The organism is Devosia sp. WQ 349K1 (assembly GCF_016595685.1).
In the GTDB taxonomy this organism is placed as follows: Bacteria; Pseudomonadota; Alphaproteobacteria; order Rhizobiales; family Devosiaceae; genus Devosia.
Genome location: NZ_JAENGO010000006.1, coordinates 282923 through 338106, shown reverse-complemented (window position 1 = coordinate 338106; position 55184 = coordinate 282923). Strand labels below are relative to the sequence as shown.

The following is a 55184-nucleotide window of genomic DNA, read 5'->3' as shown; positions in this document are numbered from 1 at the left end:
AGTGACCGAGGCTTCGGCAATGGAATTGACAGGGCGGCGATTGGTGCCGGTGTAATATTCGGTGATGACGATAATCAGCCCGGTAATGACAAGGCCAGTGGCGCCGCACCAGAACAGGCTCCAGGGCGTAAAGGTCTTGCCCTGCACGTCGATGGCCGCGTTAAGATCGCCAAACATGAACCAAAGCACGGGTAGCAAGGCGATGAGGGAGAGCACGCCAGAGGCGATAACACCCTTATAGAGCGCGCCCATGATGTTGTTGTCGGCGCCGAGTTTGACGAAATAGGTGCCGATGATTGAGGTGACGACGCAAGCGCCACCAATGGCGAGTGGCAGCACCATGCCGATGAGCTTGAACTGCTCGGGCAGGATAATGGCCGCCAGAACCATGGTGGCGACAATGGTCACCACATAGGTTTCAAACAGGTCAGCCGCCATGCCGGCGCAGTCGCCAACATTGTCGCCGACGTTATCGGCAATGGTGGCGGGATTACGTGGATCATCTTCGGGAATGCCCGCTTCGACCTTGCCCACCATGTCGCCCCCAACGTCAGCACCCTTAGTGAAGATACCGCCACCGAGACGTGCGAAGATCGAGATAAGCGAAGCGCCAAAGCTAAGGGCCACGAGGGCATCAATGACGGTACGGCTGGTTGGCGCAAAGCCCATACCAGTTAGTAGCATGAAATAGAGGGTGACACCGAGAAGGCCCAAACCTGCCACTAACATGCCGGTTACGGCACCCGATTTTAATGCCAGATCAAGGCCTTTGCTCAGGGAGCCTATAGCAGCCTGGGCAACACGCACGTTGGCACGAACGGATACATTCATGCCGATGAAGCCAGCGGCTCCGGACAGCACAGCCCCAATCAGAAAACCGCTAGCGGCATAGGGGCCAAGCAAGAGCCAAGCAGCAATCAGGATGACTGCACCGACGATAGCAATCGTCGTGTATTGACGCTTAAGATAGGCGGAAGCGCCTTCTCGAACCGCCGCAGAAATTTCCTGCATACGCGCTGAGCCCGCGTCGGCTTTGAGCAAATTCTGTGTAGTTACAACGCCATAAATAATAGAAAGACCGCCGCTAATAACGATCAGCCAAAGTGCTAGACCCATTGATAGTCCCTCGATGTTTCCTCCAGGGACTCAACATGGAAGGCGAGGTCTTTGCCTCGTTCACTTCCATACGAAATAGAGCCCCTTCCGCAATAAAGATTAACTTTATTGTGAAGTTAGGCAATGGTGATGTGGGCGTCTTTGGCGTGAAGTTACTTTGTGATTGTTTCTAACGCTTTAGATATGACTGTGGCGTCGCCAGCAATGGCTAAGGTCTTGAAACGCGCCGTGTCACCGGACACAAGTTTGATCGCTGACTTGGTCAGGTTTAGTTTTTTAGCGAGGAGAGCGATAACTGCAGCATTGGCCTTGCCCTTGTCGGGGACGGCGCTGACGCGAAGCCGGAGATAGCAGCTGCCGTCGCCGCGCGTCTCGGGGCCATCAATGGCGTCGCGCCCGGCATTGGGCGTGACGCGGAGGTGTAGGGTGACGCCGGTAGCGGTCACCGAATAGAAATTAGAGGCCAGCGGCGATAACCCAGTTCACGACATACATGCCGATGAATTGCTGGATGAACATGATCAGCAGGAACACGACCAAAGGCGATAGGTCGAGGCCGTTCATGTTGGGTAGTAGGCGGCGGATCGGGCGCAGAACGGGCTCTGTGAGCTGGTTAAGCACCTGCCAGACCGAATAAACGAACTGGTTGCGCGTATTGATGACGTTAAATGAGATCAACCAGCTCATGATGATCATGGCAAGCATGACCCATTTGTAGAGGTCGAGCACAATGTTGATGACGCTAAGTAGCGCTAGCATGTCTTGCTCCTGATAGGTGCGCTTTATCTAGGTTGTGCCGCGCGCTGTCGCAAGGGATTTGGCCGCGTTTGCGGCAGAATGGATGCGACAAGTAAAAAGATCATGGGGTTCTGGGCCGCGACATCGACACAGAACCCCTAATGACTGACGAACCGGTACGCAAAACAAAAATCCCGGACATCTCAAATGTTGCAGGAAACGTGCCAAACTACGGATTGCCCGAAAACCTGCGCTAAAGATTAATGTCGAATTTATATGGCTCTAGAACCGGTATTTCATGCGTTGCAGAATGCAAATTCATTGCAGAATGCAATTTCATTTTGCGTTAGTGCTGGGCTTCCAGGTGACGACGCGGAAAATATAGAGCACGACCACGACGGCCAAGACGATGTAGCTCAGCGGGTCGAGAAATACCTCAATGGCTTCGTAGTGTTCGTGCAAAATGTACCCGGCGAGGGTGAGGAACGTGTTCCAGATGAGTGAGCCGATGGTGGAGGCCAAGAGGAAGATCCACAACGGCATGCGTGATAGGCCTGCAGGAATGGAGATCAGCGTGCGGATAAGCGGGATAAGACGCCCAAACAGCACGATGATCGGGCCATAACGCTTGAACCAGACCACGGCGATGTCGATTTCATCGGCATTAAAGGCCATGAGACGACCGAACTTATCGGCCATCCAGCGCACCCGGTTGAGACCAAATAGGCGCCCAGCGAAGTACCATGGCAGCATGCCCACGACTGCGCCAACAGTAGCAGTGATCAGCACGCCGGCGAGGCTGAGGTCACCATTGGCGGCGGCAAATCCAGCAAAGGGAATGATCAGCTCAGAGGGAATGGGCGGGAAGATGGATTCGGCCAACATGACGAGAAATATGCCGAGATAACCCAGCTCGGAAATGGTCTGGATGATCCAGTCAGTCATGCTCTTTTCGTCCTTACTCTGCGGGTGTCGGCTCGTGACCCTTTTCATCCGAGTATAGGGTAGACCTCAAGAAATGTTTTAGATGCGCACGTATGGCCAGCGTGAGGACCTTAGGTTTTCTCCGCGCGGCGGAGCAGGAAGTCTCTGCCAGACCTATAAAAACAAAAATCCCCGCCGAAGCGGGGATTTTCTTATGTGTTCGCTAAGAGGATTAGCTAACCTTAGAAGCGCGGCTCATACGCTTGCGATCGTTCGGATCCAGCCAGATCTTGCGCAGGCGGATCGACTTCGGGGTCACTTCGACATACTCGTCGTCGGCGATGTAGCCGAGGGACTGTTCGAGCGTCAGCTTCTTCGGGGTCGTCAGACGAACGGCTTCGTCCTTCGACGTCGTACGGATGTTGGTGAGCTGCTTGCCCTTGAGTGCGTTCACTTCAAGGTCGTTTTCGCGGCTGTGTTCGCCAACGATCATGCCTTCATAGATGTCGACGCCAGCGTCGATCATGATCGGGCCACGATCTTCCAGGTTCCACAGAGCAAAGGCAACAGACTGGCCGGTGCCGTTCGAAATCAGAACGCCGGTACGACGCGTTGGCAGTTCGCCCTTGAAAGGAACGAAGGAGTGGAACAGGCGGTTGAAGATTGCCGTACCGCGCGTGTCGGACAGAAGTTCAGCCTGGTAGCCGATCAGCGAGCGGGTCGGAACCAGCAGGATGATACGGGTACGGCCAACGCCGGACGGACGCATGTCGGTGAGTTCACCCTTGCGTTCGGTCAGCTTCTGGACGACGGCGCCAGTGTGCTCGTCATCAACGTCGATGATGACTTCTTCAATCGGCTCAAGCTTCTGGCCGTTTTCTTCCTTGAAGAGAACCTTCGGGCGACCAATGGTCAACTCGAAGCCTTCGCGGCGCATGTTTTCGATCAGAACCGCAAGCTGCAATTCGCCACGGCCAGCAACGTCAAAGCTGTCGTTGTCCTCGCCTGGAGTAACACGGATCGCGACGTTACCTTCAGCTTCACGCATCAGGCGTTCGCGGATCACGCGGGACTGAACCTTGTCGCCCTCACGGCCAGCCAGCGGGCCGTCGTTGATGCGGAATGTTACCGACAGGGTTGGAGGATCGATAGGCTTAGCGGCAAGTGGAGTGAGAATCTGTGGGACCGAAATCGTGTCGGCCACAGTGGTTGTCTCAAGACCTGCGATCGAGACGATGTCGCCTGCGACACCTTCATCGATTGGATTGCGCTCAAGGCCGCGGAAAGCGAGAACCTTGGATACACGACCCTTTTCAACGATCTTGCCATCGCGGTTGAGCGCGTGGATTGGATCGCCGGCCTTGACCGAACCGGAATATACGCGGCCCGACAGAATGCGGCCGAGGAAGGGGTTGCGCTCGATAGTGGTCACGAGCATGCGGAACTGACCTTCTTCAACGGTCGGCTCTGGAACGTGTTCGATTACCTTGTCGAGAAGCGGTGCGAGGCTTTCGCGTGCGCCGTCGGGTTCATTAGCCATCCAGCCGAGCTTGGCTGCACCGTAGAGAACCGGGAAGTCGAGCTGTTCTGGGGTCGCGTCCAGCGCGATGAACAGATCGAAGATTTCTTCGAGAACTTCCAGGTGACGTTCGTCAGACTTGTCGATCTTGTTGATGGCAACGATCGGGCGCAGGCCCTGTGCAAGTGCCTTACCAAGTACGAACTTGGTCTGTGGCATTGGGCCTTCAGCCGCGTCAACGAGCAGTACCACGCCGTCCACCATGGACAGAATGCGTTCTACTTCGCCGCCGAAGTCGGCGTGGCCTGGGGTGTCAACGATGTTGATGCGAGTGTCATTCCAAACGAGCGAGGTGACCTTCGCCAGAATGGTAATGCCGCGTTCGCGCTCGATGTCGTTGCTGTCCATAGCGCGTTCTTCAACGCGTTCGTTTTCGCGGAAAACACCAGACTGCTTCAGGAGAACGTCGATCAGGGTCGTCTTGCCGTGGTCAACGTGAGCAATAATCGCGATATTGCGCAATTTCATATGTGGGTCAGCCTCAATTGGCATGATCCGCAAAACAGCCCCACCGAAGCGATCCGGCGAGCTGGCAAGGACAAACCATGCAGTATGAATGTGCCGGTCCAATGAGATAGGGTCCGGCAGGGTCGCGCGCTGAATATAGCAAAAGACGCATTTTCACAAGGTTGCAAAATGCATAGCCGCTGCCCGCATTTGCTGAAAAGTGTCCGGGTCTCGTCAGAAAGTCAGATTTTTGACCGAGCGAGTGCGGCTTGGGCGAGTGCAGCGGCACTCTTCCACTGATAGCGCGCTAACGCCACATCGGGGCCATCGTCCTGCGGACGCGCGGTTTTCTCGATGATCTTGCCTTGCAGCTTCTCATAAAATGCAATCGCGCGGGTGTTTGCCGCAAGCGCGACCAAGTGAATTGGAACGGCTTGGCGGTCCAGAGGCAGCGCTGCAATTCCATCAATTAGCAAGGAGAGCCCCAACCCACGTCCCTGATAGCTTGGAGCGATATAGAGGTGGTGGAGATATGTGCCGTGGTCCTGTTCGAGCTCTAGTTCAAAGAAAATGAAGCCGACCAGCTCATCGCCATTATCAGCGACCAGCAGTGTAAAGTTAGATGTCTGCGCGCCTTCGGCTAGGCGGTTGATCCAAAGCTGGGCCTTCTCCTTAGGGCGAACGACATCCAAATAGTGGTCGCTCATTATTCCCCTATAGGTGCTCGCGCCGACTTCAATATGGAGTTTAGTGATCTCTGCGCGGTCTGAAGCCTGAGCTGGGCGAATGAGAATAGTCATGAGCACGGTCTAGTGGGTTGCGTCAGCTGGGGGCGGTTAAGGCACAATGCTCAGTTTGTCTGAAAGTTCGAGGGGCGGATATCTTGCGAGAGAAGTAGGCTGGCCAGCGATTGGGCGGGTAGGGGTGGTGAGAACAGGAAGCCCTGCACTTCGGATACCCCTTGCTGGCGGACCAAGGATAACTGCTCCTCGGTCTCGATACCTTCTGCCGTTGTCTCCATCCCCAAGGCCCGACCAAGCCCGATAACCGCTGCAATAATAGCCTGGCTGTCGAGCCGGGTGGTCAGGTCTGCCATGAATGAGCGGTCAATTTTTATTTTGTCAAACGGGAAGCTCCGCAAATAGCTGAGCGAGGAATACCCCGTGCCAAAGTCGTCCATCGAAATGCGCACGCCCATGGAGCGCAGCTCGTGAAGCGCCCGCATGGTGATTTCGCTATCGTTCAGAAGCAAGCTTTCTGTGATTTCCAGCTCTAGCCGCTCGGGTGAAAGCGTAGATTTTTCGAGTGCGTGCTTAACGTGGGCAACCAGATCCTTGTGTCGAAACTGCACCGGGGAGAGGTTGACGGCTACACGCACATTTGGCGGCCAGGTGGCCGCGGTGCGGCAGGCCTGCTCCAATACCCATTGCCCGATAGGGACAATCAATCCTGTGTCTTCGGCAACGGGTACAAATTCTGCTGGTGACACCGTGCGATCATCGTGGTCCCAGCGGAGAAGAGCTTCGACGCAGGTGACCCGGTTTTCGGCTAGCCCAAACAAGGGTTGGAACATTAGGCGCAATTCATTGCGCTGCATGGCCATGCGTAGGCCTGCCTCAATCGACCGGCGCTGTTGCAAATCGGCGTCCATGCCGGTTTCAAAGAAACGATAGGTCGAGCGCCCTTCACTTTTGGCTTTATAGAGCGCTAAGTCGGCGTTCTTGACCAGTTGATCGGTGGCTGTTCCATCGTTTGGGCCCACAGATATGCCCACCGATGCGCCGATTTCGATCAGCTGTCCCGCAATGTTCATCGGTGCGCTTAAGGCTTTAACGATACGCTCTGCAACGCGGGCCGCTGTGTCTGCGCTGTCGAGTGGCCGCAGGAGCAGCGCGAACTCATCACCGCCGAGGCGCGCGAGAATATCGGTTTCTCTTGTCGTACCCCACAGGCGTACGGCGGCCTGTTTGATCACCTCATCGCCCACGGCGTGGCCAAGCGTGTCGTTTACAACCTTGAAATTATCGAGGTCGATGTAGAGAACTGCAGCCATCTCGCCGCGTTGGAGGTCGGCCTCGGTCTTTTTCATCTGATCGAGAAATTCGATCCGGTTGGGAAGATCCGTCAGCGCGTCATGACGAGCTAGGTGCTGGATGCGCGCTTCAGCTTTGCGTTGCTCGGTGACGTCTTCATGTGTCGTAACAAAGCCACCATCTTTCATCGGATGGTGTTGCATCAAGATGATGCGCCCATTCAGCTCGTGGACGGTTTTGCCGTATTCCCGACGTGCAATCACTTCTCGTCGCCAGGAAATATAGTCCTCACGGGTGTTACCGGAACTCATCCCGATGTCGAAAAGATGGCTCAGAATATCTTCAAGCTGGGTGCCAGGTTTCAAAAGTTCAACGGGCAAATTATAGATGCGCGCATAGGGTTCGTTGCAGATGATCAGGCGCCCTCTGGCATCCATCATCGAGAGCCCGATAGAAATATTGTTTACCGCCGCATCAAGGCGAATGTTTTGGCGCTCAAGCTCCAGTTTTCGCTTGTTCTGTGACGCTAAGCTGGCGATTTCGTCGCTGATATCTTCGTGTGTGACCACCCAACCGAGTTTTGGGGAATAAACATGGGCCGTCTGAATGGTGCGGCCAGAGCTAAGGGTCTCGCGGTTTTTGTGACGGGTGCCCGATCGGTTGGACAACAGCTCGTTCGTGTAGCTCTCGTAGAACGCTTCTGCGCTCTGCCCCGGGTGGTTTCCCAGACGTGATGAGATGTGGACCACATCCTCAAGTGTCATTCCGCGATGTAGGGCGTCAGGTGAAAAACCATAGAGGTTGCGGTACTGCTCGTTCCACATCTCGAGCTTGAATTGTGAGGACCAAACACAAAAGCCGTAGGGAATGTTTTCGAGAGCTGCGTCAAGCAGCAAAGCTTCGGCAATGTCGCTCACTCGCGAAGCAGTCTTCGAAGCCATTACTTCCCCCTATGCCCTTATGGGCGTGTGAAAAAATAGCTGTCGCCACTTAACGGGCAATTAAGTGGAGATGTATTCGTTCGCTAGGCGTATCGAGCTGTGGGCTTTTTCCTGTTTGGTCCGGGGCTACAGAATAAAATGCTCTAAATTTTACTTTCGTTTCTTGGGCGTTCGCTCGGTCGTTGTGATCTTCAGTCAGGGTGCCGCCGCTATAAAGTTTGGCCTGTTGACTACATGGACCCTCGCACAAAATGACATCTGTCAAAGGGCGTGCCGGATTGGGGCGCTAGTCAGACAAGGCCATTGGTGCGATGGTTGTCACCGTCTATTGAGATTGTTCCGATGCCCAGCTTTATTCCAGACCTCTCCGTTATTTTAACTTTCGCACTGGCCGGCTTCGTTTTGGCGATTACGCCCGGCCCCGATATGGCGCTGTTTGTGTCGCGGACGATGAATTTTGGCAGGTCTCATGGTTTCGCCGCAGTGCTCGGGACAAGCACCGGCATTGCCGTGCACACCATGCTCGTAGCCTTCGGGATCTCAGTGCTTATTGTTGCCGCACCGACGGCCTTCTGGGTGCTTAAAATAGTGGGCGCGCTCTATCTGGTTTGGCTCGCCATACAAGCTGTTCGGTCGGGCGGTGGCCTGTTGGTCTCGCGGGAAGGCGGTAAGCAACCAAGTCTCTTTCAAAGCTATCTCACAGGGCTTGCCATCAATCTTACAAACCCCAAGGTGGCGTTGTTTTTCGTGACCTTCCTGCCTCAGTTCGTTTCGGCGGAAGATCCTGCGGTGGCGCAAAAGCTGGTCTTTCTCGGTGTGGAGTTCATCCTCGTGTCTATTCCGGTGGTTGTGGGCACAGTTCTGTTTGCCGAGTGGCTGACTGTGACGCTGCGTGATAATCAGTGGGTCTCAAAAGCTCTGAACTGGAGCTTTGCGGCTGTTTTCATTGGTTTTGCCGCGACCATTCTTTTCGCCGAAGGCCGTAAATAGGTTTTTGGTTTCGGAACCGAGATGAACTATCGCCACGCCTTTCACGCCGGCAATTTTGCCGATGTGGTCAAACACACAATTCTCACCCGCATTCTGGCTTACCTTTTGCGCAAGGAGGCGCCGTTTCGCGTGATCGATACCCATGCAGGGATCGGTATGTATGACCTCTATGGCGATCAAGCCGAGCGCACGGGGGAGTGGCAGGATGGGATTTCCCGCTTGGTTGAGCGAGATCTCCCTCCTTCGGTGGGCGACATACTGGCGCCCTATCTGGATGCGGTGAAATCCCAGAATGCAGGCGGAGAGTTGCGGTATTATCCCGGCTCGCCCTTCATCACCCGGCACATGCTGCGCAAGCAGGACCGGCTTATGGCGCTGGAGTTGCATCCCAAGGATGTTGAATCGCTACGCGAAAACTTTGCCGGAGATTTTCAGACCCGCGTCACCCATCTCGACGCTTGGGCTGCAATGGGCACCCATGTGCCGCCGAAGGAGAATCGCGGCTTAGTGCTGGTCGATCCGCCATTTGAAGAAAAGGGCGAGTTCAACCGAATGGCGCAGGGCTTGGCCAAGGCCTATAAGCGCTGGCCTGGCGGGACTTATGCCTTTTGGTATCCGATCAAGGATGTGTCCGAGGTCGACACTTATGTGAAGGCGCTCAAGGCAACCGGTATCAAGAAAATTTTGCGCCTTGAGATGACCATTCGCCCAGCATCCGAGCCGCCGCGCCTCCATGGCACGGGAATGATCGTTGTGAACCCGCCCTATGTGCTGGAAGACGAAATGCGCGCCGTGCTGCCGTTTCTAGCCGACACGCTCGGCGTGGATGGACAAGGTAAATGGCTCGTGGAGTGGATCGCCGGCGAATAGCTAGCGTCGCGCTCGCGTTTGACGGGTGGGAGCGTGGAACATTGGCGGTTTGGTTTTCACCCAGACAATAAACTTTGCCATTTCGGGATCGACTTTGAGGCGCTCAACATCGTTCAGGTGTTGAGCAATCTCGCTTTCCGAGAATCGGGCGTGAATGGCGCTGTGGCAAATCTGATGCAGGTGAACCGTTCCCATATGCGTCCCGCCCTTGAGCCGCGGCGTCAAATGATGGCGGCTGGATTTTGCGTCTTTGGGAATGGGGCGACCGCACAAGGGGCAGTCAGAGAGTGCGCGGGCGGCAGCGGTTTCTTCCGCCGCCCGGATAGCGCGTTCGACGCTACGCGCCGAAGGCCTCTTCAATTCTAGTAGATGCCAGCAAGAGCATCGCGGTCCTTCTTGGACAGGCGTTCGCTCTCGGACTTGAGCTGGCCGCAGGCGGCGAAAATATCGCGACCGCGTGGGGTGCGGACAGGGGAGGCATAGCCCGCCTTGTTGACGATATCGGCGAAACGCTCGATGCGGCTTGATGGCGATGTGCCATAGTTCGAACCCGGCCATGGGTTGAACGGTATCAGATTGATCTTCGCTGGAATGCCTGCGAGTAGGCGCACAAGCTCCTTGGCCTCCGCATCGCTGTCATTGATGCCGTCGAGCATCACATATTCGAAGGTGATGCGGCGGGCGTTCGATACGCCTGGGTAGTTGCGGCAGGCGTCGAGCAGATCTTTGATCGGCCATTTCTTGTTGATCGGCACCAGCACGTCACGCAGATCATCGCGCACGGCGTGCAGGGAAATGGCGAGCATGACGTCGATTTCCGAGCCGGTACGTTCAATGTTTGGCACAACGCCCGAGGTCGAAAGCGTGATGCGGCGCTTGGAGATGGACATGCCATCGCCAGCCGAGGCGATCAGCAGCGCCTGCTTAACATTGTCGAAATTATAGAGCGGCTCGCCCATGCCCATCATCACAATATTGGTGATGGCGCGGCTTTCGCCGCCCGGCACAAGGCCACCGTCATCAGGACGCGAACCGCCAGGGAAGTCGCCAAGGCGCTCGCGGGCCATGAGGATCTGCCCGAGGATTTCGCCAGCGGTGAGGTTGCGCACCAGCTTCTGCGTGCCAGTGTGGCAGAAGGAGCAGGTGAGGGTGCAGCCAACCTGCGACGAGACGCAAAGCGTGCCGCGGTCAGATTCTGGGATGTAGACGGTTTCGACTTCAACCGGCGGGTAGTTTGGGTTGGCCGGATCGCGGAAGCGGAACAGCCACTTGCGAGTGCCGTCGGTAGAGACCTGTTCGGAGGCGATCTCGGGACGGTCGAGAATAAAAGTATCGGCAAGCTTCTGACGGACGGGCTTGGCCACATTGGTCATGCGGTCAAAATCGGTGACGCCGTTGACGTAAAGCCAGTTCCACAACTGGCTTGAGCGCATGCGCGCTTCTTTGTCGGTCGCAATACCTTCAGCCGTCAGCGCCTCGGCCAACTGTGCTTTAGAGAGACCGATCAGCGACGGGCGGGCCGCCACAGCTGGGCGGACGGCAGTCGAATGGTCAAGGTTCAGCGCAATGGTCATGGGGCGCAACGGGGCTCGATAATGCGGGAAAGTGGCTGGGCAATAGCATATGGGGACGCAAAGCGCAAAGTCACGCTGCTGCGAACCCGATCTGCATAAACTGGGAAGCTAGATTATCGTTTCAACAGAGGTTTTAACACTCTGCGCCGACGGCCTGCTGCGCGGCGGTGGCGCCGGAGAGCGAATAGTTCTGAATAACGCTTGTGCCGTCAGCCGCGGTCCCGGTGACAGAAAGACTGGAGCCGCTGCGAATAGCGGCTGCCAAATTGGCGGCCTGACCAGCGTCATCCAGCCAAGCGGCGTCGCCTTGGGTAAACAGAGCAAAATTCTGGCCGCCGATTGAAACGCTCGCCGAAGACCCTGTTTGGAATGTGTATCCCGCAACGAGGTTAAACTCGTTGGTGACATCTTCACCTGGGCGGCTCGAGATGTAGAGATAGGCTTCGCCCGCTACAGCGCTCGCCGGGTCACTGGACTTCGGCTTGGTCATTGCAAAGCAAACTTTAGTCGAACCATCACCTGCCGCAAAGCTCGACCAATCGCGGAAATCTCCAAGGACACGGGCAGATTGGGCCTGTGCTGGCGCTAGAGCGGCCAAAGAGATCGCGAGTGTGAGCGTCAGGACGGTGGGGACACGGATCATGGATAGTCTGCTCTCTGACGAATAAAATGGCGATAGCGGGCCAATAGGTCCGCTATCAGTTATGGCGTTAAACAGCCGCGCTTCAAGCCTTTACTTGCAGGCTGCGTCGATCGCATTGACCGCTGCGGTAGCGCCGGAGAGCGAATAGGTGTCTACCGTATTGGTGCCGCGCTGGCTGGTGCCGCGCACGGTCATATTGCTACCCGCCTTAAACGCTTGAACGAAGCCTGGCTCATCGCTTGCTGAAGCCAGCCATGCCGTCGAGCCGCGAGCCGCCATCACATAGGTCTTACCGTCGATGGACACTGAAGCTTTCGCGTCGCTGGAATTGTACGGATAGCCGATCTGCGTCTGAACCTCGTTCTTCGATCCCATGCCCTTGCGATGGACAATCATGAACTTGATCGGATCGCGATTTGCGCCCGCTGGTTCGCTCGACTGTGGCTCGCCAATAATGAAGCAAAGCTGGCCGCTCTGGTCAGACGCCGTAAAGGCGGACCACGCGTTGAAGGTCCCCAGTTCCGTGGCCTGCTGTGCCTGTGCGGCCGGGGCGAGAGCCATGACTGCTGCGACCGCGAGCCCAAACATCAGGCCACCGGTTTTCCTCGTCATTGCCAATTCTTCCTCTTGTTCTGCTGTCGTTCGTACCTGTCGCTGCCCGCCCAGCATGGCCCGAACATGGTTACCAAGGTGTCAAAACCCGTCCGCTTTCCGGGTATTTACATCAAATGAAAGGCAATCGCGGCGGCAATTGGGCGTGAGCGCAAGTTCACGCTTTGGTTTGCGATAGAACGGTTAAGGCATTGCTAATGGCGCGATGCTGTTACGTCTGCGCCGAAAGCGGGAAACTCTCCTCAACAACATAGGGTCCCCCACCAACGGAATCACGGCTGGAATAGAGAACGAACTGGGTCGGTGTGAAGCGCAAAGGCTCGAAAACCGGGGCCTCAGAGAGAAAACGCGCTACGTCATCTGATGATGCACCCCGCAGTCTGGCAAGCGTCACATGCGGTACGAATTTGCGGCCTTCTGGGGCGATGCCGGCTTGCTGGATCACGCGCTCGTGTGCAGCTTGCAGTCGATTGAGCCCATCGGAGGGCTCGACTGCCGCATAAAGTGCGCGCGGCTTGTCGCCACCGAAACTATCGATTTGCGTCAAGCGAAGGTCAAAACGCACAGTCTTGGATAGGCGCTCAAGATTATCAACGATGTCGTTGGCTGTCGGGGCGTCAACGTCACCGATAAAGCGCAATGTGATGTGATAGTCGCTTGGTTCTATCCATCTGGCTCCGTGCAGGCCGCCGCGCTTGAGTGAAAGTGCAAAGCCGATGTCGCGTGGTATTTCGATACCAGTAAAGAGCCGGGGCATAAACACCTCCCTGCCAAGGATCAGTCAGACCAGTCTACCCTAGGCAGAAACGCATTTTCTGGCCAGTCGCCGAGCCAAAAAGATCGTTTGTTCTTGTCAGAAACCAGTCGTGCGCCCATATTCCATTACAAGTGGCAATGCCAATTGTCCTCTGCGATGAATGCATCGCATTGATATCGGGAAAGGAAACCTGAATGGCTGAATATGACCGTCAGACCCTCGGTGCGCGGGCCGGCTCGGCCTTGGCCATCGATGAGGGCCTTCGCAGCTACATGCTCAAGGTCTATAATTACATGGGCCTTGGCCTCGTAATTACTGGTCTTGTTGCGTTTTTCGCGTCACAAGCTGCTGTGACCGCCGACCCATCTAGCGCTGTTGCTCAGCTTGGTAATGGCCAGTATCTGACCAACTGGGGTGCACTCCTCTTCACCAGCCCTCTGGCTTGGGTGATCATGCTTGCGCCTCTCGGCTTCGTGCTGGTGCTGAGCTTCGGCATCAACAAGCTTTCCGTTCCGGCAGCTCAGGGCGTGTTCTGGGCCTTTGCCGCGATCATGGGCTTGTCGCTGTCGTCGATCTTCCTCGTTTATACCGGCGCCTCGATCGCTAAGGTGTTTTTCATCACCGCCGCCACCTTCGGCGCGATGAGCCTTTATGGTTACACCACCAAGCGTGACCTGACCGGCATGGGCAATTTCCTGATGATGGGCCTGATCGGCATCATCATCGCGTCGATCGTCAACATCTTCATGCAGTCGAGCATGATGGACTTCATCATCTCGGTGGTTGGTGTGCTTATCTTCACAGGTCTGACCGCCTATGACACCCAGAAGATCAAGGAAAGCTACTCGGCATCCTTTGGTGCAGACGTGATGGCAAAGAACGCCATTATGGGCGCGCTGAGCCTCTACATGGACTTCATCAACCTGTTCATGATGCTGCTCCGCCTGTTCGGCAACCGCGAGTAGTCAGAAACCGTCGTGTGATTGGTAAAATCACGCGAATTGGTTGGACGAAAAATCAGGCCGCAGTCTAAAAAGACTGTGGCCTTTTCATTTTCGGCGCAATCTCATGAGCGACTACACACTGCGTGCCTTCACCTGGTCCGACGTTCCCGCCATCACTCGGATTTACAAGCACTACGTCGATAACACCGCCATCACCTTTGATACCGAGGCCCCAAACGAAGCGGGGATCGCTGAAAAATACGCGGCCCTCATCGAGTTTGGCCATCCGGTCATTATTGCCGAACGCGATGGGCGTGTTGTCGGTTATGCCTATGCCAGCTTCTACCGCCCACGCGCGGCCTATCGGTTCACCTGCGAGGATTCGATTTATCTCGATCCAGCCGAAAAGGGGCGTGGTTTAGGAAAGTTGATGCTGACCGAGCTGCTGGCCCAAGCCAAAGCTTTTGGCTTTAAGCAGATGCTGGCCGTAATCACGTCGGACACGGCCAATTCCATCGGCATCCATGAAAAATTCGGTTTTGAGCGCGTCGGCTATTACAGTGCTGTCGGGTATAAATTCGACCGTTGGCACGACATCGTGCATTTGCAAAAGGCGCTGTAGGGCGATTAGGACGAAAGCTTCTTACTCATGGGGTAGCCGTTGACCCGGCGCCCCGTGGCCTGCGGTCCGTTTACATGCCATCCGCGCTGTTCGTAAATCGCAAGCGCGGTGGCAGTCGCTTCGAGCGTCGCGATAGCGTAACCAAGGGTCACAAGCTCTGCTTCCATATGCGCGAGCAAAGCAGTGCTTACACCCGATCCGCGCGTTGAAGGCGATATATAGTTGAGCTGAATTTGGCCATCTCGGTTGAATGCACTCACCCCGACAACGCTGCCATCCCGCTCAGCGACAAGCATGCTGAGTTCGGCATTCGAAAGCATCTCAACTGGCCCCAGCGGGGATTTATTGCGGGTCCAGGCGGCGATCGCCTCAGCATCATCACTGTGATCGGCTGTGCACAGTTGGGTGATCGAGGAAATGAGAACGCGGCTCATGTCTGGTGCGTCTGCCACAGTCGCTGGCCGGATGATCAGGCTCACCCGATCAAAACCAAGTCAGGATCAAGGACCCGAAGAACTTGCGGCAGCTCGTGGCCGCGTTTGAGGATGCGGCCCTCCTGATTGGTCACCAGATACTGGCCTTGTTTGGCGCGAAGCTTCGGGTTCTTCTCGATGACGAAAAGGGGGCGCTCGGACACGCGCGCATAAATGGAGAACAGCGCCCGGTCTTTGAGAAAGTCCATGGCATAGTCCCGCCATTCGCCAGCGCCGACCTTCTTGCCGTAGACGTTGAGGATGATCATCAGCTCGCGCTTGTCAAAAGCCACGATGGGATCAATGCGTCGCGTTGGGGGCGCACTCGTTTCGTTGGTGTGAACCAATGATAGGGTCGGCAGCGGTGGTGTAGAGCCTTGCACCTCGTCGCAACTCCTCAAGGCGAAAACAAATCAACGTTCGATCTTGCTGTATGATTGACCGAAAGACTGCTGACATCAAGTTGAGATCAAATACCCCAATTCGGTCATCTTTTGTCCCTGTCCTTGCCAAAATGACGAGCAATGATTTGATCATTGCCTCCATTGGTGATGGTCGGTCTTACCAGCCCCCAACCCCTGATCGGCTGTCACCAAGCCTACTGCGACTCCCAAAGTCCGCAACGCTCGTCTCCACTGGAGGCGAGCGTCTTTTTTTACGGGTTGTAGGACGCTGCAGCTAAGATCGTGCCGGGCAAATCATTGCGATCGTCTTGCAGTAAAATGGCAACACCCAACCCGTCTGCAGAAAGGGAACTGAGCGAAATTTCGAACTCAGCGCCTTCTGTTGAGGTCCAGTTCCCCAGATGCTCCCGGTCCGTGACGACATAGTGGAATGGGAGGGACTGCCCCTCGTTCTCTCCCCCGCCAATTGGGGTTACGATCGAAGGGATATAGGTCACAGCCCACACACTCGCATTATCGACGCTAGGCTCTGGGGGGATTGCCACTTTTAACGTGTCGCCCGTCTTGTCGAGGGTGATTGGCACGCTGAGCTGCGCCGATGCGATGGCGCGGCGCACTTCATCCTCACGCGAGCCGACCAGCCCTTGGTGGCCATTGATAACCATCTGGGGCGTAAAAATTCGCGATGCGCCCCAACGCTTATTATAGGCGCGTTGACGGTCGGAATTTTCGCGACTGCCGAAATCATCGGTCCAGCCCATAAAGTCCCAATAGTCGACGTGATAAGCCAGCGTAACGATGTTGCTGTGCTGGCCGAGCTCCGCGAGTAGGGCCTCCGCAGGAGGGCATTGCGCACAGCCCTGACTGGTAAATAGCTCGACTACGGCCTTGGTGTCGGTGGTGAATTGGTCCCCGTTGGCTGGACCCATGGCGGTCCAAGCAGCAAAGAGCAAAGCAATTGCAGCGCGTTTATTCGGCGTCCTCATAGCCCTAATGTAAGCGTCCTGACGCTGGCCTGCCTAGTCACATGGCGGTGATTTCGTTCGTGGACTGAATTGTTGCAGAGCCGGAATAAAAAATGGCGGCCAAGAAGGCCGCCATTTCTAGAATTGTCAGTCTGGTGCCGCTTACGCAGCAACGAGGCTGCGCAGCACGTAGTGCAGGATGCCGCCGTTCTTGTAGTAGTCGAGCTCGTTGGCGGTATCGATGCGGCAACGGGTGACGACATTGAGCACGTCGCCATTGGCGCGCGTGATCTTGATCGTGACATTGGCGCGTGGCTCGATGGATTCAACACCGGCGATATCGACGGTTTCAGTGCCATCAAGGCCAAGGGTCTGCCAGCTTTCGCCTTCAGCGAACTGCAGTGGAATAATGCCCATGCCGACGAGGTTCGAGCGGTGAATACGTTCAAAGCTCTGTGCAATCACGGCCTTTACGCCAAGAAGATTGGTGCCCTTAGCGGCCCAGTCACGCGAGGAGCCGGTGCCGTATTCTTTGCCTGCGAAGATGACCAGCGGTGTGCCTGCAGCCTGATAGGCCATGGCAGCATCATAGATCGCCATCTGCGAGCCATCAGGCCCGAGGGTGAAGCCGCCTTCAACGCCATCCAGCATCTGGTTCTTGATGCGGATGTTGGCGAAGGTGCCGCGCATCATGACGTCGTGGCTACCACGGCGTGCGCCGTAGGAGTTGAAGTCCTTTGGCGCCACCTGACGTTCTGTGAGGTACTTCCCGGCTGGGGTGTTCGGCTTGAACGAGCCGGCTGGGGAGATGTGGTCGGTCGTGATGGAGTCGAGGAAGAGCGCGAGAACGCGGGCCGAGACCACGTCGGTCACCGGCTTTGGTTCCATGGTCAGACCATCGAAGTATGGAGGGTTTTGAACATAGGTGGAAGCGGAGTTCCAACCGTAGGTTTCCCCGCCTTCTACCGAAATCGCCTGCCAGTGCTCGTCGCCCTTAAAGACGTCGGAATAGCGCTTGCGGAACATGTCGGCAGTGACGTGCTCGCGCACGATTTCGGCGATCTCGTGGTTGGTTGGCCAGATGTCCTTTAGGTAGACCGGCTGTCCGTTCTTGCCCGTGCCAAGTGGCTGGGTGGTGATGTCGATGTTGAGCGTGCCCAAGAGAGCGTAAGCAACAACCAATGGCGGGGACGCCAGATAGTTGGCGCGAACATCTGGGTTCACACGGCCTTCAAAGTTACGGTTGCCCGAGAGAACCGAGGCTGCAACGAGCTTATTTTCGTTGATCGTATCGGAAATGGCCTGCGGCAGCGGGCCGGAGTTGCCGATACAGGTGGTGCAGCCATAGCCAACGAGGTTGAACCCGATAGCGTCAAGATCGTCCTGTAGTCCTGCAGCGGTCAGATAGTCGGTCACAACCTGCGAGCCAGGTGCGAGCGAAGTTTTCACCCACGGCTTGGAATTGAGGCCAAGCGCTCGAGCCTTACGAGCGACAAGGCCCGCAGCGACCAGAACCGAAGGGTTCGAGGTGTTGGTGCAGGAGGTGATAGCCGCGATCACAACCGAACCGTCAGAAATACCGTAGTCAAAACCCTTGACCGGGAACGCTGCTTCTTCCGGAATGTCGGCAACGCCATTGGCGCCTTCGTCAACAAAACGGGATTCCTGCTTGTCGGCAGGTAGCTTGGTGCGTTCAATACGGCCGCCGGAAAGTTCCGGCAGAGCGTCGGCAAACGCGGTCGTGACGTTCTTCAGCGCAACGCGATCCTGCGGACGCTTTGGACCCGAAAGGGACGGAACAACGGTTGCCAGATCAAGCTCAAGCGTCGAGGTGAAGACTGGGTCTTCGCTCTCGGTGGTGCGGAACATGCCCTGAGCCTTGGAGTAGGCTTCAACCAGCGCAACGCGATCAGCGTCACGGCCAGTGGTGGCAAGGAACTTTAGCGTGTCAGCATCGACGGGGAAGTAGCCGCAGGTGGCGCCATATTCTGGGGCCATGTTGGCGATGGTCGCCTGATCTTCGAGGCTGAGGTAATCAAGGCCCGGGCCGTAGAACTCAACGAACTTACCAACCACGCCCTTCTTACGGAGCATTTCGGTGACGGTGAGAACCAAGTCGGTTGCGGTGATGCCTTCGTTGATCTTGCCGGTCAGCTTGAAGCCAACGACTTCCGGGATCAGCATGGAAATCGGCTGGCCGAGCATGGCCGCTTCCGCTTCAATGCCGCCAACGCCCCAACCAAGCACAGCCATGCCATTGACCATGGTGGTGTGCGAGTCGGTGCCAACGAGGGTGTCTGGGTAAGCGACGGTTTCGCCGTTTTCGGTCTTGGTCCAGACGGTCTGGGCCAAATATTCGAGGTTCACCTGGTGACAGATGCCGGTACCGGGCGGAACCACGCGGAAGTTATCAAAGGCCGATTGGCCCCAGCGCAAGAATTCATAGCGCTCAACATTGCGCTCATATTCGAGCTCAACGTTCTGCTGGAATGCCAGTGGGGTGCCGAAGCTGTCCACCATCACCGAGTGGTCGATCACGAGGTCGACAGGAACCAGCGGATTGATCTTCTGCGGGTTCGCGCCGAGCTTAGCCGTCGCGTCACGCATCGCAGCAAGGTCAACAACAGCCGGAACGCCGGTGAAATCCTGCATCAGCACGCGGGCTGGGCGATATTGAATTTCATATTCAGACGTACGGGTGACCAGCCATTCGGCGATCGCCTGAATGTCCTCTTTCTTCACCGTGCGGTTGTCTTCGAAGCGCAGCAGGTTTTCCAGCACCACCTTCATGGAGCTCGGAAGCTTGGAAACGCCCTTAAGGCCGTTCTTTTCTGCTTCAACAATCGAATAATATGTGTAGGTCTTTCCGCCGACGGTGAGCGTCGATTTAGATTTGAAGCTGTCTATGGTTGACACGATGCTCCGCCCTTCTTGCTGCTGAAACGGGTTTTCCAAGGCAAGTGGGGCCGGGAGAAAATCCGCGTTTTCTGGAATGACTCCAATCTTCAAGGGTTATAGTCAATAGGATTAGGCCTTGCCAGTCATCCGTGAGGTTCAATACGAGATGGGGCCATGACGCATCGGCAAGTCCAATTTTCAGTTTTTATCAAGGCTCTCGATCTCTGCTTCGGGCGTGGCGAATCCATGCTCGGACATGTTGATAGGCTTGAAGTTTCTCCCGGCGAAGGTCTGCTTTTGCGTGGGCCAAACGGGGTCGGTAAATCGACCCTATTGTTGACTCTCGCAGGGCTCATTCCAGCTCTCGATGGCACAATAGAATTCGTCGGACATGACCCCGAAGATGGGCCTGCGGCGCATTATTGCGGTCACAAAAACGCGGTGAGGGCGCGGCTCGGTGTCGCAGAGACCCTCGGGTTCTGGGCCGGCCTGAACGGACGGACTGGCGTTTCTATTGACGACGCGCTTGGTGCTGTGGGGCTCACGCAGGCCGCGCGTTTGGATGCAGGCTATTTGTCTGCGGGGCAGCAACGGCGTTTGGCTCTAGCCCGCCTTTTGGTGTCAGAACGGCCAGTGTGGTTCCTCGATGAACCAACGGCGGCGCTCGATACTGCTGGGCAGGCTTTGCTGGCGGAGCTTTTGCGCCAACATTTGGCGCGCGGTGGCAGCGCCGTAATCGCCACGCATGATGACATCCCGGTTGAAGGGCTACGGGTCTACCAATTGGGAGCGAAAGCATGAGCGGATTTTGGAGCGTTGTATGCCGTGAGATTCGTTTGGCGCTGACCGGGGGCGGGGAAGTTCTCACCCTCTTGCTGTTCTTCATCATTACCGGGGCAATCGTGCCCTTTGCCATTGGCCCTGATAAGGAATTGCTCGCGCGGATCGCGCCGGGGATTGTCTGGATCGCAGCGTTCTTGGCGATGTTACTAGGGCTTGATCGCCTGTTCCGCGCAGACCGTGAAGACGGCACGCTGGCCCTCTATCGTATGGCTGATACGCCGCTGTCGGCGATCATTCTGGCTAAAATAATTGGCTATTGGTTGGTCTGCGCTGTGCCATTGATTGTGGCGTCGCCCGTATTGGCTATTCTGCTGGCTATGGAGCTGGACGCATGGTGGCGGACATTCCTGTCACTATTGGCTGGAACACCGGCTCTGGCCGCTTTTGGTGGATTTGGTGCTGCGGTAACCGTGGCAATTCGGCGCGGCGGATTGCTGGCGCCAATCCTAATAGCGCCATTGTGCGTACCCATCTTAATCTTCGGTGTGGGCGCGATTTCCCCCATCGGGGGGCCGGATCAGGGGAGCGCAGCAATGCTGTTTCTAGCAGCACTTAGTCTAATGGCGGTGGCATTGTCTCCCTTTGCTGCCGCGCTTGCGATAAATGGAGGGGAGGAGTAAGGCCCGCCTATGAGCACTGATAACACCCCCAAAATGAGTTGGTGGAACCGGATCGCGCATCCTGGTTTCTTTATCCAATGGACCCGTCCGCTGATCTGGCCGCTGGTGATCATCACCGCTGTGCTGTTCGTGCTGGGCGTCTACTATTCATTCTTCGTCTCGCCCCCAGAAAAATACATGGGCGACACGGTGCGCATTATGTATGTGCACGTGCCGACAGCCTGGCTGAGCCAGTTCGTCTATGCGGCGATGACGGTTTCTGCATTGGGTACGTTGATCTGGCGTCACCCAATGGCGGATGTCTCGATGAAGGCCGCGGCGCCGATGGGCGCTTTGTTCACCGCACTGGCGCTGTTCACCGGCTCCATGTGGGGTCGCCCGACCTGGGGCACGTTCTGGGAATGGGACGGTCGCATGACCTCCACCCTGATCATGCTGTTCATCTATCTCGGCCTGATCGCACTGTGGCGCGCCTTCGATGACCAGCTGCGTGCTGGCCGCATCGTGGCGATCTTCACCCTCGTGGGTGCAGTCAACATTCCGATCATCAAGTTCTCGGTGGACTGGTGGTCGACCCTGCATCAGCCCGCCAGTGTCTTCACGGCTGAAGGCCCGAAGATGCCTGCAGAAATTCTTACCCCGCTCTTCCTGATGATGTTTGCATTCACCTTCATGTTTGGTGTGTTGCAGCTGATTTCGATGCATACCGAAGTGCGCCGTCGCCGTGTGGCGACCTTAGAACGCAAGCTCGCACGCGGAGGCGCAGCATGATTGAGCTCGGAGCCCATGCTGGGTTTATTGTTATCTCGTGGGCTGTCAGCACCTTGGCGGTATTGGCCTTGGCGGCCAAGGTTGTTTATGACAGCCGTAAGGTCAGCAAGCGTCTGGAAGAACTCGGCGACAAGCGAGGTTAAGATGCGATACCTGCTCTTCGTTCTACCGCTCGCTCTATTGGCCGCGCTCGTGGCCATTTTCGCAACGTCGATGGATCGGGACACAGACCTGATCCGCTCGGTGCTGATCGATAAGCCGGCGCCGGACTTCACCATGGCTGCTCTTGAGGGCAGCGGGGTGCCGGGTTTTTCTACGGAAACGCTCAAGGGGGAAGTGACACTGGTGAACGTATTCGCCAGCTGGTGCATTCCGTGCCGCGACGAGCATCCATTGCTCGAGCAGATTAGTGATGTGACAGGCATTCGGATTTTCGGCATCAACCAGGCGGATGTGCCAGACAATGCGCTGGCCTTCCTCACTGAGCTGGGCAATCCCTATGCAGCCATTGGTGTAGATGCGAACCGCCGTGTCTCAATCGATTGGGGCGTTTATGGCGTTCCTGAGACCTTCTTGGTGGATGCGGAAGGCACAATTGTTTTCAAGCACACCGGTCCGTTGAGTGTTGAGGCAATCAGCAAAAACCTCATTCCAGCCATAGAAACGGCGCGAAGCTGATTCATTCAGCTTCCGTTCAGCCTGACGCTGTCAGGGTGACACCGTTCCGAAACGGATGAGTAAACGCGATGCGTCGATTGATGAATTTTATGCGCCAAGACCTAGGACTTTCGACAGTCGAATGTGTCCTTGTCGCAGCCATTATCACCGTCGCGACAACATTTGCCGTTTCGGCGGCTGGCTACAACATCACCGATATTCTGGGGTGATGATCAGCATATCTCACCAGCGTTCAGAAATCGCTGGTGAGGCCCTTAATTTCCCAATCGCTGTATCGCACCGGATCGAGCCCGCCGCGGCCGCCTTTTTCTTTCGGTGCCATTGCGGTCTTTGCATCAATTTCAAGTCGACGGGCCTCAGCCTCAGCAAGCGCGCGCTGCGCTTGCGGGGAGAGCACCTTGATTGGCGCGGTCTCGTTATTGGCCTCAGAGCCGGCTTGAGCTGCGATATTTTCGTTCATAAGCAAAAACCAAATGGGTAAACTATGCTGGTGCCTTGCATGGAACCGCCATGCGCACAACATAGTTGCGAAGACGACTTAACCCAAGAGGTTCCGCCCATGTCCAACACGTTACGCACTTTTGCGCTGCTCGCAGGCATGACGGCGCTGTTTATGGTCGTCGGCTATTTCATCGGCGGCAACGGCGGCATGATCATGGCGCTGCTCTTTGCTGCTGGCACCAATATTTTTGCTTTCTGGAATTCAGACAAAATGGTGCTGCGCATGCAGGGCGCAGTCCCCGTTGAGCGTAGTCGCGCGCCCGAGCTTTATGACATGGTCGATGCACTTTCAAAGCGTGCTGGCATCCCCACGCCCGCCGTCTATGTCATCGAGACCGATCAGCCCAACGCCTTCGCGACCGGCCGCGATCCGAATAATGCCGCTGTTGCAGTGTCCTCGGGGCTGCTGCGGCAGTTGGACCCGCGCGAAGTTGCCGGTGTTGTGGCCCATGAGTTGGCGCATATCAAAAATCGCGACACACTCACGATGACTATTACCGCCACCTTCGCAGGCGCCATTTCGGCTCTGGCTCAGTTTGGCCTCTTCTTCGGGGGCGGTAACAATCGCGACAACCCACTGGGTGGTGTTGGTGCTATTCTCATGGTGTTCCTCGCCCCAGTCGCTGCGATGATCGTGCAAATGGCGGTCAGCCGTACGCGCGAGTATGAGGCTGACAAGCTCGGCGCGATCATTGCCAATGACCCGCTGGCGCTGGCTTCCGCACTCAACAAGATTGCCACGCTCTCCGGGCGGCAGGTCAATGTGGCGGCCGAACGCAACCCCGCAATGGCTCATATGTACATCTCAAATCCGCTGAGCGGCGCGCGTATGGACAATTTGTTCTCCACGCACCCGGACACGGCCAACCGCATTCAGGCACTGCAAAGGCTTGCGGCGGAAATGCGAGTAGATCATAACACCTCAAATTCGCGCCCCCGTCCGCAGGCAGCTCGTCCGAGCAGCACATCAACCGCGACGGGATGGCGTACACCGACCGTGAAGCGTAACGATGATGACAGTGGTACGCGCGGTCCTTGGGGCTAAGAAACACATTGGCGCATAAACCAGATCCGGCAGGGCTAAAGCTCCGCCTCGTTGCTGCTCAGAAACTGAAGTCCGTTTTGGCTGGCGAACATTTTGCGCCACTAACGGCAGCAGATCTAAACGACGGTCGCGACAGGGCGCTCGCCAATCGCCTCATCACCACGGCGCTGCGTCGCCAAGGCCAGATTAACCTGATGCTGGCGGAGCTACTCGAGAAGGGTATGCCGCCGCGTTCGGGCACATTCGAGGCGGTCTTGCGCTTGGCGTTGGCGCAGCTGGTTTATTTGCCCGATCTGGGCGCGCATTCGGCGCTGTTCCTTGCTGTTGAAGCGCTCAAACGCGACAGCAAGGCCCGCCACCTCACTGGGCTGATGAATGCCGTTCTGCGTAAGGCGCAGGCAAATTCGGCGCGCTATGCGTTGGATGGCGATGATCTTGATCTTATTCCAGAAACCTTGTTCGGCCGCTGGGCTACTGCATACGGCGATGAGGCGATGCCGGCCTTCGCTGAGGCGCTGATCACCGGCGCGCCACTTGATCTGACCTTGCGCGATGACAGTGACCAGTTGGTCGATGCGCTCAATGCCGAGCGTTTGAACGCCGACAGTGTTCGCGTTGAAAGCCGTGATCGTCCGGTTGAAGCTCTTGTTGGCTATGACGAAGGCAAATGGTGGGTTCAGGATGCTGCTTCCGCCTTGCCTGCGCGCCTCTTCAAGCTCAACGTGGGGAGCACGGTTATCGACCTCTGCGCTGCCCCAGGGGGTAAGACTGCTCAGCTCAGCAAAGCTGGCTACAAGGTCACTGCGCTCGATAGCGACGGCAAGCGCCTTGAACGCCTCAAGAGCAATATGTTGCGTCTCGGCTATGCTCCTGAGGTGATTGAGGGCGACGCAACGACCTACCAGCCAGCAGAGCCGGTCGATGGCATTTTGCTTGATGCGCCGTGTTCCGCCACGGGCACTTTCCGTCGTCACCCTGAGGTTCTGTGGAGCCGCACCCTTGCCGATATCGCAGGTCGCAAGAGGTTGCAGCAGGCCATGATCAAGAATGCGGTTGCAGCGCTTAAGCCCAACGGCACGCTCATCTATTGCGTCTGCTCGCTGGAGCCAGAAGAGGGCGAAGAGCAGGTAGACTGGATCAAAGCCAATCTAAAAACTGTGACGCTCGATCCGATCCTCGCTGAAGAGGTGCCTGGTCTCGAAGCTGCCGTTAGTGCTGCGGGACTGCTGCGCACTCATCCTGGCATGTCGCCCAATCAACTTGCTGGGGGCATGGATGGCTTCTTCGTGGCGCGCTTCCGTCGAACAGGGTAAACCTTTCCTAAATATGGGGCGCGGTGAAGGCGGTCCGGGAATAGGTAGTGATAGTTAAGTATCCCGAGTTGGCGGCGAATTACTCTTCTGGTGAAGGGGTTGCATTGTGAGCGGGCGGCTAACCAAAGCCGGTCGCAACTTTGTGCTGGGCGTCGCCGATTCGCTTATTACAACGCCATTGATGCGGTGGACTTGGCGCGGCCAGATCGACCACGCCTTTGCAGGTGATCTGCCCGATTACCGCCCCGCGGATCGCGACGCTGTGCGCGAAATGATGTCAGGTCGTTATCTTCTGGCCTCTAAGCTGGTTGAAACCGGCGGCGCCTCCCCGTTCACTGTTGAGCCTGATCACTTAGACTGGTGGAATAACCTCCATAGTTTCTCGTGGCTCCGGCACTTCCGTGACGTACGAGATCCGGGTGAGAAGCTTTTCGCGCGCACTTTGGTGCTCGATTGGATCCTCAAAGAAGGTGGGTTTGAAAGCGATAGCTGGACCCTCACCCTCACGGGTCAGCGCATGCTAAACTGGCTGCGCTATCTGACGCTCATTCTTGATGGCGCAACGCCGGATCAAGCAAAGACCATTCACCGGTCAATAGCCATGCAGGTCCAGAGCTTGCGGGTTCGCGGTGGCTTGGCGGCCGACCCTGTGGAAGCACTCTATGCGGCGATGGGCGTTTTGGGGGCTGAGCTGTCGAGCGTAGCCGATGAGCCCGATTTGGGCCCGGCAGTGGCGCGCGTCGATGCGCTTCTTGGCAAGCAGATAGACACAGATGGGCTCCACCTATCTCGCAGCCCCAAGGTGCAACTGGCACTGCTAGTTGAGCTTGCGACCCTCAAGCGCGCTGCAGGTCGCCATGGCAGCGCCTCGATGGCCGATCTGGCGAACAAGATTGATCACATGCACGAGGCGCTGGACGCGTTGACATTGTCGAGCGGCGAACCGGTGTATTTTAATGGCACCGGTCAGCTGCCTCACGATATTTTGGTCGCCCTACAATCGATCACGCCGACCCAACCGCGAAAATCGCGCCTGCTTGGTGGTTACGGCATTATGCGGGACGGCAATACGGTCGTCGTCTGCGACTCCGGTATTCAACCGCCCACCGGCTTTGACGGCGAAGCACACGCCAGTGCGTTAGCTTTCGAGTTTTCCTATGGCAGCGAGCTGGTGGTGGGCAATTGTGGTCCCGCGCCGTCCGACCTCTTCGAGAGCCGCGACCTATTCCGTCAGGCACTGGCGCATTCGACCGCCACGATCGATGGGGAAGACGCTATCGATCCTCGTTCGTCAGCCACCCATTTCATCACGCTCGATACGGCAGAGCACATGATGATGTGCACCACCACTGGCTACGCCGGGCGGTTTGGTGTTGAAGTTGAGCGCCGGATGACGCTGTTGTCCGAGGGTACGACCCTTGTCGGCCAGGATCGAATTTTGGCCCATGGCGAGCCAAAAGGTCGCTTGGGGCTGCGCTTCCATCTCGGGCCTGGTGTTGATCTTCGCTACACCAATGGCGATGGAATGGTTCGATTGGTTTTACCTAGCGGCCGCGTGTGGAGCTTCCTTTGGGAAGGGGCGCATTTGATGGAAGAAGACAGCGTTCGCCATTCGGCGACGCGCGGCTTCCAGCGCACGCGCCAGTTGGTGCTCGAGGCCGCTGTTACCGACACCACAGAAGTTGCCTGGATCTTTACTCTCGAGCAGCCATAGAAGGCCCGAAAGGGATTGGCCTTTGAGCCGTCTCGTGGTAGCGAGCCGCACAACTCCTTCAACTTTGGCGAGAAGCTTCCATGGGCAAGACAGTAACGGTCGGGCGTGCTCTGCTTTCGGTATTCGACAAATCTGGCATGGAGGAGTTCGCGCGCGGCCTCTCTGAGGCTGGAGTGGAACTGGTATCGACTGGCGGCACGCATAAGCTGATCGCAAATTCGGGTCTTCCCGTTCGCGAAATTTCGGAGCTCACGGGCTTTCCTGAAATGATGGATGGCCGCGTAAAGACCTTGCACCCCAAGGTGCATGGCGGTCTGCTGTCGGTGCGCGATAACCCAGAGCATAAGGCATCCATGGATGAGCATGAGATCGGCCCGATCGATCTCGTTGCAGTCAATCTTTATCCGTTTGAAAAGACTGTCGCCTCGGGCGCGTCTTATGACGAAATCATCGAGAACATCGACATTGGTGGCCCGGCGATGGTGCGCTCAGCCGCAAAAAACCATGCCTATGTGACAGTGGTTGTTGATCCCGCCGACTACCCTGCGATTTTGGAAGCCATCAAGAACGGTGGCATTCCATACGAGCTGCGCCAACGCCTTGCTGCGAAGGCCTATGCCCGTACCGCTGCTTATGATGCGGCGATCTCGGCGTGGTTTGCCAAGGAAATCGAGTTCCAGGATGTCACCTATCGCTCCTTCGCCGGTACTTTGCGCGAAGTGATGCGTTATGGCGAAAACCCGCACCAATGGGCGGCCTTCTACGCCAATGGCGAGCAGCGCCCCGGGGTTGCAACGGCCAACCAAGTGCAGGGCAAAACCCTCTCCTATAACAACATCAATGATACTGACGCTGCCTTTGAACTGGTTTCGGAGTTCGACCCGAACCAGACGGCAGCCGTCGCGATCATCAAGCACGCCAACCCATGTGGTGTCGCTGTCGCCGCAGATCTGAAGACCGCTTATCTCAACGCCCTGCGCACCGACCCGGTCTCGGCCTTTGGTGGCATCGTTGCGCTCAACCGTGAGATCGACGCTGAAACAGCGACCGAAATCGTTAAGGTCTTTACCGAGGTGATCGTTGCCCCTTCTGCGACGCCGGAAGCGGAAGCGATCATTGCGGCCAAGAAGAACCTGCGTCTTTTGCTGACAGGTGGTCTGGCGGACCCCAAGGCCGATGGCCTTGTGGTGAAGTCGGTATCAGGCGGGCTCTTGGTGCAGGGGCGTGATAATCGCAATGTCGATGATTGCGAGCTCAAAGTTGTCACCAAACGCCAGCCGACTGAAGCCGAGTTGGCCGATCTCAAGCTCGCGGCAAAGGTCGCCAAGCACGTCAAATCCAACGCGATTATCTACGTGAAGGATGGCGCGACTGCAGGCATTGGCGCTGGCCAGATGAGCCGCGTAGACTCCGCTCGTGTGGCGCACCGCAAGTCCATTGATGCGGCTGAGGCTGCTGGTATTGAAGGCGCTCTGACCCAAGGTTCTGTCGTTGCGTCCGATGCGTTCTTCCCATTTGCCGATGGGCTTGAAGCGCTTGTTGCCGCTGGCGCAACAGCTGTTATCCAGCCGGGTGGATCGATGCGTGACGACGAAGTGATCGCCGCCGCCGATGCGGCCGGTATCGCAATGGTCATGACGGGCATGCGTCACTTCCGTCACTAAAATAAAACTGGGCTGCTTTCGCCTACCGCGGGAGCAGCCTTTTAATTTTGCGCAGAAGATGCACGGGGACTTCTGCGAGCGCCGGCTTGAGATCGTCAGCCGCGAAAATTGACGATACGGAGCGCGCGAAGATGGATCGGCGTCCCGCGTAACCCAGCCGCCCTGAGCGCACCAGAGCCTGCAGAAGCGAAAGCGTGTTGGGCACCGGATGGCGCCAGCTTGGGCCATATTTTGCCGTGTGCGTCTCTGGCATTTCGCTCTTCGCCAATAGAGCCGCAAGTGTCGGAAAATCAAACCCTGCGGCCTCGCCAAGGCCGATCCAGGCCCAGATGCGGGTGTTCACGTCGAGGAGCTTTAGGCTATTGTCACGCTGATCGAGTTTGAACTCAACCTCGACCAGCCCGTGATAGTGGACCGCCTCGAGGAGCCGCCGCGCCTGGGCTCCAACCTCTGGCAGCTCTACAGTTTCAACAAAGGGGCTTGTGCCAAACTCTGCCGGAAACTGACGCGAGCGCCGAGCGGTCAGGCCGCAGAGTTCAATTCCGTGATCCCACAGGCCCGCGTATGAAAATTGGGCGCTGCCGTCGCCCGGGATCAGCTCCTGCACAACAAACCCGTGTTCGCCCATATATTGCGTTGCGGCAGTGAACTTAGGCTCGAACTCAGCGATGCTATCGGCACGCCAAGCTTTGGCTTTCGTCAGCGGATTGATCTTCTCGGTTGAAGAGGGTTTGAGAACGACTGGATAGCGAATGTCCTCAGCGCTGGTCGTGTGGGCGTCTCCGTCCCAGTAGACTTTCGGGAAATCAATACCGAGCCGCTCGGCCAAGCTGCAAAGTTGCGCCTTGTCGTTCAGTTGCTCAAGGGCGGCCCAAGGCATGGTGACAAGGGAAAAATGGGCGGCAAGGGCTTCATAGTTCTGAGTCACGAATTGCACTTCGTGATCGCTGCTTGGCAAAAGCAGCCAGTTCGCAAACCCCAGCTTCAGGCTTTTCTCGAGGAAAAACTCTAGCGCATTGGATTGGTCAGGGCCCTGCCAGGCCACATGGTGCTGAATGTATCGCGAATATTGCGCGGCCGTGTGTTGGGTTGAGAAAAAGGCAACCGGGATGCCTTGTCGACCAAAACTGCGTGCCGCCGCGAGGCTGCCGTAAGATCCACCGAGAAGAATGACGCCGGGTATTTTCGTTGGCAGTAGAGTCTTTCGAGCGTCGATGGTCATAACAAGCAGACTGCCAATCAGGGGCCGATTAATCTGCCCCAAGTAAACCCTCTCTACTTACCGTCCGGCCGTAAATAATTTGTGAGTGCGAATAGTTTCGAAGATGTCACCGCGCCTCCCCTGAAGTTTTTGGGTGAGCCATCCAAGCCCCACTGCCCACACAAGTTCAGCCACTAAAAGTGCAGTCGCGATGCCAGTAAGGCCCCATAGAGGGGTAAGTAGCGCGGAGAGGAGCAGCAGGACTATCACAGCCAGTGCGCATAGTGCTGCGCTGCGGATTTGGTGCCCACCCAAGGCGAGCAGATGCCCGTTCATCCCGCCCATCACGCGGATCGATTGGCTGATGAGGAAGATAACAAGGGGCCAGTAGCCCGCACCATAGGCAGGACCAAATAGTGCGAGGACGAATGGTCCTAGTATGATGGCGACGACTGTAGCTGCGATCATATTTCCAATGCTGACGATATTGGTGCGCAGCAGCAAGGCATCAGATTCCGAACGGCTAGCACTCGACATTGTGGCCACCAGATCTCTGAGCACAAATTGCTGAGATGCGGCGCTGAAGAAACCGACAAGGGCCGCGAGCCGCACCGCAACGCCAAGCACAGCAACTTGGCTGGGTGGCAAGAAGAGGCCGCCGATCAGGACAACGAGGTCTGCTGTAGCACCCGATACGATTGTGACCATCAACATGGCCGCCGCTCGGCTACGGTAATAGGGGCGAAGGTCGCGCAAGTGTGCGCTCTCCACCCGGGCAAAGGCGTGGTCTTTGCCCAGCAGCAGTGCCTGTCCAATGGCCACGGTCAGCGCAATGACCACCATCGCGATCAGCACATAATCAATTGGCGCGTTCAGCCTTAATAGAGCGAGCGCAGCGAGGAAAAGCAGCAAAAGTCCGGGGCGAATGACGAAGTCGGGCACGTAGGACAGGCTGAAACGCTTATGCGCGTTCGCGACGCTATTGTTCATGCGTATGACGGCAAGGGGAATTGCCGCGAGCACTCCGAAGATCGCCGCTTTTGCAAAGCCGTCTTCAAGCGGGACGACGAAGGCGAACGGCGTCACCACCAGAAAAAGCGCGATAAGAACGATGATATCCCGTCGTGCCGCGCTTAAAAACGCACGCTCAAGATTTAGTCGGCCAAAAGCTCTAAATCGGGCGAGATAGGTGAGGGCGATGGTGTGATACCCGCCCGTCGCCATAAGGCTGACGAAGGCGGTCACCGACATTGCGAGAAACGCCATGCCTACATCATGCGGCAGAAACATGCGTGCGAGCATAAGCTGGCTTAAGAAGCCAAAGCCTGCTCCGGCAAGTCGGGCCCCCATAACGCCAGCAATCGCCATTAAGAAACGCGTCATCGGGCCACTGCCTATTCCCCCCAGCGTGGAGAGCGACACTGCCTCCGCATGCGTGTCATTTCGGTTAAATCACGCGCTAGTTTGTTTCAGGTGGCAATCTCTCCAAAATGAGCCGTACTCATCGGTACGGTTCTAGTTGACGCAGGTCCGTGCTTAGGCTTAGAACCAATCCAATCTATCATTTCTCCGCTCGGATACGGACATGACCAAGGCCCGCACGCTCTACGATAAGATCTGGGACGACCACCTCGTTCAGAATAACGAAGATGGTACGAGCCTGCTCTACATCGACCGCCACCTCGTTCACGAAGTGACCAGCCCACAGGCGTTTGAAGGTCTGCGTATGAACGGTCGTAAGGTCCGTCATCCAGAGCGCACGCTTGCTGTCGTTGACCACAACGTCCCGACTACCGACCGTTCGCTGCCCAATCCGGATCCAGATAGTGCGATCCAGATCGAGACTCTGGCTGAGAACACCCGCGACTTCGGCATCGAATATTACGACCCCTTCGACAAGCGTCAGGGTGTTGTCCATATCGTTGGGCCGGAACAGGGCTTTACTCTGCCGGGCATGACTATTGTGTGCGGTGATTCCCATACCTCCACCCACGGCGCTTTTGGCGCTTTGGCCCACGGTATCGGTACCTCCGAAGTGGAACACGTTCTCGCGACCCAGACGCTGATTCAGCAGAAGGCCAAGAACATGCTGGTGCGTGTTGACGGTCAGTTGCCAGCAGGCGTCACGGCCAAGGACATCATTCTCGCTATCATCGGCGAGATCGGCACGGCAGGCGGCAATGGCCACGTGATCGAGTTTGCTGGCGAAGCCATTCGCTCGCTGTCCATGGAAGGCCGTATGACGGTCTGCAACATGACCATTGAAGGCGGCGCACGCGCTGGCCTGATCGCTCCGGACGAAACCACCTTTGCTTACGTCAAGGATCGTCCACGCGCGCCGAAGGGCGAAGCCTTCGACATGGCCGTCGATTATTGGAAGACCCTCTACACCGACGAAGGCGCACATTACGACAAGGTCGTCGTTCTCGACGCAGCCAAGCTGCCGCCAATCGTGTCCTGGGGTTCCTCGCCTGAAGACGTTATCTCGGTTCAGGGCGTTGTTCCCAACCCAGATGATATCGCTGACGAAACCAAGCGTGCATCGAAGTGGCGCGCGCTTGACTACATGGGCCTCAAGCCCGGCACGCCGATTACCGACATCAAGATCGACCGCGTTTTTGTTGGCTCTTGCACCAACGGCCGTATCGAAGATTTGCGTGCAGTCGCGTCGGTTGTGAAGGGCAAGAAGGTTGCTTCGACCGTGTCCGCGATGATTGTCCCAGGCTCTGGTCTGGTCAAGGAACAGGCTGAAGCTGAAGGTCTTGATGTGATCTTCAAGGATGCTGGTTTTGAATGGCGCGAGCCAGGCTGCTCCATGTGTCTGGCGATGAACCCAGATAAGCTCAAGCCAGAAGAGCGTTGCGCTTCGACCTCGAACCGTAACTTCGAAGGCCGTCAGGGCTTTAAGGGCCGCACCCACTTGGTGTCCCCAGCCATGGCAGCAGCTGCTGCAATCGCTGGCCACTTCGTCGACATTCGCGACCTGCACTAATTTGAGTGCCGCCGATTGGTCGGGGCGGTTCGCCCCGACATTGGATGACATTGAAGGATTGGCGAGCCAAGCGCTCGCCACTCTTCCCGAACCCTTCAAGAGCCTTGCGGCGGACGTCACCTGTCAGGTGGCCGAATTTGCCGAAGACGACGTGCTTGAAGGCTTTGGCATGGACAGCCCGTTTGAATTGATGGGCCTATTCCAAGGCATTGGTCTCACCGAAGACGGGGCAGTGCCGCAAACTGGGCAAGCACCCAATTCCGTTTTTCTCTATCGTCGCGCCATTCTCGATTATTGGGCCGAGCATGATGACAACACCTTGGGTGAGATCGTCACCCATGTGTTGATCCATGAACTGGGCCATCACTTCGGCTTCTCCGATGAGGACATGGAAGCGCTTGAAGCGCAGGCCGACGCCGAAGAGCTCTAAGCTCAAATCTCGTCTTTGTTGACGAACTCAAATTCAGCTTCATTGCCGCCCGACGGATCATCCGACACGCGCAGTGCGAGATTGTTCTCGTCGAGTGCGGTGAACCACTCTTCCCAACTCACCAGTTGAAAGCCGCCAACGCGGTCAGGCCCCTGGTCACCATTGGCATTCATGGCCTCTTGGCCAAAGGCGAGCTGCAAAATGGTGCGGCTGTCCAAGCCATCAGGCACTTCCATCAGCACCGGATTTCCGGCCCGCGCAATTGTCCACTCGCGGATGTCTTCACGGTCGGTGAGAATTTTGCTCATCATGCTCTCCTTACTGGATGAGTTGAGAATACATTTTTACCATGCAAAGTTCCGACGCCTGTTGAGGAGTCCAGTCGATGCCACGTTTGGGTTTAGAGCTATCTGGGGCGTGTCTCTCATTTCTGGCACTGATTGGGTCAGCGAGCGCTGCCAGCTGCACTGTTCCTGCCGATGTTGAGCTACGGCCCGCAGATGTACAGCGGATTGACAGTTTCGAGGCCGCGCGAACGCGCGGTTTAACTGAAGCCATGGCTAGCGTCACCAAGGCTGAGAGCAAAATTCTCACAGATGTGGTGGGGGCTAAAACCGTGCCTTTCACTGAAATTCCTATGGGTTTCTACCAGTGTCGGGTCATCAAATTGGGTGGGATCATGCCCGTCAGCATCTACCCCTATTTCGAGTGTGTTGTTTCGGAGATGAGCACCGCGATTGAAAAGCTTACCGGCTCTCAGCGTTTTCTCGGGACACTGCACAGCAATGACAGCGGCTCCGTATTCTACAAAGGTGCGCTTAACTATCAGAACGAGCCTGAGCCCATCTTCTACGGCAACGATGCTGAGCGCGATCAGGTCGGCTGTGTGCTCCTGATTTCGGCCACTTCGCCGCGGTATCGGATGGAATTGCTGCTGCCACTCTACGAATCTACCTTTGATGTGATCGAATTGGTCCCGAAAGACTGAACCAGCTCTTTTGCCCAGTGCGTGAAGCCTGATATGAGCGGCAACGGATAGAATACAAAGGCGCGAGATGGCTCAGAACTCCAACCGCATCCTCTTGGGTAAGATTGGTGCTGCCCACGGCATTAAAGGCGAAGTGCGGATTATTTCGCACACGGAAGACCCAGAGGCCATTGGCAGCTACGGTCCGCTCGATACAGATCGTCCGGGGCTCGTGATCACCATTGAAAAGGCGCGTCTCAGCAAGACCGTACTGGTGGCGCGCTTGAAGGGCGTCGCTGATCGTAATGCGGCCGAACTGCTCAATGGCGTTTCGCTGTTCGTTGATCGCGAGCGCTTGCCAGAGACCGATGACGAGGATGATTTCTATCATACCGATCTCATTGGCCTCGATGCGCGCTTGGAAAACGGCGTGTCGATCGGTGAAGTCTCGGCTCTGCCCAATTTCGGCGCTGGGGATTTGATTGAAGTGCGCGACCCGCGCTCTGGCGACACATTCCTTTATCCCTTCACCAAGGCGGTGGTGCCCCAGATCGATATCAAGGGCGGCTTTTTGGTGATTTCGCCGCCATTGGACGCTGATCCGGGCGAGGAAGAGCCAGCGTGAGTTTTTCGGCACATATTATAACGCTCTTTCCTGAGCTGTTCCCCGGCACGCTGGGCGCTTCGGTTTTGGGGCGCGGCATGGCCGATGGCCATTGGCAGCTGAACGCGACGAATTTGCGAGATTTTGCCACGGACCGCCATCGCACGGTTGACGATACGCCGTCTGGCGGTGGCGCCGGCATGGTGCTCAAACCCGATATTTTAGCGACAGCAATTGATGCCGTAGCGCCGGCAAGCGATCCGCGTCCGCGTATTCTGATGTCCCCACGCGGCAAGCCGCTCACCCAGCAACGCGCGCATGAGCTTGCGGTGGGGCCGGGCGTGGTGATCGTCTGTGGGCGTTTCGAGGGCGTGGATCAGCGCGTTATCGATGCGCGTCAGCTCGAAGAGATTTCCATTGGCGATTATGTGCTCGCCGGTGGCGAAGTGGCGGCCATGGTGCTGCTCGAAGCTGTGGTGCGCTTGATCCCCGGTGTGCTCGGAGCGCTTGATAGTCGCGACGAGGAAAGCTTTGAGAACGGCATGCTCGAATATCCCCACTACACCCGTCCACAGGTGTTTGAGGATCGAGAAATCCCGGCGGTTTTGACCTCGGGGGATCATAAGAAAATTGCCAGGTGGCGGGCCGAGCAATCGCTTGAGCTGACCAAGGCGCGGCGCCCGGATCTCCTAAAATAAGCGCAATAAAAAAGGCCCCGAAATCGGGGCCTTTTCTTTTCTTACTGCGCCAGTGCACCAAGCACGCGCACCCATGAGCGGATGCCGCGATGGTAGCTTTCGAGATCGTACTTCTCGTTAGGCGAGTGAATCTGATCGTCGATATGGGCAAAGCCAATGAGGAGGGTATCGAGGCCGAGGATCTTCTTAAATTCGCCCACGACCGGGATTGAACCGCCCGAACCAGTAATGACAGCCTGCTTATTCCATTCGTCTGTGAGGCCCGCGAGTGCCTGACGGAGCAGGGCACCATCAGCCGGAACCGTCATAGCTGGCGAACCGCCGTGCTCGATAAATTCGACCGAACAGTCAGGTGGCAGCATCGACTGGACATAGGCGCGGAAGGCGGCGCGAATTTTCTTCGGGTCCATGCCGGAGACGAGACGGAAGGAAATCTTGGCGCTAGCCTTGGCAGGGATGACGGTCTTAAAGCCATCGCCGGTATAGCCGCCGATCATGCCGTTGATTTCGCAGGTTGGGCGGGCCCAGAGCTGTTCAAGAACGGAGCGGTTCTTTTCGCCCGCAGGCGTGTGCAGGTCGACGGCGCCGAGGAAGGCCTTTTCGTCAAAGCCGAGGCCTGCCCATTGCTCTTTGAGTTCATCGGAAAGCTCGGCAACATCGTCATAAAAGCCGGGCAGGGTGCAGGAGCCATCGGCGGCGCGAAGGCCCGCGACAATATTGGCAACCACCTGATTGGGGTTGGCGGCAGCATTGCCGAACATGCCCGAGTGCAGGTCCTTGTCGGCGGCGGTGACGATGATTTCTTCGCCCACCAGACCGCGCAACATGGTGGTGATCGACGGGGTGGTGCGGTCCCACATATCGGTGTCACAGACGAGCGCGATGTCGGCCTTCAGCTCTTCGGCATTGGCCTTCATAAACGGCGGCAGGTTCTTGCCGCCGCTTTCTTCTTCGCCTTCCAGCATCAGCGAGACCCGAACGGGCAGCGCGCCCGTTGCCGCCTTCCAAGCTCGGCAGGCTTCGATAAAGGTCAGCATCTGGCCCTTATCGTCGGACGCACCACGGGCGACGATGATCTTGCGGCCGTCTTTTTCCTTGATCTGCGGATTGAACGGATCGGTATCCCAGAGCGAGATCGGGTCAACCGGCTGAACGTCATAGTGGGCATAGAACAGCACGTGCGTGCCAGGCTGTTCTGGGCCGTGGGCAACAACCACCGGATGGCCCGGCGTTGGGCGGGCCGCGGCGTCAAAGCCGAGGCCGGTCAGCTCATTGGTGATCCAGTCGGCAGCTTTTTGGCATTCTGCGGCATATGCCGGATCGGTCGAGATCGACTTAATCCGCAGAAGGTCAAAGAGCCGGTCCAAGCTGTTTTGGAGCCCGTGATCGACTTCACTGAGAACTTTGTCGATCGTTTCTTTGCTGGTCATGAACTGAGGTCCTTGGTGTATGCGCAACGCGTTTGGACACCATGGCGCGGGGCGCTTCATCATGTCCAGCCTCTGTGGGTCTATTCTTGTTATCTTACTGCGCCTATGGTGCGCGCGAAGATTTGAGGAGCATGTGCATGGATCGGTCAGGCGGGAAGACGCGGCATTCAGGGGATCTGATTGCAACGCTATCCGGGCGAAATCTGGCGCGAAATCTGCACTCGGATGTGCTCTGGAGCCTCGGTTTGGGCATTGTGTCGGGCGAATATGCGGAAGGTACGATCCTGCCTTCCGACGCGGAATTGCTCGAACGCTTCTCAGTGTCCCGTACAGTTCTGCGTGAGGCGCTCAAAACTCTTGCCGCCAAGGGCATGATCGAAGCACGCGCCCGTATCGGCACACGCGTCCTGCCGCGCAATCGTTGGAACCTTTTTGATGGCGATGTGCTGGCCTGGTTCTTTGAACTTGGACCTGAGGTGGGTTTCCTCAGAAGTCTCGCCGAAGTGCGAATCGGTATCGAAATTGAGGCTGCAGCCTTGGCGGCGGAACACGCCGATCCGGAAGCGGCCGCTGAGCTAATCGCCTGGGTCGATAAAATGGCTGCCGCCACAGAGCCGGTCGAGTTTGCGCGCTGCGATCTCGAATTCCACAAAGCCGTTGCCGCCGCGTCGGGCAATCCCTTTATGGCGTCCATCTCGGCGCTGGTTGAAATGGCGCTGACAGCGGCCTTTACCATTTCTTCGCCGGTCAACGAGCCTGAGGCGCTCGCGATTACGGTGGGGGTCCATCGCCGTATCGCTGAAGCCATTCGGGATCGTGATCCAGTTCTCGCCCGCGCCGCTATGCGCGAGGCGATTGCTCAGGGTTTTGAACGTGCTGCTGGACGGATGGAAGAGGCCTAAACCAGATCGAACACTGAGCCCATTCTTGGGGTGAAAAGGCGTTCATAGGTTCTCATCAACGTGCCGTCAGTCATGCTGGCGATATAGTCGCAAATGATGCGTGGGTTTTCGCCCGCGTCCTGCCAGCGCTTCAGCACGTCTGGCGGCAAAAAGGCCTGCGGCTCGGAAGAGACCGCTTCAAACACCGACACCACCATCTGCTGGCCCTTAAACTCCATCTGCTGCACCGAGGGGGAGCGGATGACGTTGTGATAGACCACATCTTTCAGCGCACGGACAAAGGCACGGTCTGGGGCAGGCAATTCCGCGCGGTATTTGACGATAGGGTCGTCAAACTCAGCGTGTTCGACGATTTCGATCCGGGCCATGAGATGGTGGATGATACGTCCGATCCAGCGTTTGAGACTCAAAGTTGAGCGACCAAAGAGGCCCGCCACGAAGGTCGCGTATGGATTGGTGCCGAACTCTTCCGGGTAGCGAGCGGTCAGTGCTTCCAAAATGCTGGCACATTTGTCTTCGGTGACACTCGCCAAAAAAGCCTCTTCGCTGATGAGGCGCAGTTTGAGTGCGTCTTCGAAATCATGGACGCCAAAGGAAATATCGTCGGCCACGTCCATGATCGAACAATCGAAGGACTTGTGCAGGGCTTCGGCATGTTTGCCAGACTTGGCGCGGGCACTGGTGAAGGCATCGCGTTCCGCTGGGGAGAGCGGATCGATCAACCAATCGACAATATCGGCCTCGCTATCGAGATAGGCCTTGGGGGGCTTGGAGCGCTGCCGATCGATCAGTTGTAGCGTCGATAGGCCTTGGTTAAGCGCGGGCTTTAATTCGGGATTGGCGGCGGTCGAATAGGCGACGGGGTATTTTAAAATACCCAACATGGTGCGCCGCGTGAGGTTTGAACCTGCGCCATGAGAAAACTCTTCAAGGCGCCCGATGATGCGCAGGGTCTGGCCGTTGCCCTCAAAGCCGCCGTGATCGCGCATGCAATAGTTGAGCGCGACTTCTCCGCCGTGGCCAAAAGGCGGGTGCCCCAGATCATGCAAGGCACTAATGGCTTGAATGGCAATCAGGCTCGGCAGGTGTTGGCTGCGCGGATCGTTCGCATAGGCGTGCGCCAGCTGCCGTGTAATGCCGCCCGCGATCTGGGCCACTTCCAAGCTGTGGGTAAGGCGAGTGCGATAAAAATCGCCATCACCGAGCCCGAGGACCTGGGTCTTGCCCTGCAATCGCCGGAAGGAAGCGGAATGCACGACGCGGGCGTAGTCGATCTCTTCTGGCAGGCGAATATCGTCCGTTTGCGCGTCCGTTGCTTCCCGACGCTCAAACCACACCGTACCTGCCTCTGACATCGCTCAAAACCCCACTGCCGAACACGTCCATTCGGCAGCATTTTAGGCGACTGAATGGCCTGTTCCTTCGAGCATAAACCGACCAAACTGCCAATGGCTTTGGCGTTTACTTCCCGGTTTCTGCGCGGGTGCGCGGTGCGGCCTTGGGCCAAACTGAGTTGAAGCGCTGCACAGACGGGTCATTGCGGGCAATGCGAATGTCATTGGCAAGGCGATCGGCCCAGCGGCGAGCCGTTTCGACAATAGTGGCGTTGAGATTTTTGCCCGAGAAGATTGTCGAGACGCTCCAAAGTCGCGCCTCGGCAGCAATATTGAAGACTTTTTGAGTGTGGGTGAGGCTGCCCAATTCGCTGTTCGAGCCGATGATGGTTTCCAAGGTCATATGACCGATGCACGCGCCGCCCGCAGCCTGATAACCGATGATCGAGAGCCGCAAAATGGGGCTCAGTGCATCATAGCTGGCGAGGGGCTCGGTGTAGACAGTGACCCCGGCCATGACCAATTCCGAACGCAGCGCGTGAAAAACCTCACTGTGATTGGTCCAGCACGAACCGTTGACCTGATCGCTGACAACCAGTTCTACTGCGCGCATGAGACCAAGCGCCTGAGCGCCTGACATCGTTTCTGTCGCCTGTGCCCGCTGGTTCAGATACGCCGTTTCACTGGCAAATTCTGCTGCGATGGAGGGACTGGAAAATGCCAGTGTTGAGGCCACGAACGCGGCCAAGCAAATACGACTGTCCACCATTATCCCTTTGCCAATATTGTGTTATATCAGTGTAACTTAGTTCTTTTTATGCGGGCGTTGTAAAGCGCTCTATCCACAATCAATACCTGTCACCGTGGCGCGGGATTTTCTAAGACTTCGCTAACGCGCTTTCGACAGTGGCCTGCCTGACCGTCACCACGACACTTCGGTCTCCCCACTGAAAATGATCGGATGTAATTGAAGGACGAGTGGACCAAGGCGCGCGTTCGGCATGCGAACCGAGAGAAGCTACACATATAAAAAAAGCCCCCTGAGGGGCTTCCGATTGAATAAGTGGTGTGGACGCTATCCCGCGCCCGGCGGATACTTACACCAGTTTACGCTCAACTAGGCTTTTCGCTGTGGCCAGCACGGCTGGCTTGGCGGGAATGAAATCATGGCCAAGCAGAGCAATCGCGGCCTTTGAATCGAGCGGCTTAGGATACCCCAGCTCCCCAACATTATCCCGCACTTGCTGGTCGAAACGCGCATAGAACCGTACCAGCCAGTCCGGGATTTCAAAGTGCGGAATGCGATAGCTGGGGTAGGCGGCCTTGAGAATCTTCGCTGTGTCGAGAAAGAGCTGCGTGCCGTCCCCCATAGGAAAACGCTGCCCGCCAGCGCTTGGCGTGGTCATCGCTTTGACATGGGCCTCGGCCACATCGCGCGCATCGATGCAGGTAATGGGAATACGCGGAGCGGCCGGCACGGAGCCATCCATCAGGCGTTTGATCAGCAGGCCCGAGGTGCCGACATCATCGTCAAGAAGAGGGCCGAGAATAACGCTGGGATTGATCACGGCGAGCCGTTCCATCTGGCCTGCAGCCTTCACCAGCTCCCAAGCGCGGCGCTCGGCGCGGGTCTTGCTCTCGATATAGGCGTTTTGCGGTCGGCCATCGAGATTGGTCCAATCTTCTGGTCCAAAGGGCTTGGTGCGGGATTTGTCGTGGCCATAGGCCATCGCGGCCATAGAAGAGGTGAGCACGATGCGTTCGACACCCGCCTTGAGCGCTGCCGTAATTGCACGCTCGGTACCAGCAACCGCCGGGCCAACAAGCTCGCTCTTGTCTTTGGGCATATTAAGCACGAAGGGCGACGCTGTGTGCTGCAGATAGCGCACGCCGTCCATCGCTGCGTCCCAGCCATCGTCGTTGGTCAGATCCAAACACACAAAGCTTAGTCGGGAGACATCACAGTTGGCTTTGGCCAGAGTGGTTCGAACGGCATCGGCCTTTTTCAGATCGCGCACACTGCCGCGCACGGTAAAGCCCGCGTCGAGCAGGGCCTTGGCGACATGCCCGCCGAGAAAGCCAGAAACGCCCGTGAGAAGAACTGTGTCGGTCATGCCTGCGCCCCTGCAATTGCTATAGCGGCATCCTAAGGGCTGCGTCCGGCTCAAGCCAGTGTGATTGCGCTTCTAGGAACTCTTGCAAACACCACTCGTTCGACACGCAGAACACCGGGAGGAGCAAAAATATGTTCAACAGTCATTTCTTAACTGCGCACCACGACATCCGAGCCTGGGTGCTTGAGCAACACGGATGTCCGGCGATCGCTTTGACGCGTGATCGGGACGGGGCTGAAAAGGCTCAGCTCCGCCTTAAATTCGTGCGCTACGGCGATGAGGAAGCGCTCGATGGGCAAACCACACCGTGCTCGTGGACGGCGTGGCTTGCCGAACTCGACCGCCAGCAATTGGCATTGAGGGTCGAGCCATCTGGCGACTATGCGTTAGTGCCCCGAAATACCGTGCACTAAGCGCGGGCCTGAATGCCCAGCGCTTCGGCCAGCAGTTTGTAGGAGCGGCGGCGCAGATCATAGGAGTGGATGGTTGTGGTCACCATCACTTCATCAGCGCCCGCCGCCTTCGCTTTGGCGGAAATTTCTTCTGCCATGCGCTCGGGGCTGCCGACCATCCAAAGAGCGGATTGATGCTCAATGATCGAGTGTTGTTGCGCGGTCAGCTTGTAGGCCGAGGCCTCTTCTGGAGAGGTCAGTTGACGCTGTTCCCCCGTGAGGAAACGCGCCCAATTTACCGCCTGCGAGGTGGAGAGGTATTTTGCTTCTTCGTCGGTCGGCGCGCAGATGACCGATAGACACAGCAGGGTTTTGGGCTCTGGAAATTCTTCACTAGGCACAAACGCATTGCGATAGGCGGCAAATGCGGGCGCTGCCGGGGTGTGGCTGAAGTGCGCCGCAAATGCATAACCAAAGCCGACCTGTCCCGCCGCTTGCGCCGATGCGCCCGATGAGCCGAGCAGCCACTTCGGTGGCAACTTAATGCCGCCTGGTGAGACCGGAACACGCGAGAAGGGGTGGTCAGCTGGGAAACTGTCGTCGTCAAACGCCATCAGCTCGGCGAGATAATTTGAAAACTCTTCGCCGCCACCACTGCGGAGCGCGCGCATGGCATATCCGTCGCCCCCCGGCGCGCGGCCAATACCAAGGTCAATGCGGCCCGGATGCAGAGCTTCAAGGGTGCGATAGGCTTCGGCGATACGGAGCGGCGCGTGGTTGAGAAGCATGACGCCGCCGGAGCCAACGCGAATATTCTCGGTCGCCGCCGCAGCGCTGCCGATCAGAATTTCGGGAACAGAGGATGCAATGGACGGCATGCCGTGGTGCTCGGCATACCAGAGGCGTGTGTATCCTAGCCCATCGGCCGCCTGCGCTAGTTTGATGGTTTCAGCCATCGCTTGTGGCGTGGTTGAGCCCTGAGCGATGGGGGCCAGATCCTGAAGCGACAGAGCGAAGGGCGCAGACATGGCTCACCTTAGTACAATTTCGTTTCATCGTTAGATCACGATGAAGCTGGGAAAAATCAACCCTTCACGTGAAAAATAGAGTCAGGGGAGACGCTTCCTTGTCCAGTGTGGCTGAAATGAGCTTGCGGCTAAGCCTTCATTCACGCAGTATTTCCCGTCTCTGTATGAGGATGGATTCCATGAAGCGTATTCTTGCCGCCGCTGCCGTTGTGGCTGGCGTGGTTTCAACACCAGTATTGGCGCAGGAATTTGGACTGTCTGAAGTGCGCGGCGGCGTGTTTGCTCACAGTGCTGACGAGCCAGGCGCGCTGTTCGGCGTCTTCAACGTCTCCCGCATGCAGGACCTCAATGTCGAGCTTTTGTTCGACACCCCCGGTCTGACAGAGTGGGTTACTCTTGGTGAGCTGCGTCCTCATCTTGGCGCCACCATCAACTACGCCGGGCTCGAATCTATGGCCTATGCTGGGGTTAGCTGGACTGTGCCGCTATTTGACACACCCATCTTCGCCGAGCTCAGTTTTGGTGGTGCGGTCCACAATGGCTCAACCAATGGACAGGCTGTTGCTCCTGCGCGCGACCTTGGCTGTTCATTTGTGTTCCGCGAGTCGGCCAGCTTGGGCGTGATGCTCAACACGAACGCCTCGATCATGGCGACGGTCGAACACGCGTCCAATGCGAACCTTTGCGATGGCAATCGCGGTCTGACCAATATGGGTGTTCGCTTCGGCTATAAATTCTAAGCCCAGCGCGACATAGCAGACATAAAAAAAGCCCGGGTCGCCCCGGGCCTTATCATTTAGGCCGCTTGGCCTGCGGAATAGCCAGAGGCCCAAGCCCACTGGAAGTTATAGCCGCCCAACCAGCCGGTGACGTCTACCGCCTCGCCGACAAAGAACAGGCCGGGCACATCACGCGACATCAGCGTTTTCGCGTCGAGGTCAGTGGTGTCGATGCCACCCAAAGTGACTTCCGCTGTGCGATAACCTTCTGAACCAACTGGCTTTAGGGTCCACTTGTTGATCACTTCGGCAGCGGTCGCGAGTTTCTTGTCCGAGAAATCGCCGATCATGCCGGGCTGGTTGATCACCTCACCGATCAGCTGCGCCAAGCGCTTTGGCAGGCGGTCACCCAGCGCGGTCTGGATATGCAGTTTCGGCGTAGCCTTGCGGGCTGACTTGAGGAATTCAAGCGCGTCTTCGCCCGCCAGAAGATCAACCGAGATCGCATCACCTTCGCGCCAATAGGACGAGATCTGCAGAATTGCTGGGCCGGAAAGGCCGCGGTGGGTGATCAGCAGCGCTTCTTCAAACTTGGTCTTGCCGTGCGAGACAATGGCATTGGTCGAAACGCCAGCCAAAGGCTTCAGCATTTCCAGCGCGCCGGGCTCAAAAGTGAGCGGCACGAGGGCCGGGCGGGTGTTGGTGACCTTAAGGCCGAACTGGCGCGCAATCTCATAGGCAAAGCCGGTCGCGCCCATTTTCGGAATGGATTTGCCACCCGTTGCAATGATCAGGCTTGTCGCAGTCACGCGGCCATCGCCAACCATAACGTCAAAGCCTTCGTCGGTTTTCTCAATGGTACCAACGGAACGCCCAGTCCAGATCGTTGCACCAGCGGCGCGCAGATCATTGGTCAGCATGGTGATGATCTGCGTGGCGGGGCCATCGCAGAACAACTGGCCAAGGGTCTTTTCGTGATAGGCGATGCCCTGCTTTTTCACGCGCGCGATAAACATTTCAGGGGTGTAACGCGACAGCGCCGACAGCGCGAAGCGCGGATTTTGGCTCAGGAAGCGCTCGCGGCCCAGAACGTGAGTGGCGTTCACATTGGTGAAATTGCAACGTCCGCCACCGGAAATGCGGATCTTCTCGCCGGGGTCGCGGGCATGGTCGACCACCAGCACCTTGCGCCCACGCTTGCCGGCTTCAATGCCAGCCATCATGCCTGCAGCGCCCGCGCCAATAATCAATACATCGTAGTCGGCCATGTGTGGTCCTTTCGTCTATCCGAGGCGTATCTGGGGCCGAGAGTTTCAGCAAGCGCATTGACTCTGTCCTACAGTGGAGTATGACAAGTCCTGCACTTCAATAGGAAGTTAGAGTTCGTCATGCGCAGCTTCGGCTCCATCGCCACTATCGCAATAAAAACTTGGCCAAAAGCCGAGTGCGATACTGCCATGACTAAAACCACCAAAACCGCTTAGAGCTTTTCCCCGGGTCGTCTCCCGTCGGGGAGAGGCTCAGAAAACCACTGGCCGCATCAAACGATGCGCGGGGGCGGTGAATGGTAAGGGACCGGAGTTCCAAAATGGGTTATCGCGTCGCAGTCGTCGGGTCCACGGGCAATGTGGGCCGCGAAGTTTTGAACATTCTGGCCGAACGCAAGTTCCCGGCGGATGAAGTTTTCGCTCTCGCATCGTCAAAGTCGATTGGCAAAGAATTGTCCTATGGCGACAAGATTTTGAAGGTGCGCGATCTGCAGCACTTCGATTTCTCGACCGTCGATTTTGCGATCATGTCGGCTGGCGGCTCTATCTCCAAGGATTGGGGTCCAAAGATCGCAGCGGCAGGCGCCATCGTCATCGATAACTCCAGCTACTGGCGTTACCACGCCGAAGTGCCACTGGTGGTTCCTGAAGTGAACGGCGCGATCCTTGAGCGTTGGCTGGCTGACGACAAGCGTCAAAACATCATCGCCAACCCAAATTGCTCGACCGCCCAGCTGGTTGTGGCCCTCAAGCCGCTCCACGATGCCGCCAAGATCAAGCGCGTTGTTGTCTCGACCTACCAGTCCGTTTCCGGCGCTGGCAAGGAAGGCGTCGACGAGCTGTGGAACCAGACCAAGGGCATTTTCGTCAACGATAGCCCAACCCCAGCCAAGTTCCCCAAGCAGATCGCCTTCAACGTCATCCCGCACATCGATGTGTTCATGGAAGACGGCTACACCAAGGAAGAGTGGAAGGTTCTGGCAGAGACCAAGAAGATCCTCGATCCCAAGATCAAGGTCACCTGCACCGCCGTGCGCGTTCCGGTTTTTGTTGGTCACTCGGAATCGGTCAATATCGAGTTTGAAAACCCGATTACCGCTGACGAAGCCCGCGAAATCCTGCGTGAAGCTGATGGCATCACCGTGCTCGATAAGCGCGAACCAGGCGGCTACGCGACCCCGGTTGAAACCGTTGGTGATTACGACACCTATGTCAGCCGTATCCGTGAAGACGTCACCGTCGAAAATGGTTTGGCTATGTGGGTTGTTTCGGACAATCTGCGTAAGGGCGCAGCGCTCAATACCATTCAGATCGCGGAAACGCTGATCGCCAAGGGTCTCAAGCCCCGCGCGTAATCTCGTGATGCAAGCGCTCACTATTGGCGCTTCGCAAAATCGCGGAACAAGACTAGAAGGCGGGCAGTGATGCTCGCCTTTTTGCTGTGAAGGACCAGTGTAATGCAGCCGCGCGATCTGGTTCTGGCGCTCATTGTGGTGCTGGTTTGGGGCATCAATTTTATCGCCATCAAATGGGGCGTCGAAGAAATCTCGCCCTATATGCTGACTGCGCTGCGCTATATCGGGTGTGCGCTCCCGGCAGTCTTTTTTATCCGAAGGCCCAAAGTCAGCCTTGGCCTGCTGACCGCTTATGGCTTTAGCGTTGGGGTGCTGCAGTTCAGTTTCTTATTCCTGGCCATGCGCGAAGGCATGCCCGCCGGGCTCGCCAGTCTCGTCATGCAAATGCAGGTGTTTCTCACCCTAGCGCTGGCGGTAATGGTTCTGCGCGATCGCCCGGTATGGGTGCAGTGGGCTGGCGCGGGACTAGCGCTAATCGGTTTGAGCGTTATCGGGGCCGAGCATGTTGGCGGCGCCATTTGGGGGCCGCTGCTGCTGACCATTGTCGCGGCCTTCTGGTGGGCTGTTTCCAACATCGTCACCAAACAGGCGGGCAAAATCGATATGTTGGCCTTCGTTGTTTGGGGCGCGTTGATCCCGCCCTTGCCGATGATCGTCTTGGCGCTGATTTTTGATGGCCCGAGCGCCATCACCGATCTTTTCGCCGTTTCGTCGCAAGCTATCGGCTCGGTGCTGTTTATCGCCTATGGCTCGACGCTTTTGGGTTATGGCTGTTGGGCATTTTTGCTGGGCAAATATCCCGCCAGCATGGTCGCGCCATTTACCCTGCTGGTGCCCATCGTTGGCTTTGTTGCGGCCTATTTCATTTTAGGTGAGCAGATGAGCTGGTTTGAGATTTGGGGCAGTCTGCTCATCTTTTTGGGCCTACTGCTCCATGTGTTTGGGCCTCGTTTTCTTAACCGCGTGCGCGTCCGCTAATGCCTATCCGTCATGTTTTGCTCGCTCTTGTGGTTGTCGCGATCTGGGGCTTTAACTTCGTCGTCATCAAGCTGAGCGTTGAGGCGATGCCGCCACTGTTCGCGGCGGCGCTGCGTTTTCTCGCTGTCGCCATTCCGGCGGTCTTTTTCATCAAGCCCCCTAAAGCCCCGGCGTGGTTGGTCATTGCCTATGGCTTGGCATTTGGCTTTGCACTCTATGCCTTCCTCAACCTGTCCATGGCCTGGGGCATGCCTGCGGGCCTGTCCTCGCTGGTGCTGCAGGTGCAGGCCTTTTTCACCATGATCATCGCCTTCCTGATTTTAGGAGAGCGACCCAATCGGTTTCAGATCATGGGGGCGGGTGTGGCGTTTTTCGGCATTGCCGTCATTGCCACTGAGCGTTTGAGCGGGACGGAATTCTTGCCGCTCAGTTTTACTGTTCTGGCGGCTTTGGCTTGGGGCGTGGCCAATGTGCTGACGCGCATGGCAGGGCGCGTCAATCCACTATCGCTCACCGTTTGGGGTTCGCTTGCTGCGCCCTTGCCCCTTCTGGCTTTGTCGCTCCTCACCGAAGGCGGAGCCGCGATTGCCACTGCGATATCGAGCTTTAGTTTGAGCGACGCAGGCCTGATTGCATTTTTGGCCTATCCATCATCCATGCTGGGCGGCGTTATCTGGGCGTGGCTGCTGATGCGTCACCCCGCTTCAGTGGTGGCACCATTCACCCTGCTCGTTCCGGTCACCGGCTTGGTCTCGGCCTATCTGGTCTTGGGTGAAACAATCACGGGTGTTGAAATTTTGGGCGCGATGTTTGTCATTGCAGGCCTCGCGGTGACCTTGGCCAAAAGGCGCAGTGTGGCTTAGTCCAAAACGGGCTCAATGGGCTCGGATGGCGCTGGGTCAAGCATCATGGCGGGCGACGGTAAAGCCGTGGGCTGCAGGCCATTGAGTTGTTCTGGCGTGAGCCCGCCCCATCCATCCGCGTCCGCTCGCGCATATTCGTCTTGGCTCAGATCGGGCCAGACCACGCGCAATTCTTCAAAGCTCAGTCGCCCATTGCCATCGGTATCGACGGCCTGAAAGGTGAGTGGGGATTGGGCAAAGCTTAGGCTTGATGAAAGGGTCAACGCTGCAAGAGCCTGAAGGATAATGCGCATGGAGGGTCCTCCATCTGACTGGGAATGGCTGCGGCCGCCCTGATCAGTTAGGGCGGCCGACGGCAGGTCGATTATTGTGCGCTTGCTGCCAGCAAGGCGTCATATTCTTCGGCAGAGAGTGCGCCATTGCCATCGGTGTCAGCCGCAGCGAAGGCTTCAGGCGTTAGGTCTGGCCAAGCCACTTGTGCTTCAGCGATAGAAATTGCGCTGTCCGCGTCGGTGTCAACAGAAGCGAAGTCCGTGGGCGTTGCAACCTGCGCAAACGCAGCGCTGGTCAGGCCAAGGGCGATAACAGATGTAAGCAATGTCTTCTTCATGGGTTTCTCCATGCTGATAGCTTTCATGCAATGCCTTTTCGGGGCACTGGCGGAGCTGAATGGCACCGCGAGAAACAATCTGACGGGGTAATATGGCCAGTTGTGCGCCCTCATTGGGCGAGGCTGGACCCATGTCGGGACCATTTTGAGACCGGCATAAGCCACTGCCGTTAAATGAAATCAATCGTCTGAAGTGACAGATCTGAACTAAAGTGAAGTGTCCCTGCAGCTCAATTGATCACGATCGTGGCAGATCAAATGCCCATAAAAGGCAAAAAGCAGGCGGGAAGACCTGCCTGCTTTTTATAAAGATGGGTTGGGGACGTTTTATTAGGGGAAGGGGCGGATAAAGTCGCCGTTCTGGTTCATAACCCACAATTCCCCGGTCGAAATATCAAACCATGCGCCATGTACGGCCAGTTTGCCTTCGGCTTCCAGCTGGCTCACATAAGGGAAGCTGCGCAGGTTCTGAATGGAGTTGCGTATCGAAATGCGCTCCATTGCCGTCTGGCGTTCAGACTGGGTCAACAGATCCGCGCCAGCCAGCTGGCTTGGCAGATCGCCGAGCATGCCGAGCCACTTGCCGATAAAGTCGCCGCTATCCAGAGGGGTCGTCGCAGGGTTGAGTGCCGCCTGCATGCCGCCGCAGCGCCCATGGCCCATGATGACGATATTGGAGACGCCGAGCGCCTTAACGGCATATTCGATGCCGGCTGAGGTGCCGTGCTGGCCACCGTCTGGCTGGTACGTGGGCACAAGATTGCCGACGTTGCGCAGCACGAACATTTCACCCGGGCCAGAGTCGAAAATCATTTCTGGCGCCGCGCGACTGTCGCAGCAGGCAATAATCATTGTGGTGGGGTTTTGGCCAAGGTCGGCTAGACCGCGAATGCGTTCCTTTTCCCGGGTATAACGCCCGGACATGAAGTTCGCGTGGCCATCGAGAAGATGCTGAGGAAAGCTATGCATAACCACTCGATTAGCTGTAAGAGCCTTCAAGATCAACACCGGCTTTAGCCGTATATGGGGGGCAATTATGCAGATCTATCGTTTTCTGACGGGCGAGGACGACTCTTCTTTCTGTCACAAGGTCACGAAGGCATTGACCGAAGGGTGGCAATTACATGGTAGTCCAACTTACGCCTATGATCAGGTGACGAAAAAAATGCGGTGCGGCCAAGCTGTCACGCGTATTGTTGATGAACAGGTCTACGATCCGAGCCGTAAACTCACCGATTACTAAAAGCATTTCTCCCGCCCATTACCAGCGCGCTGGTACTGAAACGGGAGAAACACTCGGGAGGAGCCGATTGGCGAGGACGCTGTTTTAGCGCCCTCACTGGTTTCTTTGCGAAGACTAGAACTCGTTCCACGCTTCGGCGGTCGCAGCTTGCCCGCCGAAGTAGGTTTTAGCCGCTTTCTGTACGCTCTTAATAAGCCCACGTGCGCCGGATACTTTTTCGGTCGCACCAGAGGAAGAGGTTTCGTTGGCGGAGTCCATCGCCGCAGAATCGCGCAGCGTGAAGGTTTCAACGATCGAATCCACGCGGCTGGCTTGACCCTCGGTCTGCTCAATGGAAGCGTTCATTTCTTCAACGAGCGCCGCGTTGTGCTGGGTCATTTCATCCATCTGACGCACAGCGATATTCACTTCACCAATTCCAGAGGCCTGAGCTTGGCTGTCGCTCGCAATATTACCCATCAGAGCCGCAGAAGAGCTGACCCCTTCGACAATTTCTGTCAAACGACCGGCTACATCACTGACCAGCTTGGTGCCGTTCCGCACTTCGTCGCCAGATTGTTCGATCAAGGCCTTCACATCGGACGATGCTTGCGCCGCACTTTGTGCCAGACGCCGCACTTCCACGGCCACAACCGCAAAGCCCTTGCCGGACTCCCCAGCGCGCGCCGCTTCCACCGAGGCGTTGAGCGCCAGAAGGTTGGTCTGGAAGGCGATGTCGTCGATCAAGCCAATGATGTTGGAGATTTTGGCAGCTGAGGTGGAAATGCGCTCCATTGCATTGGTGGCCTGGCCCATAACTTCATTGCTGGCTTCTGCAATTGAACTCATGCGTTCGGCGCTGTCACTGGCTTCGCGGGCTCGGGTCGCATTCAGCGTCACGGTATTGGCCAGCTGATCCATTGCGGCGGAGGTCTCCTCAATGGTCGCAGCCTGGCGGGTCGTGCGCTCAGACAGATCGTTCGCGCCTTCGAGAATTTCGCGAGTGGCGCGCTTGAGCGAGCGGGAGGTATCGCGCAGCTGCAATGTAATGGACTCGATCTTGTCAGCAACCGAGTTTGTACTCTGCTTGAGGCGCGAGAAGGCCCCGCGATAATCCCCGCTCATGCGGTCCCGCAGATCGGCTCGTGCCATCGAGCTGAGCACGCGATCTGCCTCGTCGAGCGCTTCTTCGATACTATCGAGCATGCCATCAAGATTGCCTGCGATGCGATCGATTTCAGGATCACCAAAGCGGGTGGCGAGGCGGGCGCTGAAATCACCCGCAATGGCTTTTTCGATGACGCCGTCAAAGGCGCTCTGGAAGTTGGCCATCATGTCAGCACGGGCTGCAATCTCAGCGGCGCGCACTTGTTTTTCTTCCTCGGCCAACTGCACATTGATGCCGTTGACGCGGAAGGTTTCGAGTGCACGCGCCATTTCGCCCAATTCGTTCTGGGTTTGGGTGCCTTCAATGGCAATATCGTAATTACCATCCGTCAGCTTACCCATGGTGCCCGTGAGCTTGGCGAATGTACCGTTCAGCCAACGACCGGTGACGATAGCCAGCGCTAGGCCAATGACCAGACCTACAGCTGAAATAATCATGATGATGGTCAGCTGCAGCGCTTCTTGTTCAGAGATGCGCGGGCCAAGTTCGTTCTGCCGAGTGTGGGTTTCCGACGACAGGCCCTGATAGAGCTCGTACATCCGTGGGCCCAGAGCGGTCAGCGTGGAGGTGAGCGCGTGATTGCGTGGGTCTGCTCCGGTGGCTTGGGCACGGGCGACCGTTTCGAAATTGTTCAGATACTGCGCCGCCAGAACGCGCACCTGGTTGGTGACCTCAAGCGCATGCGGATCATGCTCGAAGAGCTGGTCAGTCTCCTCATTTGCCGTTGCAATGCGTGTGGCGACTTTGCGAACCTCATCGGCCCATTCGGGCGTTGGGTTGAGCAAATAGTTCAAGAAATCAATTCGCAGCAGAGAAACGTCTGCAGCATGCTCGTCGACAGTCAGGGATTCTCGGGCTGTCTCACGGTATTCATGAAATAAATGTTCGGCATTTGACATCAGCATAATTGCCGCTGCGCCAGTAGCGATGATTAGTACTGTTAAGGCGCCAAACGCGCCGTAAATTCTGGACCGAACACTTCGGAGCATACGCATAGCACCAACCTCCTGTTGATGCTTGGAAGCTTCCCACTCAGATATTACTTATTGATTACAATACTTTGCGCTGTGGCTTGTTGATTGTAGTGTAGTTCTGAATTCTGGTTGGTGACAGATGTTTACTGATAGTTTTATGTCAAAACTTTATTGCGCCGATCGCCTAAATCGCTGCCAATCTAGTAAAATATCCGCAGTATTAAGTCCGAGGCGGGGTGCGAACGTCTTGTGCGCTCTGCGAACAAAGTGCGGCTTGCGCAGAAAGTATGAGCTTCCGGCTGTCAGGGGGCTTTGATTTCCGGACGCCGTGAGTCTAAAACCTAGACCAATTCCAAACTGTCCGCGACACCTCGTCGCGCCAGCCGGTCCCGGAACAGAGTCCCCATGACGGTCAGAGCCCGCCCCACTTCGCCGCATTTGCAGATTTACCGTTGGACCGTCACCATGACGATGTCCATCTTTCACCGCGCCACAGGCATTGCGAACTACTTTGGTGTTTCGCTTTTCGTCATTTGGCTGCTGGCGGCTGCCTTCAGCGCTGACGCGCTGGATGTGGTCAACGGCGTCTATGGCAGCTGGTTTGGCCAGATCGTGATGTTCCTGTTTTCTTGGAGCCTTGTTCATCACATGTGCGGTGGCATTCGCCACTTCGTCTGGGACAGCGCTGCAATGATGGAGCCGGGCCAGCGCGAGAAAATGGCTTGGGCAACGATTATTGCTTCGGTTGTGATCACGCTCGTGATCTGGACTGTTTTTGTGTGGGTGGGCTAAGCCATGTGCGACAACAAAATCTCTTATGAGCAGATCGCCAATCCGAAATCGCATTATGGTAATGCGCGCGCTTCGACACGCCACTTCATTACCCAGCGCGTAACCGGCGCGGTCAACATTGTCCTCCTCGCACTGACCTTGTTCATCATGGTTCAACTGGCGGGCGAAGATCGCTCCGATGTGGTTGAGCTGATTGGTGCTTGGTACATCGGCCTGCCATTGGCTGTGTTGATCGCGGTGGCCGCGATCCACATGCGCAATGGCATGCGCGATACACTTGAGGACTATATGCACGGCAAGACCTACGATCTGGCCATGCTTCTCAATACGCTTTTCTGTCTGCTGCTTGGCGCGCTCGGCATCATTGCTGTGCTCAAGCTTGTCTTCTGGGGTTGAACTCATGGCCAACTACGAATTGATCGACCACGAATTTGACGTGGTGGTTGTTGGCGCGGGTGGTGCGGGTTTGCGCGCGACCCTTGGCATGGCCGAGCAGGGTTTTAATACCGCCTGTATCACCAAGGTTTTCCCAACCCGCTCGCACACTGTGGCAGCGCAGGGTGGTATTGCCGCTTCGCTCCAGAACATGGGCCCCGATAGCTGGCAGTGGCACATGTACGATACCGTCAAGGGTTCGGACTGGCTCGGCGATAACGACGCCATGGAATATCTCGCACGTGAAGCGCCTGCGGCGATTTATGAGCTCGAGCACTATGGCGTGCCATTTAGCCGTACGCAGGACGGCAAGATTTACCAGCGCCCGTTCGGCGGTCACATGACCGAGTTTGGTGATGGCCCTCCAGTCCAGCGCACTTGCGCTGCCGCTGACCGTACCGGCCACGCGATCCTCCACACCCTCTATGGCCAGTCGATCAAGAACGAAGCGCAGTTCTTTATCGAATATTTCGCGCTCGACCTGATCATGGGCGAAAACGGCGAGTGTCAGGGCGTAATCGCCTGGAAGCTCGACGATGGCACGCTGCATCGCTTCCGCGCCAAGATGGTGGTTCTGGCCACCGGCGGTTACGGTCGCTCCTACTTCTCGGCCACCTCCGCTCACACCTGCACGGGTGACGGCAATGGCATGGTCGCTCGTGCTGGCCTGCCGCTGCAGGACATGGAGTTTGTGCAGTTCCACCCGACCGGCATCTACGGCGCTGGCGTTCTGATTACCGAAGGCGCGCGTGGCGAAGGCGGGTACCTGACCAATTCCGAGGGCGAGCGTTTTATGGAGCGCTATGCGCCCAACGCTAAGGACCTTGCCTCGCGCGATGTGGTTTCGCGCTGCATGACGCTCGAAATTCGCGAAGGTCGCGGCGTCGGTCCAAACAAGGATCACATCTATCTGCACCTTGATCACCTCGATCCAAAGGTGCTGCATGAGCGCCTGCCGGGCATTACCGAAAGCGCCAAGATTTTCGCTGGTGTCGATCTTACCCGTGAACCGATCCCGGTTCTTCCGACCGTTCACTACAATATGGGTGGCATTCCGGCGAACTACCACGGCGAAGTGCTCAACCCGACCGAAGACGAACCAAACCGGATCGTGCCGGGCCTGATGGCCGTTGGCGAAGCAGCCTGTGCTTCGGTGCATGGCGCCAACCGTCTTGGCTCGAACTCACTGACCGACCTTGTGGTCTTTGGCCGTGCGGCCGCAATCCGTGCCGGTCAGGTTATTGACCGTGAAGCACCGGTGCCGGGCATCAATGCGGCTGAAGACGCTAAAATCCTGTCGCGCTTTGATCGTCTGCGCAATGCCAACGGCAGCCAGCCGACCGCCAAGCTGCGCGATGAAATGCAGCGCACGATGCAGTCCGATGCCGCTGTGTTCCGCACCGATGACTCGCTCAAGCAGGGCGTCGTCAAGATGAGCGAAATCTACAAGCGTCTGCCAGACGTGAAGGTTACTGACCGCTCGCTGATCTGGAATTCGGATCTGGTGGAAACGCTGGAGCTGGAAAACCTGATGACCTGCGCTATTGCCACAGTTGTCTCGGCGGAAGCGCGTCAGGAAAGCCGCGGCGCGCATGCGCACGAGGATTTCCCGAATCGCGACGACGGCAATTGGCGCAAGCACACGCTGAGCCGGGTTAATGTAGACACTGGCGCGGTCGAACTGAGCTATCGCCCGGTCATTCTTGACCCGCTGACCCCGCAGGATCAGGGCGGCATCGATCTCAAGAAAATTGCGCCAAAAGCACGCGTTTACTAAGGTTTGGTGGAAGCAATGGTTATGACTAAACCGCAACGCATAGCCGCAGGCTGCCTCACCCTCGGCGTGGCGCTCCATTTGGCTGGCTGTGAAACCACCGATACCGGCCCAAGCACTTATAGCTCTGGGTCGGGCACCTTCGGCCAGCAGTCGGTGACCTCGTCAGAGGGCAATAATTTTATCACGACGACGAGCCAGATTGATCCGCAGACCGGCCAGCGTGTGGTCACGGGCGGCTCGTTCCACGTCTCC

Annotated in this window: 60 protein-coding genes (2 of these 60 running past the window's edge); 30 read left to right on the top strand and 30 right to left on the bottom strand. The window is 57.0% G+C overall.

What is annotated here, in order from left to right; genetic code table 11:
• The 7 genes from JHL21_RS14010 to JHL21_RS13980 form a co-directional block, all read right to left on the bottom strand.
• On the bottom strand, positions 1-1116 hold the 5' portion of the coding sequence (locus tag JHL21_RS14010; protein WP_200214114.1) for a sodium-translocating pyrophosphatase. 999 nt of this gene lie to the left of the window's left edge; 1116 of the gene's 2115 nt are visible here — the first part of the coding sequence; its start codon is at positions 1114-1116; the stop codon falls past the left edge of the window.
• A 152-nt stretch (positions 1117-1268) separates the two neighbouring features.
• Positions 1269-1562, bottom strand: a complete 294-nt coding sequence (locus tag JHL21_RS14005; RefSeq protein WP_200214112.1) for a DUF167 family protein — start codon at positions 1560-1562, stop codon at positions 1269-1271.
• A 10-nt stretch (positions 1563-1572) separates the two neighbouring features.
• A complete protein-coding gene (locus JHL21_RS14000) occupies positions 1573-1875 on the bottom strand; it encodes a YggT family protein (RefSeq protein WP_169196584.1) in 303 nt (100 codons plus the stop codon).
• 315 nt (positions 1876-2190) lie between these two features.
• The gene (locus tag JHL21_RS13995; RefSeq protein WP_199532656.1) at positions 2191-2799 is read right to left on the bottom strand and encodes a DedA family protein; all 609 of its coding nucleotides are present in this window, start codon (positions 2797-2799) and stop codon (positions 2191-2193) included.
• 211 nt (positions 2800-3010) lie between these two features.
• A complete protein-coding gene (gene typA / locus JHL21_RS13990; RefSeq protein ID WP_169196593.1) occupies positions 3011-4825 on the bottom strand; it encodes a translational GTPase TypA in 1815 nt (604 codons plus the stop codon).
• Positions 4826-5046: 221 nt separating this feature from the next.
• Complete coding sequence (locus JHL21_RS13985; RefSeq protein ID WP_200214111.1) at positions 5047-5604, bottom strand: GNAT family N-acetyltransferase; 558 nt, start codon at positions 5602-5604, stop codon at positions 5047-5049.
• Between the two features lie 50 nt (positions 5605-5654).
• Positions 5655-7778, bottom strand: a complete 2124-nt coding sequence (locus tag JHL21_RS13980; RefSeq protein WP_200214109.1) for an EAL domain-containing protein — start codon at positions 7776-7778, stop codon at positions 5655-5657.
• A 342-nt stretch (positions 7779-8120) separates the two neighbouring features.
• On the opposite strand from JHL21_RS13980, the gene JHL21_RS13975 reads away from it, so the two are divergent.
• Entirely contained in the window at positions 8121-8768 is a 648-nt protein-coding gene (locus JHL21_RS13975; protein WP_199532653.1) for a LysE family translocator, read from the top strand.
• 21 nt (positions 8769-8789) lie between these two features.
• Positions 8790-9638 carry a 23S rRNA (adenine(2030)-N(6))-methyltransferase RlmJ gene (locus tag JHL21_RS13970; protein WP_200214108.1) on the top strand — a complete coding sequence of 283 codons (849 nt, stop codon included), beginning with the start codon at positions 8790-8792 and terminating at the stop codon, positions 9636-9638.
• Here JHL21_RS13970 and JHL21_RS17605 read toward each other — a convergent pair whose 3' ends face one another.
• The 5 genes from JHL21_RS17605 to thpR form a co-directional block, all read right to left on the bottom strand.
• Complete coding sequence (locus JHL21_RS17605) at positions 9639-9962, bottom strand: restriction endonuclease (RefSeq protein WP_367948197.1); 324 nt, start codon at positions 9960-9962, stop codon at positions 9639-9641.
• Between the two features lie 38 nt (positions 9963-10000).
• Complete coding sequence (gene rlmN / locus JHL21_RS13965; protein WP_199532651.1) at positions 10001-11212, bottom strand: 23S rRNA (adenine(2503)-C(2))-methyltransferase RlmN; 1212 nt, start codon at positions 11210-11212, stop codon at positions 10001-10003.
• A 133-nt stretch (positions 11213-11345) separates the two neighbouring features.
• Complete coding sequence (locus tag JHL21_RS13960) at positions 11346-11855, bottom strand: invasion associated locus B family protein (RefSeq protein WP_200214107.1); 510 nt, start codon at positions 11853-11855, stop codon at positions 11346-11348.
• A gap of 90 nt (positions 11856-11945) precedes the next feature.
• Entirely contained in the window at positions 11946-12467 is a 522-nt protein-coding gene (locus JHL21_RS13955; protein ID WP_169196577.1) for an invasion associated locus B family protein, read from the bottom strand.
• Between the two features lie 211 nt (positions 12468-12678).
• Positions 12679-13224: an RNA 2',3'-cyclic phosphodiesterase gene (gene thpR / locus JHL21_RS13950; protein WP_169196576.1), complete on the bottom strand. Its 546-nt coding sequence runs from the start codon at positions 13222-13224 to the stop codon at positions 12679-12681.
• 194 nt (positions 13225-13418) lie between these two features.
• Between thpR and JHL21_RS13945 the strand changes: the two genes are divergently transcribed.
• Positions 13419-14189: a Bax inhibitor-1/YccA family protein gene (locus JHL21_RS13945; protein WP_199532648.1), complete on the top strand. Its 771-nt coding sequence runs from the start codon at positions 13419-13421 to the stop codon at positions 14187-14189.
• Between the two features lie 103 nt (positions 14190-14292).
• Positions 14293-14790, top strand: coding sequence for a GNAT family N-acetyltransferase (locus tag JHL21_RS13940; protein ID WP_200214105.1), 498 nt, complete (start codon positions 14293-14295; stop codon positions 14788-14790).
• Positions 14791-14795: 5 nt separating this feature from the next.
• Here the strand turns inward: JHL21_RS13940 and JHL21_RS13935 are convergent, their stop codons facing one another.
• The 4 genes from JHL21_RS13935 to acnA all read right to left on the bottom strand — a co-directional run bounded on the left by JHL21_RS13935 (position 14796) and on the right by acnA (position 19551).
• Positions 14796-15269, bottom strand: a complete 474-nt coding sequence (locus JHL21_RS13935; RefSeq protein WP_200214103.1) for a GNAT family N-acetyltransferase — start codon at positions 15267-15269, stop codon at positions 14796-14798.
• Positions 15266-15610 (bottom strand): DUF2794 domain-containing protein, encoded by a 345-nt coding sequence (locus JHL21_RS13930; protein WP_254082068.1) that lies wholly within the window; start codon positions 15608-15610, stop codon positions 15266-15268. Before JHL21_RS13930 ends, JHL21_RS13935 begins: the two co-directional genes overlap by 4 nt.
• 308 nt (positions 15611-15918) lie before the next feature.
• Positions 15919-16653, bottom strand: coding sequence for a thioredoxin family protein (locus JHL21_RS13925; protein ID WP_200214102.1), 735 nt, complete (start codon positions 16651-16653; stop codon positions 15919-15921).
• Between the two features lie 141 nt (positions 16654-16794).
• Entirely contained in the window at positions 16795-19551 is a 2757-nt protein-coding gene (acnA, locus tag JHL21_RS13920; RefSeq protein ID WP_182396061.1) for an aconitate hydratase AcnA, read from the bottom strand.
• A 153-nt stretch (positions 19552-19704) separates the two neighbouring features.
• On the opposite strand from acnA, the gene ccmA reads away from it, so the two are divergent.
• From ccmA to JHL21_RS13890, 6 genes are all read left to right on the top strand, one after another.
• Positions 19705-20331, top strand: a complete 627-nt coding sequence (gene ccmA / locus JHL21_RS13915; protein WP_200214101.1) for a heme ABC exporter ATP-binding protein CcmA — start codon at positions 19705-19707, stop codon at positions 20329-20331.
• The gene (gene ccmB, locus JHL21_RS13910) at positions 20328-20993 is read left to right on the top strand and encodes a heme exporter protein CcmB (RefSeq protein ID WP_200214099.1); all 666 of its coding nucleotides are present in this window, start codon (positions 20328-20330) and stop codon (positions 20991-20993) included. The genes ccmA and ccmB overlap by 4 nt, the downstream gene beginning before the upstream one ends.
• A gap of 9 nt (positions 20994-21002) precedes the next feature.
• Complete coding sequence (locus JHL21_RS13905) at positions 21003-21764, top strand: heme ABC transporter permease (protein WP_169196569.1); 762 nt, start codon at positions 21003-21005, stop codon at positions 21762-21764.
• Positions 21761-21907, top strand: a complete 147-nt coding sequence (gene ccmD, locus JHL21_RS13900; RefSeq protein ID WP_210257121.1) for a heme exporter protein CcmD — start codon at positions 21761-21763, stop codon at positions 21905-21907. The genes JHL21_RS13905 and ccmD overlap by 4 nt, the downstream gene beginning before the upstream one ends.
• A 1-nt stretch (position 21908) precedes the next feature.
• On the top strand, positions 21909-22442 hold the full coding sequence (locus JHL21_RS13895; protein WP_169196568.1) for a DsbE family thiol:disulfide interchange protein: 534 nt from the start codon (positions 21909-21911) through the stop codon (positions 22440-22442).
• A 68-nt stretch (positions 22443-22510) separates the two neighbouring features.
• Positions 22511-22651, top strand: a complete 141-nt coding sequence (locus JHL21_RS13890) for a hypothetical protein (RefSeq protein WP_169196567.1) — start codon at positions 22511-22513, stop codon at positions 22649-22651.
• 23 nt (positions 22652-22674) lie between these two features.
• On the opposite strand, the gene JHL21_RS13885 is transcribed toward JHL21_RS13890, so the two are convergent.
• Positions 22675-22902 (bottom strand): DUF1674 domain-containing protein, encoded by a 228-nt coding sequence (locus JHL21_RS13885; RefSeq protein WP_199532639.1) that lies wholly within the window; start codon positions 22900-22902, stop codon positions 22675-22677.
• A gap of 99 nt (positions 22903-23001) precedes the next feature.
• Between JHL21_RS13885 and htpX the strand changes: the two genes are divergently transcribed.
• The 4 genes from htpX (at position 23002) to purH (ending at position 28679) form a co-directional block, all read left to right on the top strand.
• A complete protein-coding gene (gene htpX, locus JHL21_RS13880; RefSeq protein ID WP_200214096.1) occupies positions 23002-23988 on the top strand; it encodes a zinc metalloprotease HtpX in 987 nt (328 codons plus the stop codon).
• Between the two features lie 8 nt (positions 23989-23996).
• Positions 23997-25301 carry an RsmB/NOP family class I SAM-dependent RNA methyltransferase gene (locus JHL21_RS13875; protein ID WP_200214095.1) on the top strand — a complete coding sequence of 435 codons (1305 nt, stop codon included), beginning with the start codon at positions 23997-23999 and terminating at the stop codon, positions 25299-25301.
• A 106-nt stretch (positions 25302-25407) separates the two neighbouring features.
• Positions 25408-27015, top strand: a complete 1608-nt coding sequence (locus tag JHL21_RS18050) for a heparinase II/III family protein (RefSeq protein ID WP_200214093.1) — start codon at positions 25408-25410, stop codon at positions 27013-27015.
• Positions 27016-27095: 80 nt separating this feature from the next.
• Positions 27096-28679 carry a bifunctional phosphoribosylaminoimidazolecarboxamide formyltransferase/IMP cyclohydrolase gene (gene purH, locus JHL21_RS13865; RefSeq protein WP_200214092.1) on the top strand — a complete coding sequence of 528 codons (1584 nt, stop codon included), beginning with the start codon at positions 27096-27098 and terminating at the stop codon, positions 28677-28679.
• Between the two features lie 22 nt (positions 28680-28701).
• On the opposite strand, the gene JHL21_RS13860 is transcribed toward purH, so the two are convergent.
• Both JHL21_RS13860 and JHL21_RS13855 read right to left on the bottom strand, forming a co-directional pair.
• Positions 28702-29901: an ATP-grasp domain-containing protein gene (locus tag JHL21_RS13860; RefSeq protein WP_200214090.1), complete on the bottom strand. Its 1200-nt coding sequence runs from the start codon at positions 29899-29901 to the stop codon at positions 28702-28704.
• Positions 29902-29958: 57 nt separating this feature from the next.
• Positions 29959-31263, bottom strand: coding sequence for a lipopolysaccharide biosynthesis protein (locus tag JHL21_RS13855; RefSeq protein ID WP_200214089.1), 1305 nt, complete (start codon positions 31261-31263; stop codon positions 29959-29961).
• 202 nt (positions 31264-31465) lie between these two features.
• On the opposite strand from JHL21_RS13855, the gene leuC reads away from it, so the two are divergent.
• Both leuC and JHL21_RS13845 read left to right on the top strand, forming a co-directional pair.
• On the top strand, positions 31466-32872 hold the full coding sequence (gene leuC / locus JHL21_RS13850; protein ID WP_169196559.1) for a 3-isopropylmalate dehydratase large subunit: 1407 nt from the start codon (positions 31466-31468) through the stop codon (positions 32870-32872).
• 1 nt (position 32873) lies between these two features.
• A complete protein-coding gene (locus JHL21_RS13845) occupies positions 32874-33302 on the top strand; it encodes a metallopeptidase family protein (RefSeq protein WP_200214088.1) in 429 nt (142 codons plus the stop codon).
• A 2-nt stretch (positions 33303-33304) separates the two neighbouring features.
• Here JHL21_RS13845 and JHL21_RS13840 read toward each other — a convergent pair whose 3' ends face one another.
• Complete coding sequence (locus JHL21_RS13840; protein WP_169196557.1) at positions 33305-33610, bottom strand: hypothetical protein; 306 nt, start codon at positions 33608-33610, stop codon at positions 33305-33307.
• Positions 33611-33687: 77 nt separating this feature from the next.
• On the opposite strand from JHL21_RS13840, the gene JHL21_RS13835 reads away from it, so the two are divergent.
• The 3 genes from JHL21_RS13835 to trmD all read left to right on the top strand — a co-directional run bounded on the left by JHL21_RS13835 (position 33688) and on the right by trmD (position 35571).
• The gene (locus tag JHL21_RS13835; protein WP_200214087.1) at positions 33688-34290 is read left to right on the top strand and encodes a DUF4893 domain-containing protein; all 603 of its coding nucleotides are present in this window, start codon (positions 33688-33690) and stop codon (positions 34288-34290) included.
• A 67-nt stretch (positions 34291-34357) separates the two neighbouring features.
• Complete coding sequence (rimM, locus tag JHL21_RS13830; protein ID WP_200214086.1) at positions 34358-34894, top strand: ribosome maturation factor RimM; 537 nt, start codon at positions 34358-34360, stop codon at positions 34892-34894.
• A complete protein-coding gene (trmD, locus tag JHL21_RS13825; protein ID WP_200214085.1) occupies positions 34891-35571 on the top strand; it encodes a tRNA (guanosine(37)-N1)-methyltransferase TrmD in 681 nt (226 codons plus the stop codon). The genes rimM and trmD overlap by 4 nt, the downstream gene beginning before the upstream one ends.
• A 41-nt stretch (positions 35572-35612) precedes the next feature.
• On the opposite strand, the gene JHL21_RS13820 is transcribed toward trmD, so the two are convergent.
• Positions 35613-37001, bottom strand: coding sequence for a M20/M25/M40 family metallo-hydrolase (locus JHL21_RS13820; RefSeq protein WP_200214084.1), 1389 nt, complete (start codon positions 36999-37001; stop codon positions 35613-35615).
• A 137-nt stretch (positions 37002-37138) separates the two neighbouring features.
• Between JHL21_RS13820 and JHL21_RS13815 the strand changes: the two genes are divergently transcribed.
• A complete protein-coding gene (locus tag JHL21_RS13815) occupies positions 37139-37903 on the top strand; it encodes a FadR/GntR family transcriptional regulator (RefSeq protein WP_200214083.1) in 765 nt (254 codons plus the stop codon).
• On the opposite strand, the gene JHL21_RS13810 is transcribed toward JHL21_RS13815, so the two are convergent.
• From JHL21_RS13810 to JHL21_RS13800, 3 genes are all read right to left on the bottom strand, one after another.
• Entirely contained in the window at positions 37900-39258 is a 1359-nt protein-coding gene (locus JHL21_RS13810; RefSeq protein ID WP_200214082.1) for an anti-phage deoxyguanosine triphosphatase, read from the bottom strand. The two genes, JHL21_RS13815 and JHL21_RS13810, sit on opposite strands and share 4 nt — an antisense overlap.
• Before the next feature lie 106 nt (positions 39259-39364).
• Complete coding sequence (locus JHL21_RS13805; protein ID WP_200214080.1) at positions 39365-40003, bottom strand: hypothetical protein; 639 nt, start codon at positions 40001-40003, stop codon at positions 39365-39367.
• Positions 40004-40334: 331 nt separating this feature from the next.
• Positions 40335-41351: an NAD-dependent epimerase/dehydratase family protein gene (locus JHL21_RS13800; protein WP_200214079.1), complete on the bottom strand. Its 1017-nt coding sequence runs from the start codon at positions 41349-41351 to the stop codon at positions 40335-40337.
• Positions 41352-41482: 131 nt separating this feature from the next.
• Between JHL21_RS13800 and JHL21_RS13795 the strand changes: the two genes are divergently transcribed.
• Positions 41483-41764 carry a hypothetical protein gene (locus tag JHL21_RS13795; protein WP_169196548.1) on the top strand — a complete coding sequence of 94 codons (282 nt, stop codon included), beginning with the start codon at positions 41483-41485 and terminating at the stop codon, positions 41762-41764.
• On the opposite strand, the gene JHL21_RS13790 is transcribed toward JHL21_RS13795, so the two are convergent.
• On the bottom strand, positions 41761-42771 hold the full coding sequence (locus JHL21_RS13790) for an LLM class flavin-dependent oxidoreductase (RefSeq protein ID WP_200214077.1): 1011 nt from the start codon (positions 42769-42771) through the stop codon (positions 41761-41763). The genes JHL21_RS13795 and JHL21_RS13790 overlap by 4 nt on opposite strands.
• Before the next feature lie 179 nt (positions 42772-42950).
• Between JHL21_RS13790 and JHL21_RS13785 the strand changes: the two genes are divergently transcribed.
• Positions 42951-43511, top strand: a complete 561-nt coding sequence (locus tag JHL21_RS13785) for an acyloxyacyl hydrolase (RefSeq protein ID WP_200214076.1) — start codon at positions 42951-42953, stop codon at positions 43509-43511.
• A 56-nt stretch (positions 43512-43567) separates the two neighbouring features.
• On the opposite strand, the gene JHL21_RS13780 is transcribed toward JHL21_RS13785, so the two are convergent.
• The gene (locus JHL21_RS13780) at positions 43568-44758 is read right to left on the bottom strand and encodes an NAD(P)/FAD-dependent oxidoreductase (protein ID WP_200214074.1); all 1191 of its coding nucleotides are present in this window, start codon (positions 44756-44758) and stop codon (positions 43568-43570) included.
• A gap of 320 nt (positions 44759-45078) precedes the next feature.
• On the opposite strand from JHL21_RS13780, the gene JHL21_RS13775 reads away from it, so the two are divergent.
• The 3 genes from JHL21_RS13775 (at position 45079) to JHL21_RS13765 (ending at position 47954) form a co-directional block, all read left to right on the top strand.
• Positions 45079-46113 carry an aspartate-semialdehyde dehydrogenase gene (locus tag JHL21_RS13775; RefSeq protein ID WP_169196544.1) on the top strand — a complete coding sequence of 345 codons (1035 nt, stop codon included), beginning with the start codon at positions 45079-45081 and terminating at the stop codon, positions 46111-46113.
• Positions 46114-46215: 102 nt separating this feature from the next.
• On the top strand, positions 46216-47091 hold the full coding sequence (locus JHL21_RS13770) for an EamA family transporter (protein WP_200214073.1): 876 nt from the start codon (positions 46216-46218) through the stop codon (positions 47089-47091).
• Complete coding sequence (locus JHL21_RS13765) at positions 47091-47954, top strand: EamA family transporter (RefSeq protein WP_200214071.1); 864 nt, start codon at positions 47091-47093, stop codon at positions 47952-47954. Before JHL21_RS13770 ends, JHL21_RS13765 begins: the two co-directional genes overlap by 1 nt.
• Here the strand turns inward: JHL21_RS13765 and JHL21_RS13760 are convergent.
• The 3 genes from JHL21_RS13760 to JHL21_RS13750 form a co-directional block, all read right to left on the bottom strand.
• Positions 47951-48247, bottom strand: coding sequence for a hypothetical protein (locus JHL21_RS13760; RefSeq protein WP_200214069.1), 297 nt, complete (start codon positions 48245-48247; stop codon positions 47951-47953). The genes JHL21_RS13765 and JHL21_RS13760 overlap by 4 nt on opposite strands.
• 71 nt (positions 48248-48318) lie before the next feature.
• Positions 48319-48564 carry a hypothetical protein gene (locus tag JHL21_RS13755; RefSeq protein WP_169196540.1) on the bottom strand — a complete coding sequence of 82 codons (246 nt, stop codon included), beginning with the start codon at positions 48562-48564 and terminating at the stop codon, positions 48319-48321.
• 330 nt (positions 48565-48894) lie between these two features.
• Positions 48895-49533 carry a carbonic anhydrase gene (locus JHL21_RS13750; RefSeq protein ID WP_199532616.1) on the bottom strand — a complete coding sequence of 213 codons (639 nt, stop codon included), beginning with the start codon at positions 49531-49533 and terminating at the stop codon, positions 48895-48897.
• Positions 49534-49600: 67 nt separating this feature from the next.
• On the opposite strand from JHL21_RS13750, the gene JHL21_RS13745 reads away from it, so the two are divergent.
• The gene (locus JHL21_RS13745; RefSeq protein ID WP_169196538.1) at positions 49601-49807 is read left to right on the top strand and encodes a DUF1737 domain-containing protein; all 207 of its coding nucleotides are present in this window, start codon (positions 49601-49603) and stop codon (positions 49805-49807) included.
• Between the two features lie 114 nt (positions 49808-49921).
• On the opposite strand, the gene JHL21_RS13740 is transcribed toward JHL21_RS13745, so the two are convergent.
• On the bottom strand, positions 49922-51949 hold the full coding sequence (locus JHL21_RS13740) for a methyl-accepting chemotaxis protein (RefSeq protein WP_254082056.1): 2028 nt from the start codon (positions 51947-51949) through the stop codon (positions 49922-49924).
• Positions 51950-52333: 384 nt separating this feature from the next.
• On the opposite strand from JHL21_RS13740, the gene sdhC reads away from it, so the two are divergent.
• The 4 genes in view from sdhC to JHL21_RS13720 are tightly spaced (at most 21 nt apart) and all read left to right on the top strand, a layout consistent with a single transcriptional unit that may run on beyond the window.
• Entirely contained in the window at positions 52334-52720 is a 387-nt protein-coding gene (gene sdhC / locus JHL21_RS13735; protein ID WP_169196537.1) for a succinate dehydrogenase, cytochrome b556 subunit, read from the top strand.
• Between the two features lie 3 nt (positions 52721-52723).
• On the top strand, positions 52724-53116 hold the full coding sequence (gene sdhD, locus JHL21_RS13730) for a succinate dehydrogenase, hydrophobic membrane anchor protein (protein ID WP_200214068.1): 393 nt from the start codon (positions 52724-52726) through the stop codon (positions 53114-53116).
• Between the two features lie 4 nt (positions 53117-53120).
• Complete coding sequence (gene sdhA / locus JHL21_RS13725) at positions 53121-54932, top strand: succinate dehydrogenase flavoprotein subunit (protein WP_169196535.1); 1812 nt, start codon at positions 53121-53123, stop codon at positions 54930-54932.
• Positions 54933-54953: 21 nt separating this feature from the next.
• On the top strand, positions 54954-55184 hold the 5' portion of the coding sequence (locus JHL21_RS13720) for a hypothetical protein (protein WP_200214067.1). It continues 318 nt past the right edge of the window; 231 of the gene's 549 nt are visible here — the first part of the coding sequence; its start codon is at positions 54954-54956; the stop codon falls past the right edge of the window.

What these genes read in the sequence shown, in the direction of transcription:
- JHL21_RS14000 (WP_169196584.1), bottom strand. Translation starts at nt 1,875, where the DNA reads ATGCTAGCGCTACTTAGCGTCATCAACATTGTGCTCGACCTCTACAAA.
- JHL21_RS13995 (WP_199532656.1), bottom strand. Translation starts at nt 2,799, where the DNA reads ATGACTGACTGGATCATCCAGACCATTTCCGAGCTGGGTTATCTCGGC.
- typA (WP_169196593.1), bottom strand. Translation starts at nt 4,825, where the DNA reads ATGAAATTGCGCAATATCGCGATTATTGCTCACGTTGACCACGGCAAG.
- JHL21_RS13985 (WP_200214111.1), bottom strand. Translation starts at nt 5,604, where the DNA reads ATGACTATTCTCATTCGCCCAGCTCAGGCTTCAGACCGCGCAGAGATC.
- JHL21_RS13980 (WP_200214109.1), bottom strand. Translation starts at nt 7,778, where the DNA reads ATGGCTTCGAAGACTGCTTCGCGAGTGAGCGACATTGCCGAAGCTTTG.
- JHL21_RS13975 (WP_199532653.1), top strand. Translation starts at nt 8,121, where the DNA reads ATGCCCAGCTTTATTCCAGACCTCTCCGTTATTTTAACTTTCGCACTG.
- JHL21_RS13970 (WP_200214108.1), top strand. Translation starts at nt 8,790, where the DNA reads ATGAACTATCGCCACGCCTTTCACGCCGGCAATTTTGCCGATGTGGTC.
- rlmN (WP_199532651.1), bottom strand. Translation starts at nt 11,212, where the DNA reads ATGACCATTGCGCTGAACCTTGACCATTCGACTGCCGTCCGCCCAGCT.
- JHL21_RS13960 (WP_200214107.1), bottom strand. Translation starts at nt 11,855, where the DNA reads ATGATCCGTGTCCCCACCGTCCTGACGCTCACACTCGCGATCTCTTTG.
- JHL21_RS13955 (WP_169196577.1), bottom strand. Translation starts at nt 12,467, where the DNA reads ATGACGAGGAAAACCGGTGGCCTGATGTTTGGGCTCGCGGTCGCAGCA.
- thpR (WP_169196576.1), bottom strand. Translation starts at nt 13,224, where the DNA reads ATGCCCCGGCTCTTTACTGGTATCGAAATACCACGCGACATCGGCTTT.
- JHL21_RS13945 (WP_199532648.1), top strand. Translation starts at nt 13,419, where the DNA reads ATGGCTGAATATGACCGTCAGACCCTCGGTGCGCGGGCCGGCTCGGCC.
- JHL21_RS13940 (WP_200214105.1), top strand. Translation starts at nt 14,293, where the DNA reads ATGAGCGACTACACACTGCGTGCCTTCACCTGGTCCGACGTTCCCGCC.
- JHL21_RS13925 (WP_200214102.1), bottom strand. Translation starts at nt 16,653, where the DNA reads ATGAGGACGCCGAATAAACGCGCTGCAATTGCTTTGCTCTTTGCTGCT.
- ccmA (WP_200214101.1), top strand. Translation starts at nt 19,705, where the DNA reads ATGACGCATCGGCAAGTCCAATTTTCAGTTTTTATCAAGGCTCTCGAT.
- ccmB (WP_200214099.1), top strand. Translation starts at nt 20,328, where the DNA reads ATGAGCGGATTTTGGAGCGTTGTATGCCGTGAGATTCGTTTGGCGCTG.
- JHL21_RS13905 (WP_169196569.1), top strand. Translation starts at nt 21,003, where the DNA reads ATGAGCACTGATAACACCCCCAAAATGAGTTGGTGGAACCGGATCGCG.
- ccmD (WP_210257121.1), top strand. Translation starts at nt 21,761, where the DNA reads ATGATTGAGCTCGGAGCCCATGCTGGGTTTATTGTTATCTCGTGGGCT.
- JHL21_RS13895 (WP_169196568.1), top strand. Translation starts at nt 21,909, where the DNA reads ATGCGATACCTGCTCTTCGTTCTACCGCTCGCTCTATTGGCCGCGCTC.
- JHL21_RS13890 (WP_169196567.1), top strand. Translation starts at nt 22,511, where the DNA reads ATGCGTCGATTGATGAATTTTATGCGCCAAGACCTAGGACTTTCGACA.
- JHL21_RS13885 (WP_199532639.1), bottom strand. Translation starts at nt 22,902, where the DNA reads ATGAACGAAAATATCGCAGCTCAAGCCGGCTCTGAGGCCAATAACGAG.
- htpX (WP_200214096.1), top strand. Translation starts at nt 23,002, where the DNA reads ATGTCCAACACGTTACGCACTTTTGCGCTGCTCGCAGGCATGACGGCG.
- purH (WP_200214092.1), top strand. Translation starts at nt 27,096, where the DNA reads ATGGGCAAGACAGTAACGGTCGGGCGTGCTCTGCTTTCGGTATTCGAC.
- JHL21_RS13860 (WP_200214090.1), bottom strand. Translation starts at nt 29,901, where the DNA reads ATGACCATCGACGCTCGAAAGACTCTACTGCCAACGAAAATACCCGGC.
- JHL21_RS13855 (WP_200214089.1), bottom strand. Translation starts at nt 31,263, where the DNA reads ATGACGCGTTTCTTAATGGCGATTGCTGGCGTTATGGGGGCCCGACTT.
- leuC (WP_169196559.1), top strand. Translation starts at nt 31,466, where the DNA reads ATGACCAAGGCCCGCACGCTCTACGATAAGATCTGGGACGACCACCTC.
- JHL21_RS13840 (WP_169196557.1), bottom strand. Translation starts at nt 33,610, where the DNA reads ATGAGCAAAATTCTCACCGACCGTGAAGACATCCGCGAGTGGACAATT.
- JHL21_RS13835 (WP_200214087.1), top strand. Translation starts at nt 33,688, where the DNA reads ATGCCACGTTTGGGTTTAGAGCTATCTGGGGCGTGTCTCTCATTTCTG.
- rimM (WP_200214086.1), top strand. Translation starts at nt 34,358, where the DNA reads ATGGCTCAGAACTCCAACCGCATCCTCTTGGGTAAGATTGGTGCTGCC.
- JHL21_RS13820 (WP_200214084.1), bottom strand. Translation starts at nt 37,001, where the DNA reads ATGACCAGCAAAGAAACGATCGACAAAGTTCTCAGTGAAGTCGATCAC.
- JHL21_RS13815 (WP_200214083.1), top strand. Translation starts at nt 37,139, where the DNA reads ATGGATCGGTCAGGCGGGAAGACGCGGCATTCAGGGGATCTGATTGCA.
- JHL21_RS13810 (WP_200214082.1), bottom strand. Translation starts at nt 39,258, where the DNA reads ATGTCAGAGGCAGGTACGGTGTGGTTTGAGCGTCGGGAAGCAACGGAC.
- JHL21_RS13800 (WP_200214079.1), bottom strand. Translation starts at nt 41,351, where the DNA reads ATGACCGACACAGTTCTTCTCACGGGCGTTTCTGGCTTTCTCGGCGGG.
- JHL21_RS13795 (WP_169196548.1), top strand. Translation starts at nt 41,483, where the DNA reads ATGTTCAACAGTCATTTCTTAACTGCGCACCACGACATCCGAGCCTGG.
- JHL21_RS13790 (WP_200214077.1), bottom strand. Translation starts at nt 42,771, where the DNA reads ATGTCTGCGCCCTTCGCTCTGTCGCTTCAGGATCTGGCCCCCATCGCT.
- JHL21_RS13785 (WP_200214076.1), top strand. Translation starts at nt 42,951, where the DNA reads ATGAAGCGTATTCTTGCCGCCGCTGCCGTTGTGGCTGGCGTGGTTTCA.
- JHL21_RS13780 (WP_200214074.1), bottom strand. Translation starts at nt 44,758, where the DNA reads ATGGCCGACTACGATGTATTGATTATTGGCGCGGGCGCTGCAGGCATG.
- JHL21_RS13775 (WP_169196544.1), top strand. Translation starts at nt 45,079, where the DNA reads ATGGGTTATCGCGTCGCAGTCGTCGGGTCCACGGGCAATGTGGGCCGC.
- JHL21_RS13770 (WP_200214073.1), top strand. Translation starts at nt 46,216, where the DNA reads ATGCAGCCGCGCGATCTGGTTCTGGCGCTCATTGTGGTGCTGGTTTGG.
- JHL21_RS13765 (WP_200214071.1), top strand. Translation starts at nt 47,091, where the DNA reads ATGCCTATCCGTCATGTTTTGCTCGCTCTTGTGGTTGTCGCGATCTGG.
- JHL21_RS13760 (WP_200214069.1), bottom strand. Translation starts at nt 48,247, where the DNA reads ATGCGCATTATCCTTCAGGCTCTTGCAGCGTTGACCCTTTCATCAAGC.
- JHL21_RS13755 (WP_169196540.1), bottom strand. Translation starts at nt 48,564, where the DNA reads ATGAAGAAGACATTGCTTACATCTGTTATCGCCCTTGGCCTGACCAGC.
- JHL21_RS13750 (WP_199532616.1), bottom strand. Translation starts at nt 49,533, where the DNA reads ATGCATAGCTTTCCTCAGCATCTTCTCGATGGCCACGCGAACTTCATG.
- JHL21_RS13745 (WP_169196538.1), top strand. Translation starts at nt 49,601, where the DNA reads ATGCAGATCTATCGTTTTCTGACGGGCGAGGACGACTCTTCTTTCTGT.
- JHL21_RS13740 (WP_254082056.1), bottom strand. Translation starts at nt 51,949, where the DNA reads ATGCGTATGCTCCGAAGTGTTCGGTCCAGAATTTACGGCGCGTTTGGC.
- sdhC (WP_169196537.1), top strand. Translation starts at nt 52,334, where the DNA reads ATGACGGTCAGAGCCCGCCCCACTTCGCCGCATTTGCAGATTTACCGT.
- sdhD (WP_200214068.1), top strand. Translation starts at nt 52,724, where the DNA reads ATGTGCGACAACAAAATCTCTTATGAGCAGATCGCCAATCCGAAATCG.
- sdhA (WP_169196535.1), top strand. Translation starts at nt 53,121, where the DNA reads ATGGCCAACTACGAATTGATCGACCACGAATTTGACGTGGTGGTTGTT.